This is a genomic window from Microbispora sp. NPDC046973 (genome assembly GCF_040644495.1).
Classification (GTDB): domain Bacteria; phylum Actinomycetota; class Actinomycetes; order Streptosporangiales; family Streptosporangiaceae; genus Microbispora.
In genome coordinates, this window is the sequence record NZ_JBEYWQ010000024.1 from 1 (window position 1) to 57,671 (window position 57,671).

Genomic DNA, 57,671 nt, shown 5'->3' on the forward strand with positions numbered 1-57,671 from the left:
CCGGGCGGCAAGCCGGCCGGCGCGCTCGGCCTCCCCCGACGGCCGCCTCACGGCCGGGTGGGCGGCGGCGCCGTGCTGGCGCGGACGACCAGCCGGGTGGGGACCAGCTCGGTGCCGGGCCGGGACGCGCCGCCCTCGCGGATCTGCCGCAGGACCCCCTGGACGCAGCGCCGGCCGACCTCGGCGAAGTCCTGGTGGACGGTCGTGAGCGGAGGCACGAAGCAGGAGGCGTCGGGGATGTCGTCGAAGCCGACCACGCTGATGCCGTCGGGAACCGCCCGCCCCCGCTCGTGGAAGGCGCGCAGCAGGCCGAGGGCCATCTGGTCGTTGGAGGCGAACACCGCCGTGCAGCCGGGTTCGCCCGCCAGCGCCAGCCCCGCGGCGTAGCCCGACTCGGCCGACCAGTCGCCGTGCAGCGGCGGGGGCACAGGGCGCCCGGCCTCCTCCAGGGCCAGGCGCCACGCCTGTGCGCGGCGCTGGCTGGCGAAGGACGTCTCGGGGCCGGTGACGTGCCAGACCGTCTCGTGCCCCAGATCGAGGAGGTGGCGTACGGCGAGCCGGGCGCCTTCCGCCTGGTCGGTGTCGACGACGCTGTAGCGGTCTCCGGCGTCGGAGTCCACGACGACCACGTGGACTCCGGGAGGAAGCGTCACCGTGCCGGCGTCGAGGAGGTGGATCTCGATGATGACGATGACGGCGTCGACGGCCAGCTCGCCCATCCGGGTGAAGGCGCCCAGCACGTTGTCCTGGGTGGGGATGCCGATGGGGATCAGCGTGATCGCGTAGCCTTCGGCCGCGGCGTGGGTGGCGATCGCCTCCACGGTGCGGCTGTTGCCGGTCGAGGCCAGCCCGAACAGGATCACGCCGATCGTGTTGAACTGCCCGTAGCGCAGCGCACGCGCGGCGCTGTTGGGCCGGTAGCCCAGCTCCCGCATCGCCGCGAGCACCTGCTCGCGGGTCGCGCCGACGACGCCGGGATGGCCGTTCGCGACCCTCGAGACCGTCTGGGACGAGACACCCGCGAGCCTGGCCACGTCGGCCATGGAGACCCGCTGCTTGCGCCGCCCGCCCGGGATGCCCGAGCCGCCGCGCTGGGCGCCGCCGATCGGCGCCGGGACCTGCCGGGCCGGGCCGTCCGGATCCATTCCTGTGTCGCTCCCGCCTGCTCGCCCCCGTCGCCGGAGATCGTACGCCGCGATCCGATCGGGTGTGACGTGGGGAGCCCTTGACCTCTCGTAGGACGGGTGCCACCATACCGCAGCAGAAGTTTACGTAAACATAACCTCCGCGACTCGAGAGATCACCCTCCGCGACGACTGAACCGTGCTCGGCCGCCCGTGATGTTCACGTAAACATGCTGTCACGCAAGCAGGAGAGTCACGGCCGGTAACCACGCCGCGGAGAGGAGCGAGCCGGTGGTCTCGGAAGGGTATTCGAACGCTCGAGGGGTCGTGGCCGCCAGACACCGGTCATGGGTGGGCTGGCAGTTCGTCGGGCCCTTCATCGCGGTCTTCGCGCTGGTCTTCCTCGCCCCGATCGCGTACTCGATCTACCTGAGCCTGTTCCGCACCCGGCTGATCGGCGGGACGTCCTTCGTCGGCGCCGGCAACTACCTCAAGGTCCTGCAGGACCCGCAGTTCTGGTCGGCGTTCGGACGCGTCGCGCTCTTCCTGGTCGTCCAGGTGCCGATCATGCTGTTCCTCGCGCTGCTGGTCGCGCTCGCGATCGACAGCGGCAGGCTGTACGGGTCGGCGTTCTTCCGGATCTCGGTGTTCCTGCCGTACGCGGTGCCCGCGGTCGTCGCCGCGCTGATGTGGGGCTTCATGTACGGCACCAGGTTCGGCCTGATCGGCAATCTCAACGAGGTGTTCGGGATCTCACTGCCCGACCCGTTGTCGCCCGGCCTGATCCTGGCGTCCATCGGCAACATCGTGACCTGGGAGTTCGTGGGTTACAACATGCTGATCCTCTACTCGGCGCTGAAGGTGGTGAACCCCTCGCTGTACGAGGCCGCCGCGCTCGACGGGGCCGGCCAGCTCCGGATCATCTGGGCGATCAAGCTGCCCGCCCTGCGCGGCGCGCTGCTGATCGCCACGATCTTCTCGATCATCGGCAGCTTCCAGCTGTTCAACGAGCCGAGCATCCTCAAGACGATCGCGCCGAACTCGGTGACCACCTACTTCACGCCGAACTACTACGCCTACTCGCTGTCCTTCGCGGGCCAGCAGTTCAACTACTCGGCGACCGTCGCCATCGTCATGGGGATCATCACGATGATCGTCGCCTACCTCGTCCAGCTGCGCGGCATGCGGAAGGCGGTCTGAGCCATGGCGACCTCCACTCCCACGGCCGGCCGGGCGCCTCGCCGGAAGACCACAGCGTCCTCCCGGGGGCCCTTGGTCGTCCGGCGGCGCCGGTCCCCGCGCGGCGGCCGCAGCGCGACGCTGACCGTGCTGACCGCGCTCATGCTCGTCTACACGCTGCTCCCCCTGGTGTGGCTGGTGATCAACGCCACCAAGACCCAGGAGGGGCTGCTGGGCTCCTTCGGCCTGTGGTTCGACGGCGACTTCGCCCTGTTCGACAACATCGGCACGACCTTCACCTACAAGGACGGGATCTTCGTCCGCTGGCTGCTCAACACCCTGCTGTACGTGGTCGTCGGGGCGGGCGGCGCGACCCTGCTGGCGACGCTCGCCGGCTACGGGCTGGCGAAGTTCGACTTCCCGGGCAAGAAGGCGGTGTTCGCCGTCGTCATCGGGGCGGTGGCGGTGCCCGGCACCGCGCTCGCCGTCCCCACGTTCCTGATGTTCGCCAAGATGGGCCTGACCGACACCCCGTGGGCGATCATCATCCCGTCGCTGGTCTCGCCGTTCGGCCTCTATCTGATGTGGACCTTCGCCACCGACGCCGTGCCGAAGGAGATCCTCGAGTCGGCGCGGGTGGACGGCTCGGGCGAGTTCCGCACCTTCTTCCGCATCAGCCTGCCCCTGCTGGCGCCCGGCCTGGTCACGGTCCTGCTGTTCAACGTGGTCGCGACCTGGAACAACTACTTCCTGCCGCTGATCATGCTGAAGGACCCCGACTGGTATCCGCTCACCGTGGGCCTCAAGGAATGGAACCAGCAGGCCCTCACGGCGGGCGGCGAGGCCGTCTTCAACCTCGTGATCACCGGATCGCTGCTCACGATCGTCCCGCTGATCGCGGCGTTCCTGCTGCTGCAGCGCTACTGGCAGTCGGGCCTGGCCGCCGGAAGCGTCAAGGAATGACCAGCGCGCAATGGCACGACGGCGTGACCAGGACGGCATGACCAGCACGGCGTGACCAGGACGGCATGACCGGCGAGGAACGACCGCCCCACCGACGTCTGTCTCCCCCGACAACCCAGAAAGGCACTCCCATGGCGATAACCCGCCGTCGCGCCCTGCTGCTGGGCGCGGCCCTGACCGTGTCGCTCACCGCCGACGCCTGCGGCTCCGGCGACGACGGGTCCTCCCCGGCCGGCGACGCCGCCGCCCCCGCGGCGTCCGCGGCCGTCTCCGACGCCGACATCCAGAAGGCGCTCGACACCGGCGGGTCCATCACCGTCTGGGCGTGGGAGCCGACGCTCAAGCAGGTCGTCGCGGACTTCCAGGCCAAGTATCCGAAGGTCAAGGTCAACCTCGTCAACGCCGGCACCGGCAACGACCAGTACACCGCCCTGCAGAACGCGATCAAGGCCGGCTCGGGGGTCCCGGACGTCGCGCAGGTGGAGTACTACGCCCTGCCGCAGTTCGCCCTCGCCAAGTCGGTCACCGACCTCGCCGCCCTGGGCGCGGGCAAGCTGGACGGCACCTTCACCCCCGGCCCGTGGAACTCCGTCCACGTCGGCAACGGCATCTACGGCCTGCCCATGGACTCCGGCCCGATGGCGCTGTTCTACAACAAGGAGGTCTTCGACAAGTACGACCTCAAGGTGCCGGCTACCTGGGACGAGTTCGCGGCGGACGCCGAGAAGCTGCACAAGGCGAATCCGAAGGCGTACATCGCCAACGACGCCGGTGACGCGGGCTTCACCACCAGCATGATCTGGCAGGCGGGCGGCAAGCCGTACACGGTCGACGGCACCACGGTCGGGATCGACTTCGCCGAGCCGGGCACGCAGAAGTTCACCGCCACCTGGCAGAAGCTGATCGGCGGCAAGCTGCTCGCGCCGGTCACCAGCTGGAGCGACGAGTGGTACAAGGGCCTCGGCGACGGCACCATCGCCACCCTGGTCATCGGCGCGTGGATGCCCGCCAACCTCGAGTCCGGCGTCAAGGCCGGGGAGGGCAAGTGGCGGGTCGCGCCCATGCCGCAGTGGGAGGCCGGCGGCAGGGCCACCGCCGAGAACGGCGGCAGCTCGCTCGCGATCCCCGAGGCCGGCGCCAACAAGAACCTCGCCTACGCCTTCGTCAAGTACGCGAACGTCGACGAGGGGGTGCAGACCCGGGTCGACGGCGGCGCCTTCCCCGCCACCACCGCCCAGCTGCAGGACCCGAAGTTCCAGGACAAGGAGTTCCCCTACTTCGGAGGCCAGAAGGTCAACCAGGTGCTCGCCGAGTCCGCCTCCCAGGTCGTCACCGGCTGGTCCTACCTGCCCTTCCAGGTCTACGCCAACAGCATCTTCAACGACACGGTCGGCAAGGCGTACACCTCCTCCACCACCCTCCAGGACGGCCTGAAGGCCTGGCAGGACGCCTCCCTGAAGTACGGCGAGGAGCAGGGCTTCACCATCAAGCAGTAGTCACCCCTCGGTAGGCACCGGGGCCATCGCTGCCGCCGTTCCACGGGGGCGCGGCGGCAGGGACGGGCCCGGCCCCGAGACCACCCGGCCCACGCGTTCCCGGCGCACATGCCGATTCCACCGCGCCGTCGGCCAGGCCCGCACCGCCGACGGCGCCCCGGTCGTCCTGTGGACCTGCGACGGCCGCGCGAACCAGCAATGGAAGACCACGTAACCATCACTTGAAGGAGTCGTCGTGAACGCTGACCGGCACCGCTGGGTGCGCTGGCCGTCCGACCCGGGACAGGCCCGCCTGGGGTTCGGGGCCGACTACAACCCCGAGCAGTGGCCCCGGGAGGTCTGGGACGAGGACATGCGCGCGATGCGGGCGGCCGGGGTGAACATCGTCTCCTTGGCGATCTTTTCCTGGGCGCGGATCCAGCCGGGCGAGGACGTCTGGGACTTCGGCTGGCTCGACGAGGCGATGGACCTGCTGCACGCCAACGGCATCGCGGTCGACCTGGCCACGGCGACGGCCTCGCCGCCGCCGTGGCTGACCGCCAAGCACCCGGAGATCCTCCCGGTGGACCAGCACGGCCACACCGTGTGGCCGGGAGCGCGGCAGCACTGGCGGCCGACCTCTCCGGTCTTCCGCGAGCACGCGCTGCGGCTGGCCCGGGCCCTCGCCGAGCGCTACGGCGGCCACCCCGCCCTCGCCGCCTGGCACATCTCCAACGAGCTCGGCTGCCACAACGTCTACGACTTCTCCGACGACGCCGCGGCCGCCTTCCGGGAGTGGCTGCGGGCACGGTACGGCACACTGGACGAGCTGAACCGCGCCTGGGCGACCTCGTTCTGGTCCCAGCGTTACAGCGACTGGTCGCAGATCCTGCCGCCGCGCCTGGCGGCCTCCTACCCCAATCCCACGCAGCAACTGGACTTCAAGCGGTTCTCCTCCGACGCGCTGAAGGACCATCTGCGGGCAGAGCGGGACGTCCTGCGCGAGCTGACGCCGGACATCCCCGTGACCACGAACTTCATGATCACCGGCGAGACCAAGGGCATGGACTACGCCGACTGGGCCGCCGAGGTCGACTTCGTCTCCAACGACCACTACCTGCTGACCGGCCCCCAGGCCCAGGACGAGCTGTCCTTCTCGGCGAACCTCACCGGCTCGCTCGCCGGCGGCCGGCCGTGGTTCCTGATGGAGCACTCCACCAGCGCGGTCAACTGGCAGCCGGTCAACCTGGCCAAGAAGCCCGGCGGACTGGCCCGCGACTCGCTGACCCACGTCGCGTACGGCGCCGACGCGGTCTGCTTCTTCCAATGGCGGCAGTCGGCGGGCGGCGCCGAGAAGTACCACTCGGCGATGGTCCCCCACGCGGGCGTCGACAGCGACGTGTTCCGGTCGGTCGCCGACCTGGGCGCCACGCTGGCCGCCCTCGCGCCGGTCGCGGGCGCCCGGCGGCGGCAGGCCCCCGCGGCGATCGTGTTCGACTGGGACTCCTGGTGGGCCGGCGAGCTCGACTCCCACCCCACCTCCTTACTGCGTTACCGGCAGGAGGCCCTCGACTGGTACACCGCGTTCCTCGACGCGGGCGTCCGGGTGGACGTGATCGACGTGGACGACGACCTCAGCGGCTACCGGCTGCTCGTGGCGCCGATCCTGCACGTCGTGCCCGCCGCGCTGGCCCGGCGGCTGGCGGACTACGTCGCCTCCGGCGGGCACCTCGTCACCACCTACTTCTCCGGCATCGTCGACGAGGACGACCACGTGTGGCTCGGCGGCTACCCCGGGGCGCTGCGCGACCTGCTCGGCATCCGCATCGAGGAGTTCGGCCCCCTGCTCGACGGCGAGGCCGTCGACCTCGACCTCGGCGTGTCCGGCACCCTGTGGACCGACCGGATCGACCTCGCCGACCCGGCGACCGAGGTCGTGGCGACGTACAAGACCGGCGACCACGCGGGCCGCCCCGCCGTCACGACGCGCCCTACGGGAGCGGGATCGGCGTCGTACGTCTCCACGCGGCTCGGCCCGGAAGGTCTCGGCGTCGTCCTTCCTCACCTGCTGGACGCCGCCGGGGTCTCCTCGGAGCTGCCGCCCGAGGCCCGCGGCCTGGTCGACGTCGCCGTCCGCACCGACGGAACGGACGACTACTGGTTCCTGATCAACCGTACGGATCGGCACGTCGACCTGTCGGCGATTCCCGGCGACCCCCTCCACGGCCCCGCCCTGGCCCGGGACACGACCCTGGCCCCCCGGCAGGTCCGCGTCCTGCGGCGCCCCCGCCCGTAGCGGGCCCTCGCCGGCTGGCGCCGTCCGCTCCGCCGGGAGAGGATGACGGGGCGACGGGGGTCGGGCGCTGCACGCGCGGTCCACCGTCCTCGCACCGAAGATCACGATCAGCGCATCGTTCTCGGGAGAGGCGCATGGGAGAAGTCGTCATCGTCGGAGGCGGCCCCACCGGGCTGTGGCTCGCGGCGGAGTTACGTCTCGCGGGGGTCGAGGTCACGGTCCTGGAGAGGCGAGCGGAACGCGACCCGCACTCCAAGGGCTTCACGATCCACCCCCGCACGATGGAGCTGTGGGCGTCGCGCGGCGTCGGCGAGTCGTTCGTCACGCAGGGCACGCGGGTGCCCGACTCGCACTTCGGTCTCCTCGGCCATCGGATGGACTACGGGACGCTCGACACCCCCTTCCCGTACGTCCTCCTGCTCGCGCAGCCGAAGGTCGAGGAGCTGACCGAGGGCTGCGCCCGCGACCTGGGAGCGGACGTCCGGCGCGGGCACGTCTTCACCGCGTCGGCCGAGGAGACGGACCGGGTCGTGGTGCGGGCCGAGGGCCCGGGAGGGCCCTACACCATGGAGACGGCATTCCTGGTCGGCTGTGACGGAGTGGGCAGCGCCGTCCGCTCGGCCGCGGGGATCGGCTTCCCCGGAACCGGCTCCACCGCGTACGCCTGGGTCGCCGACGTGACGCTCGACGACCCTCCGGCGGTGCCGTACTTCCAGAGGACGAACGAGGCCGGTCAGGTGCTGGTCGTGCCCATCGGCCCCGGCCTCCACCGGGTGGCGGGCGTCGACGGCGCCGGCGCCCTCGGGCAGGAGGGCCGGCCGGGCGAGAAGGAACTGCGCGCCTGGCTCATGGCCGTCGCCGGCACCGACTTCGGCCTGCGCGACCCCGTCTGGGTGTCGGGCACGGGATCCGCCTCGTGCCTCGCCGAGCGATACCGCAGCGGCCGGGTCCTCCTGGCCGGGGACGCCGCGCACCGCCTGTTCCCTGCCGGGGGCATGGGTCTGAACCTCGGCGTGCAGGACGCGTGGAACCTCGGCTGGAAGCTGGCCGCCACCGTGCGGGGATGGGCTCCCGACGGGCTGCTGGACAGCTACCACGCGGAAAGGCATCCGGTCGGCGCGGCCACGCTGCGCCTGACCCGGGGGCAGACCGCGCTCATGACGACGTTCACGCCCGAGAACCTCGCCCTGCGGTCGGTCCTGGACGACGCCATCGCGCGGGTGCCGGAGTTCTCCCGCTTCCTGGCGGAGCAGGTCTCCGGCATCGGCGTGTCGTACGGACGGGACGCCGACGACCATCCGCTCGTGGGGACACGGGCTCCGGACCTGCGGCTGTCCGGCGGGCGAGGGCTGTTCGCGCTGCTCGTCCCCGGGCGTTACGTGCTGCTCGACCTCACGGGCGCGGGCCGCGCCCTCCCCGACCGGCTGCCCGCGTCCCCGGAGCTGCCCGCGCCGCCGGGGCTTCCCATGCCGCCGGGGCTCCCCATGCCGCCGGGACTTGCGGTGTGCGCGGGCGTGCCGGTCGAGTCCCGGGCCGGATGGCGCCGGGTCCGCGCCGCGCTCATCAGGCCGGACGGGCACGTCGCCTGGGCCTCGGAGGAGGACGACGACGCGGCGCTGCGCTCCGCGGCGGCCACGGCCCTCGCCGCCACCACACGCGTCAGGACGCCGGACTCCTGACCGCGCCCCCTGAGAGGTGCGAGAAGCGGTCGATCATCACGACGGCGACGACACCTGCGCGGGCGGCCTCACCCGGCGACCGGACGGCTCGCCGGAGGTGGCGGTCAGCGGGACGCGTCGGTGATGGCGGCGAACACGCCGCGGACGTCCGTGCCGTCCGGCAGCCGCCAACCGGCCGTGACGTGCCCCAGGGCGTCGGCGACGTCGGCCTCGCCGGGCCGCAGGACGCGGATCACCCGCAGGGTCAGCCGCCCGCCCCGGCCGCCGTCCGCGGCGGCGTCCACAGTGTCGTCCGCTGTGTCGTCCGCTGTGTCGTCCGCTGAGTTGTCCGCGCTCACGACGATGTCGGTGGCGTGCGGCGCGCGTGCCACGGCGGCCGGCCGGATCGGAGTCGGCGCGGCGGTTCCGGTGAAGCTCCTGGTGACTGAGGGGTCGGGGGTGTCGCTCACGCTCTGATCCTGCGCCTCGGCGTCCCCCACGAACAGGGCATGGAGTTGTGCCACGAGGACCGGATCGTGCGTCCCGTCATAGATCCACCGCCGCCCCAGGACGCCGTGCTCCGCGGTCCCGACGAGAGCGTGGCCGGCTCCCTCCAGCGGCGCCCCCCGGTAGGTGAGCGGCACGTGATAGGAGACGGGACGGTCGCCGGACACGTCGGTGACCACCATGAACTCCATGCCGACCTCGCCCCGCGGGTCGTCGAGCCGGAAACCCCCGGCCTTCGTCAGCTCCGGCCGTCCCCCGCCTTCGTACCACGGCTGGGCGGGAAGCCACGAGGTGAGCAGCTCCAGCTTGGTGGGCGTCAGCGTGGTGCGATGGATGACAGCCATACCGTGAAGCCCTTTCGTCGGCGTCCCGTCAGCGCGCCCCCGGCGCCATCGGCCGGGGCCGATCATCGTCTCACACGGTCCGCGGCGGCTCTTCCCCTGCTCCCCCATGCGGGGGAGCCGAGTGGTTCCCGCAGGGGAGGCCGGCGCCGGCGCTCGCCGGAAGGATCTCGGCCATGCACATGGGTTGGACACAACGGTGAAGGGCACCGCGACACCGGTCAGGACGGACCAGGTCGGAGCCGGGTGGACCGCGGCGCGCGTGGTGGCCGGCTACGGCGCCGCGCTGTCGCTGTCGCTCTATCTCACAGTGAAGGTCGTCTGGGTGGTGGCGGCGCTGCTCGGGCGCGCGCCGTCCACCTTCACCGGCGGCGACTGGGTCCTGCTGAACGCGGTCACCGTCGCCATGTCCGTCGTCGGCATCGTTCTAGGGCTGGTCCTCGCACAGCGACGGGGACGCCGCGTCCCGGCGCCGCCGCTGGTCTTCTTCGCCTGGATGGGGGCGGGATTCCTCATCCCGATGATCCCCTACATGTTGTTCAGCGCCGTCCTCGGAGGCGGCGACTCCGGCGGGGGAGATGCCGCCCCATCGTGGGAGCTGGTCTTCATCGGTATCGGATTCGCGGGCATGGCCCTGGGACTGGCCATAGCGCTCCCCGTCTACATGCGGGAGAGGTGGCCGGCCGCGTTCCTCGGACGCGTCGGTGACCGCCCTCCCGCGCCCCTCGGCCGATCCGGTCTGCGAGCTCTGTACGTCCTGGTCGCGGCGCTGGCCCTCCTATGGACGTATTGGGTGGCGGGCGGAACGCTCGGCCTCTCCCCCGCGCACCGCGACCTGATGGACGTCGACGGACGGCTGCTCGTCGGCAACTCCGCGCTCTGGGCCGTCATGGGCGCCGCTGCGATCCGCACAATCGCCACGGAACGGCCGAGGATGCCCCTGTGGATTCCCATGGCGTTGGCCTTCACATCGTCGGGTTCGCTGTTCGCGTGGGCGGCGTGGAAGCTTCCGTGGGCCCTCCTCCGGCCGGGCGGCTACGCGGCCGCCGAATATCCGGCCGTGTCCGTCGTCCAGCACGGGCTGGGCATCGCCGCCGGAGTCCTGATGCTGGCCGCGCTGCTCAAGGCCGCGCGAACGCGCCGGAGCGAGGTCGGGTGACCCACGCCCCGGCGGCCCGCAATGAAGGTGCTACCCGATGAAGTCCGTGACGTGGTCGCGGGCCCAGGTGGCGAAGGTGCGGGGAGCGTGGCCGGTGACCTGCTCGACCGTGTCGGTCAGGGGCACGGGGCGGCCATCGTTGGCCTGCCAGTAGTCGAGCAGGGCGTCCGCGTAAGGACCGGGGATGTAATCGGCCATCTCCTGCCGCCATTCCTCGGGGGTGACGTGGTCGACGGTGATCGGCCGGCCGGTGATCTCGGCGAGTCGCTCGATCTGTTCGCTGAACGTGAGGCTCTCCGGGCCGGTCAGGTGGAGGCACCGGCCCCGGTGGCGCGGGTCGGTGAGCACGGTGAAGGCCACTTCGGCGAGGTCCCTCTCGTGGATGGGGTCGGTGTGGGAGCCCGGGTAGGGCAGGCTCACCGGGCGCCCGGCCCTGACGGGCCAGGCCCAGGCGCCCGCGTTCCCGGCGAAGGAGCCGGGGCGCAGGATCGTGGTGGTGAGCGGCGCGGCGAGCAGGGCGGTCTCGACGTCGAGATGAGACGCGGCCAGCGGATTGCCGGCCGCGCCGGGGTCCAGCACGCTGGCGGAGGACAGCAGGACGACGTGCTTGACGCCGGCCGTGACGGCGGCGTCGACGAACTCGGCGATGTGCGAAGCCTCGGCGTACAGGAAGACCTCGGTGACGCCGGCGAGAGCCGCCGGGAAGGTGGCGGGATCCCGCAGATTGCAGGTGACGGCCGTGACGCCGTCGGGGACCTGCAGCCGTGCGGGGTCGCTGGAGGCCACGCGTACGGGGCGACCGGCCTCGATCAGCAGGGTCAGCAGGTGGGTGGCGACCGCGCCGCGGCCTCCGGTGACGAGAATCATGGAAATACTCCGGTGATCGGTACGGATGTGAATGCGAATGCCTTCCGGCGGAAGCGTGGAAGGCTCAGTGGGCAAGCGCTCACCGGCGCGGAAGCAGCGGGATGCTCATCGCGCATGCCGCGGTGACGGCCAGGGTGGGGACACGCCGCCGGCGCTGCCGGCCTGGGCCGGGTTCGCGCCGAGCCAGGGAGCCGGCGACCAGGAGACGCCGAGGTCCCGCACGATGGTCGGGGCGGCCACGTTGGCCACCGTGGTGCTCAGCAGATCGAGCACGTCGGCGGCGACCACGAGCAGGAAGACCGACCACGCGCGTGGAGACAGGGCTGAGGACACGGCGAGGCAGACTCTCCACTGAGAGATCCAGACAGCCTTTACTGAGGCTGTCGTGCCGGCCGGATGTCCCGACGCGCTCGTGAACGAGCGCCGCACCTTACGATCAAGAAATTACCACGAACCCTGCGCAACCGGAGAACCCGGCCGACAGGCAGATCCAACCCGAGCCCGCCCCTGGGGTGAATCCGCGCTTCTCGCTGTCAGTGACCGCGGTTGGCGGCGCAGCTCCCGGGGGGTGGCGTGGGCAAAGTGATCGGCTGCTGCCGCCGGTACTGCTCCAGGTCGATGAGGTTCCCGTTGATCGCGTCGCGCCTCTGGAGTTCCGCCCAGTACACCGGGTCGAGGAAGATCGCGGGGTTCCACAGCGACTGCGTCAGGTCCGTCAGTTGCCCCAGGTACAGCACGGCGTCGGCCAGCTTTCCCAAGGGAACGCCGCACAGCCGGGGCGCGTCCATGAACTGTCCCGCGTCGGTGGACTCCAGCCAGGTGCCTGAGCACGGGATCACGGTGCGCCGTGGACAGGTCGCCAGGCGGGGATGGCTACCGGCCACGATCACGTAGACGTGCTGGCCGGTCTGTTCCTCGATCAGCGGGACTCCGTGGTCGGCGTTCTGTCCTGGCTCCGGCGAGTGCATCACGTGCCCGCTGCCGTAGCAGATCAGTGCCCGGCGTTTCTTGGCGAGCACTTCCCGTTCGACCAGTGACGCCATGTGGGCGTCACGTTGGGCGAGAAAGACATCCACTTGGTCTTGGGTCCTGATGCGGGACCAGTCGATCGGCGGATCCCCGAGCAGCACCCGGATCCTTCGCTCCGCAGGCAGCGTCCAGTTGACGGCGCGGACCGTCCGGAAGAACTGTTCACGGATCGGCTGGTCGCCGGTGGCCCCGGGCGATTGCGTGGTGTTCCGCCAGACCTGCCGCAACACTTGGTCGTCGACAGCTGCCCCGGCGACGAACCGGTCGACGATCGGCTGATACAGCGCGTTGCCGAATTCGACGACGATGTCGTCGACCACCTGCGGCAACCGCGGATCTGCGAGCAGCATCTGCTGCGCGTCACCGTGTTCCTGCTGGCCGTGTGACTCACCGATCGCAACGAGCCGGTGGCGTTCGAAGGCCGCGAGCACCGCCTGGTTGAGGTCCCGTGTGGCCGCGTCGGCCCTGCCCGCCGCGCCGGTCGTCAGCCGCCCGCCGGCGCTGCCCGCCGAACTGGTCGTCAGCAGTCCGCCGGCTGCCGTACTGGCACCGGTGACGGCGAGGAACCTACGCCGCGTCAACCGTGGATCTCTCACGTCTGGTCCTTTCTGAATGGCGATTTCGCTCGTGTGACGGGCACCGTGCTCACGGGTCGTGCCTCTCGTGGACGCCTTTCCGGGATGGTTGTACGGCACGGCCGGTGTCGGCCGGGTGTCAGCGGCTGACACCCGGCCGACACCGGATTCCTGACATCGTGAGCAGTGCGGTCGCGCCTACCGAACGCGGCGCCACCAACGAGAAGGAGGACGGTCGTGCGAGTTCTGGTCGTCGAAGACTTCGAGGTTCTGGCGAGGGCGATCGGGACCGGACTGCGCCGCGAGGGCATGGCGGTGGACGTCGTTCTCGACGGCGACGATGCTCTGGCCCACCTGGCCGGCACCCGATACGACGTGGTGGTGCTGGACCGCGACCTGCCCGGCACATCCGGCGACGACGTGTGCCGCGACATCGCCGCCGGTGGCGCCGGGTCGCGGGTGCTGATGCTCACCGCCGCAGGCACCGTGCGAGACAGGGTCGAGGGCCTGGGTTTGGGCGCCGACGACTACCTGCCCAAACCGTTCGACTTCACCGAACTGGTGGCCCGCGTGCGCGCGCTGGGGCGCCGCTCGGCACCCGCCGCGCCTCCGATCCTTCAGGCAGAAGGTCTGACCCTGGACCCGAGCCGGCGGGTGGCCTTTCGCGGCGGACGGCGCTTGGAGCTCACCCCGAAGGAGTTCGCCCTGCTGGAATGCCTGCTCGCTGCCGGTGACCGGGTTGTGTCCTCGGAGGAGTTGCTGGAACGGGTCTGGGACGAGGCCGCCAACCCGTTCACCACGGCCGTGAAGACGACGGTGCGCCGGTTACGGGCCAAACTCGGCGAACCGCCGGTGATCGAAACCGTCCGTGAGGGCGGCTACCGGATCGGAGTCCCGCGATGAATCCCGCATCGGACCCAACGGTGACCGGCCGTGCCCGGCACCACCTGCGCCGGCCGTCCCTGCGCGCGCAGCTCACGACGCTGTACGCGGGACTGGTTCTGGCCGTCGTCGTCCCGGTGCTGCTGCTCGCCGGCTTCCTCTTCGGGAGAGACGAGATCCGCGTCCGGGCCGGGGACGCCGCTCCTCCGCCCGACACGGCCACCCAGCAGGTCGACGCCGCGCTCGCGATCACCGCGATCATCGTCGTGGTCCTCACCGTGCTGATCGCGTGGTGGCTGGCCGGGCGCTTCCTCCGCCCGCTGCGTGCCATGACCGTGACCGCCCAGGAGATTTCAGCCACCAACCTCAACCGGCGGCTCGGCCTGCGCGGCCCGGACGACGAGCTGACCAAGCTGGGGCGCACCCTCGACGACCTGTTCGAGCGGCTGGACTCCTCGTTCGCAGCGCAGCGCCACTTCGTGGCCAACGCCTCGCATGAGCTGCGCACCCCGCTGGCCGGTCAGCGCACCGTACTCCAGGTCGCGCTCGCCGACCCCGACGCGAGCGAGGCCAGCCTGCGAGCCGCGTGCGAGGAAGCACTCGGTCTCGGCGAACGGCAGGAACGGTTGATCGACGCCCTGCTCACGCTGGCGGAAGGACAGAAGGGCATCGAGCACTGGGAAGTGGTCGACCTGGCTGACGTCACCAAGGGGCTGATGCTGTCGCGCCGTGCGGAGGCCGTCCGGCGAACCATCACGGTCCAGGCATCGCTGGACCCAGCACCGATCAGCGGTGACCCCGACCTGATCGCCAGCATGATCGGCAACCTGGTCGACAACGCACTCCACCACAACGTTCCCGACGGACACGTCAGCATCGTCACCGAACTCACGAATGGTCGCGCCCGCCTATCGGTCGGCAACACCGGCCCAACGATCCGATCGCAAGACCTACGACGGCTTTTCCAACCCTTCCAGCGACTCGGTACCCAGCGAACCCACACCGCCGACGGCCACGGACTGGGCCTGGTCATCGTGCAGGCCGTCGCCGAAGCACACGGCGCGCAGCTGACGGCCCACCCCCGCCCCGGGGGCGGCCTGGACGTGACAATACTGTTCGGCTGATTCCCCCGGGCCGGCGCCTCCTGCCCCTCACCGCCGGGGACGACACGCTGCTGTCGGCCCGCGGTTCCCGGAGGCCACCTGCTGACCGGCAGGCCCGGCCGGCGCCACGGGAAGCGGGCCGGGCCTGTGGCGCGGATGGAGCCGAGCAGGTGCAGGGCGTCCGCTCTGCCGCTGCCGGGCTCGGCGCGGTTCACGGCGAGTTGCTGACCCAGGGCCTGTCTCACGTCGAATGCCCGGTAGGCGAGGGTGAGAGGGCCGACGACGGCGCCGCCCGCCCGGTCGTCTGCCCCCGTCCGCCCGGGCGGCACCGTGTGCGCCGCCTCCTTCATGGACGCCCGGCGGGCTCAGTCGCTGTCACGGACCTTGTCGTACAGCAGGCACAGCGCCCCGCTCGCGGCCTGGGCGACGGAGACAGGTCGCCAGCCGGTGGCGGGAAGGCCGTCGGCGAACAGGCGGGGGCCGTCGCCGACCAGCTCGGGAGCGAGCGTGATGCTCAGCCGGTCGAGCTCTCCGGCCCGCAGCAGGGCCTGGATGACGCTGGTGCTGGCCAGCACGACGATGTCGCCGCCGTCCTGCTGTCGCAGCTCCTTGACGACCTCGGCGGGGCCGGCGGCGACGACGCGCGAGTTCTGCCACGGGGCCTCGGTCAGCGTGGTGGAGAAGACGATTTTCTCGACGGTGTTCAGCCACCGGGCGAAGGCCCGGTCGCGCGGGTCGGCCGACTCGTCGTCGGCCACGGCGGGCCAGAAGCCGCCGAAGCCCTGGTAGTTCTTGCGGCCCAGCAGCGCGGTGGTGGCCCCTGCGGTCACCTCGACCATGTGGTCGCGGGCCACGTCGCTGACGGCGTGGGGGACGATCCAGCCCATGTCGTACTCGCCGCCGGGGCCGTGGATCCGGCCGTCGAGGGAGAGGGTGATGTTGCCGATTACGGTGCGGTTCGTTGTCATGAGGCAAGTGTTCTCGGGGCGAGAGTGGCTAACATCGGCCAGATGGCCGATATGCCAGATCCGGACCTGGCCGACGACGGTGCCCCGCCGCCGGAGCTGACCTCGTTCGTCGGCCGCCGGGCCGAGTTGCACATGATCGGGGCCGCCCTGGGCGAGGCCCGGCTGGTCACCCTGACCGGTGCGGGGGGCTGTGGCAAGACCCGGCTGGCGGCCCGGCTCGCCAGGCGGCCGGTGCGTCCGCCGCGCGACGGCGTGTGGTGGGTGGATCTCGCGCAGGAGACCGACCCGGCGGCGGTGCCGCGCCTCGTCGCGACGGTCCTGCGGCTGCTCCTGGCCGGCGACTCGGACGGGACCGCCGCCCTGTCCAGGCAGCTGCGCGAGCGCGAGCTGCTCCTGGTGCTGGACAACTGCGAGCACCTGCTGGGCGGCGTGGCCGCCGTGGTGGCGGGCCTGCTGCGTCACTGCCCGCACGTCACCGTCCTGGCGACCAGCCGGGAGCCGCTCGGCCTGCCCGGCGAGCTGGTCTGGCGGGTCCCGCCCCTGGACGCGCACGCCGGAGTCGCCCTCTTCCTCGACCGGGGCCGCGACGTGCCGCGTACCGAGGAGGCCCTGGCCGTGGTGCGCCGCATCTGCGCCCGGCTGGACGGCATTCCTCTCGCGCTGGAGCTGGCCGCCGCCTGGACCGGCACGCTGACGCCCGAGGAGATCGACGCCGAGCTGGACGACCGGTTCTCGATCCTGGTCACCGGTCACCAGGGGACTGCGCCGCGGCACCGCACGCTGGCGGCGTCCATGGCCTGGAGCCACGACCTGCTTCAGGAGCGCGACCAGGTGCTGTTCCGCCGGCTGGGCGTGTTCGAGCCGGGCTTCACCCTCGCCGCCGCCGAGGGCGCGCTGGACGGCCATGGCCGTGTGGAGCTGCTGACGGGCCTGCGCCGCCTGATCGACAAGTCCCTGCTGCTGGCCGAGACCCGCAAGGGCGTCACCCGCTACCGGATGCTGTCCTCGGTCAAGCAGTACGCGTGGGAGCGGCTCGCCGAGGCGGGCGAGCTGGCCGCCGCGCGCGACCGGCACCTGGCCGTCTGCCTGGCCCTGGTCCGGGAGGCCGCCCCGCTGCTCGACAGCGACAAGGACGCCTGGCGGGCCAGGATGCGCGAGGAGTATCCCAACCTGCGCACGGCGCTCGAATGGGGTCTCGGCGGCGACCGTCCGGATGAGGCTCGACGCCTGGCGGCCGAGCTTGCCTGGCTGTGGCACCTGGAAGGCCGGCTCGGCGAGGGCCTGGGGCTGCTCCGGCTCGCGGCCGAGCGGGGCGCCAGTGAGCACAGCGCGCTGCAGGCCCGGGTCCTCACCGGCCTCGCGCTCGTCGCCGACACCACACACCCGGCCGGGCTGGAGTTCGACGCGGCCGACACCGCCCGTGCCATGGCGCTCGACCACGGCGATCCGCGCACCGCCTGCCTGGCGGGGTCGCTCAGCGCCATCGGCATGCTGCTCACCTCTCCGGACGAGGCGCGCGTCAGGGCCGCCACCGTCCGCGAGGAGGCCGTCGCGGCCGGCGACGCCTTCGTGGCCGACGCCGCGCAGGTCCTCATCGGCCTGGTGCACCACATGAGGGAGGAGCACCGCCAGGCGCTGGCGGAGTTGGAGACGCCGGTCCGCGGACTGCTGCGGCGAGGCGACCGCGGTGTGGCGGCGCTGGCGCTCGGCCTGATGGCCCTCGGCAGCGCCTGTCTGGGCGAGCTGCCCCGGGCCAGAACGTGGGCGGAGCAGGCGGTCGAGGTCGCCACCCCCCTCGCCGACTACCACCGTGCCGGTACGGCGCGCGCCGTCCTCGCCCGCGTGTGCCTCCTGCAGGGCGACGACAAGGCCGCCGAGCTCGCCCTCGACCCGGTCATCCGGCTAGTGGACCAGGCGCCCTCGGCTCCCTTCGTGCCGAGGCTCGCGTTGACGATCGGGCAGCTCTGCCTGAGCAGGCGCGAGCCGGTGCGGGCGGCCGAATGGTTCAGGAGTGAGACCGCCTGGCGCGGCGGCGAGCAGCAGGACGAGCTGCTGACCCCGGAGACCCGCATCGCTCTGGCGGCGGCGCTGCGACAGGCCGGTGACCCGGAGGGCGCGGCGCGGGCCTGCGCGGCCGGCCTCGATGCCGCCCGGGCCCTGGGGATGCCGCGCCTGATCGCCGAAGCGCTGGAACAGCAGGCGTTCCTCGACGAGGCGCGCGCCGTCGCCCTGCATCTGGAGGCCCTGCGCCTGCGCGCCGCCAACGGCCTCCGCCTGGCCTGCGTGGACAGTCTCGAGGCCCTGGCGGCGCTGGCCGACGCCACCACCGGCGCCCGGATCATGGGCGCGTGCGATCGGGCCAGGGAGGAGCTCGGCTACCCCCGGCCGCACCGGCCGAGCGTCCCGGCCGCTCCGGAGGGCCGCCGGATGGAGCTGGAGGAGGCCGTCGCCTTCACCCTCCGCGCGCACGGCGGACGCCGCCGTCCCGCCACCGGCTGGGCCAGCCTCACCCCCGCGGAGCAGGAGGTCGTACGGCTGGCCGCGGCGGGCCTGTCCAACCCCGAGATCGCCGGCCGGCTGTTCATGAGCCGCAGCACGGTCAAGACCCACCTGGCACACGTGTACGCGAAGCTCGGCGTGGCCAACCGCACGGAGCTGGCGGCGCTGCACCGCGAACACGACCGCTGAGACACCGGCCGGCCCCGGCCCGGGAATCGGACACGCGGTCCCGGCTGGGCCGGCGCACCCCGTCACCGGCCGTGAGTGACCGGTCTCCCTGGCACGACATCGACGGCGGAGGTCTGGCACGGCGACGTACGCCCTGTGCACCGCAGTGTCAATTTGTCTGACTTACAGCCCTAATATCACTTTATTTGCTCTTTATGTGGATAACATGACGCCCATCCTTGATGGGCGAAAAGAATTTATTGACAGGGGGTGACGGTAAACGTTTAATGTGTGCGATCTTGCGGATTTCGTACGGGAGATAACCCCATGTTTAGGTTTCCCGGACTGCGGAGTTGGCGTGCGCTCACTGCCGTGGTCGTGGCGGGTGTTCTGGTGGGAACCGGGGCACCCCCGGCCGCGATGGCGGCACAGGAAAGTCGGACGGAGTCCGACGCGGGCCGGCTCAGCGGCTGGCAGCAGGCGCTGAAGCGCGCGGCCGAGATCCGGGAACCGGTCGAGGTGACCGAGGCCCGGACCGAGTTCACCACCACATACGCCAATCCGGACGGCGAGTCGTTCCGGTTGGAGCAGTCCACCACCCCCATCCGGGTCAAGGGACAGGACGGGGCGTGGGTGTCACCCGACGCGACGCTGCGGCGGCGCGCCGACGGAAGCGTGGGACCGGTCGCCGCCGCCGTGGGCATCTCCTTCTCCGGCGGCGGTGACGGCGGGAACCTCGTCACGATGAACCGGGACGGCCGGACCCTCGCGCTCGGCTGGCCGGGCACCCTGCCCGCGCCGGTGCTGGACGGCCCGAACGCCACCTACCAGAACGTGCTGCCGGACGTGGACCTCAGGATGACCGCGACGACCGAGGGGTTCCGTCAGGTCCTGATCGTCAAGACACCGCAGGCCGCGGACAACCCCGCGCTCGCGCGGATCCGGTACGCCGTGAAGTCGTCCGGGCTCACGGTGGAGGAGACCGCCGACGGCGGCATGACCGCGACCGACGGCAACGCCACCGAGGTCTTCACCTCGCCTCCCGCCGCCATGTGGGACTCCACTGGAAACCCCGCCGCCGGGCAGGTCGGGACGGCCGACGCCCCCGCCGCGTCGTCCTCCCCCGCGCCGTCCGCCTCCGCCCTGTCCGCCTCCACGCCGTCCGCCAAGGGCGGCGGCGCTCCCCAGGGCGCCCTCGCCGCGGACGGCTCACCGGCCCCGGCGACGGCGCCGGAGCCGACGTCAGCGGCGACGTCCCAGCCCTCCGGAACTCCTTCGGACGAGGGACAGGCCGCCGACGGTCCCGCCCCCGGGGCGGGGCACGCCGAGTTGCCGATCGAGGTCGGCAAGGACGCCCTCACGCTCGTCCCCGACCCCGGCCTGCTGCGGCAGAAGGACGAGTCGGCCTACCCCGTCTACATCGACCCCACCGTCACGTGGGGGGAGACCGACAGGACGTTGCTGCGCTCGGACGGCTACAAGTCGTACAACTGGGGCAACGGCAGCAACAACCAGGGCGAGGGCGTCGGCCACTGCGGCACCTGGAACGGCTACTACTGCGGGCCCGGATACACCCAGCGGCTGTACTTCCAGTTCTCCCCCGCGAGCCTCAAGGGCAAGCAGGTGCTGAGCGCCGCGTTCCGCGTCACCGAGCCCTGGGCGTTCCAGTGCGACCCCCGGTGGGTCGACCTCGTCCGCACGAACAACTTCACGTCGTCCACCACCTGGTCGGGCCGTCCCAAGGAGCTCGACTGGATGGTGGACCGCAACGTGTCGGCGGGCCGCGGCTCGGCGTGCGATCCCGACGAGCCGGCCGCGCCGATCGAGTTCAAGGACAATCCCGAGGAGACCAACGAGAACCTGACCCCGACCGTGAAGGACTTCGCGGCCGGCAAGTTCTCCAAGCTCACGCTGGAGCTGCGGGCGCACGACGAGGGCGACACCTCCGCCTGGAAGCGGTTCAGGAACGACGCAGTGCTCGTCGTCGACTACGTCGGAATGCCGGGGGTGCCGACCGGGGTCGGCCTCGTCACCGGCTCGGGCACCGTCTGCGAGACCAAGGAGTCGGCGCCCGCCGTCCTCTCCGACCCCACGCCCACCATGGCGACCACCCCGCAGACCCTCGCGGGCGGCGAGTCCGGCGCGATGCTGCGGGGGGCGTTCTACGTCCAGAAAAAGAACGCCGACGGCACCTGGACGCAGGCCTTCTCCACCATCGAGCGGCCGACGACCGGGCACGTGGGCGACAACGTCAAGGTGACCGCCGACGCGCCGACGCTGTCGGAGGGCGTGCTCTACCGCTACGACTCGTGGACGCGCTCCTACTACAGCAACTACACCAAGTGGCTGGCCGGGACCAGCAGCTACCTGAGCGCCGGCTGGTGCTACTTCAAGGTCGACCCGACCGCGCCGAAGGCGCCGGTGGTCACGCTCGGCGCGCCGTACACCGCCTGCACCGCCACGAGCTGCGCGCCGTCCGGCGGTCCGGGGCAGAGCACCACCGTCACCTTCGGCCCGGCGTCCGGCGACGCCAACAACGTCGCCTACCAGTACCGCGCGTCCACGAGCTCGACGTGGTCGCCCGACGTCGCGGGCGCCACGGCGAAGGCCGTGATCACTCCTCCGGCCGCCGGGACGTACAGCCTGTACGTCCGGGCCAAGGACAACGTCGGCAGATACGGCGCGACCACGGTCGTCGACTTCCTGGTCGCCGCGGGCGCGGGCCCGGTCGGCAGGTGGCACTTCGACGAGGACTCCGGTGTCGCCGTCGACCGGGGCAGCGGGCACCACGACGCCACGCTCTCCGGCGGCGCCGTACGGGACACCCGGGGACGCCGCGGCGAGGTCTGGTACGACGACGCCGGCACCGCACTGGACGCCCCGAAGGTCGACAAGGGGCTGGGCCTGAACGGCACCTCGGCGTACGCCGCGACGTCCGGGCCCGTGCTGGAGACCCGGTCGGCCTACACGGTCGCCGCCTGGGTGCGGCTGGACAAGGTGAGCGACGACGGCATCGTGCTGTCGCAGGACGGCTCGGGCGGCTACAGCCCCTTCCTGCTCTGGCACGAGAAGGACTACGGGTCCTTCTGCTTCGGCGTGAAGGACAAGGACGAGGCGACGGGCAAGGCCTACTACGGGGTCTGCTCGAAGAACGCCACCTCCAGGGCGAACGTCTGGACCCACCTGGCCGGCAGCTACGACCCGGCGACGCAGAAGCTGAGCTTCTACGTCAACGGCGTGTTCCAGGGCACCGCCACCGTGTCCGGCGTGTGGTCGGCCACCGGGCCGTTCGAGATCGGCCGCTACAAGTGGGCCAACGTCTTCCAGTTCTACTTCCCCGGCTCGATCGACGAGGTCGCCGCCTGGCAGCGGGTCCTGACGCCGGAGGAGGTCGCGACGGAGGCGCGGTCGGAGTCCCCCGCGTCCGGGCGCAACGACGTGGAGCTGGTGGCCGACTGGGACCCGGCGGGCGCCGCCGGGACGCAGGTGCCCGACTCGCTGTCGGGCTACGGCCGGGCGCTGGCGCTGGCCGGCGGGGCGTCGCTGGACGGCGAGGGCCTGGTACTCGACGGCGTGGACGACGCCGCCACCACCGCGGGCCCGGTCGTGGACGAGACGGGCTCGTTCACGGTGACGGTGAAGGTCGAGCTCGACCGGGACAAGATCCTGGCGAAGCCGATCGGGACCGTCGGCCAGGTGGCCGGGCAGCGTACGGCCGACGGGTCGTCGTGGGGCCTGTGGTTCGAGCTGACCGGCAAGGAGACGCAGCTCGACGATGACGGCAACGAGGTCAGCGTCCCGGTCGGCTTCTGGCGCTTCGGCCGGGTCAACAAGGACGGCACGAAGACCTGGGTGAGCTCCGACGCCTCGGCCAGCCTGGACAGCCCGGTCCGCCTGACCGGCGTGTACGACGCCCTGGCGGCGAACGGGCGCGTGGTGCGGCTCTACGTCGGCCACGAGCAGAACGACCTCGACATGGCCTACACCGCCGTGGCCGGGTCGGGCGACTTCGCGGCCGGCAAGGGCTTCAGCACGACCTCCTGGGGTCACTTCCTCCCCGCGAGGATCACCGATCTGCGGCTGTGGGCGGGCGCCATGGCCGATTCCGACCAGATGGACGCCGTCATCGGCGACTGACGGAGCCGCGGGGACCGGCGAGCCGGTCCCCGCACCTCCCGCATCTTCCCCCGGTTGGTCCGCGGGTTCTCTCTTTTCCTCTTGAGGAGGTTGGGTCATGCGTCGGCCCGGAATACGTGCTGCCCTGGTTGCCGCGTTGGCGGTGGTGATCTCGTTACCCGTCGGGGTGACGGCGGCCTCGGCCGCCGTTGTCTCCGCGGAACAGGGCCCGCCCGGCGCCCCTCCCGTGCAGAAGCAACGGTCCAGCAAGGTCAGGGCCATGAACGCGAGCGGGGCGAAGGAGGCCAGGGAGCGGGTCGCCGCGTCCAGGGCGCGCAACGACGCCGCCGCCGACCGGGCCGCCAAGGAGCGCGAGGCCGCCCGGTGGCCGAGCGCCGGCGAGGCCGACGTGCCGATCGGCGGCGAGCGGAGCGTCAGCGTGGGCGGGCTCCCGGTGAGCCTGGAACCCGCGGCCCAGACCGGCACCCCCGCCGCCACCCCCGGCGCCACCGCCTCCCCGGACGCGCAGGCCGCCGGTTCGCAGACGGCCCGCGTGCGGGTGCTCGACCGCGCCGCCGCCGAGGCGGCCGGGGTGGACGGCGTGCTGCTGACCGCGTCGGCGCAGGCCCCGGGTACCGCGACGCTGAGCGTCGGCTACGCCGCCTTCGCCTCCGCGTACGGCGGCGGGTGGAGCGGCCGCCTGCGTCTGGTCCGGCTGCCCGCCTGCGCCGCGACCACCCCCGAGCGGGAGGAGTGCCGCACGCGGACCCCGCTGGACACCGACAACGAGACCGCGGAGCAGACCCTCTCGGCGCCGGTCGCGTTCGACGCGGCCCCGGCCGTGCTGGCCGTGACCGCCGACACTCCCGGTGAGGGAGGCGAGGCGGCCGACGGCAGCGGCAACTACGCGGCCACCCCGCTCTCCGCGTCGTCCACCTGGGAGGCGGGCGGCAACTCCGGCTCCTTCACCTGGTCCTACCCGATCGCCCCGGTGGAGCCGGCGGCGGGACCGGCGCCCGCGCTCGACCTGTCGTACGACTCGGGCAGCGTGGACGGGCGCACCTCCACCACCAACAACCAGGGCACCTCGATCGGCGAGGGCTTCGACACCGCCGCCACCTCCTACATCGACCGCCAGTTCGGCACCTGTCGCGAGGACGGCCACGACAAGCAGTACGACCTGTGCTGGAAGTACGACAACGCCTCGCTCGTCCTCAACGGCAAGGCGACCGAGCTGGTCAAGGACGACACCAGCGGCAAGTGGCGGCTGAAGAACGACGACGCCTCCACCGTCGTCCACTCCACCGGCGCCGACAACGGCGACGACGACGGCGAGTACTGGACCGTCATCACCGGCGACGGCACCAAGTACGTCTTCGGCCTGAACAAGCTGAGCGGCGCGGGCACCCAGCGGACCGACTCGGTGTTCACGGTCCCGGTGTACGGCGACGACTCCGGCGAGCCCGGCTACGACAAGGGCGACTCCTTCGCCGGCCGCTCCGTCACCCAGGCGTGGCGGTGGAACCTCGACTACGCCGAGGACACCCACGGCAACGCCATGACGTACTGGTACACGGCGGAGACCAACTACTACCGGAAGAACAAGTCCGACACCGCGACCACCTCCTACGTCCGCGGCGGCTACCTCGACAAGATCCTCTACGGGCAGCGGTCCGACACGCTGTTCACCGTGGACGCGCCCTACAAGGTGGCCTTCTCCTACGCCGAGCGCTGCACGGCCTCCGACTGCGGCAGCCTCACCAAGGACACCGCGGAGAACTGGCCCGACGTCCCCTTCGACGCCATCTGCAAGAAGGACGAGAGCAAGGACGACTGCCACGCCGAGAGCCCGGCCTTCTTCAGCCGCAAGCGCCTGGTGAAGATCGAGACGAACGTCCTGTCCGGCACGGCGTACAAGCCGGTCGACTCGTGGGCGTTCACGCAGAAGTACCTGGACGGCGGCGACATCGGCAGCTCCGCCGACCAGACGCTGTCGCTGATGTCGATCGTGCGGACGGGCTCGGCCGGTGACACGCCGCTGACGCTCGACCCGGTCTCGTTCACCTACGCCATGCGGCCCAACCGGGTGGCCGGCGGCACCCAGCCGGGAGGCGGCAACATCCTGCCGCTGACCCGGCCGCGCATCGAGACGGTCACCTCGGAGACCGGCGCGATCACCACGGTCAGCTACAACGAGCCCGAATGCGTGCGCGGCTCGAAGATGCCGAAGGCCGAGGACGACAACGCGCTGTCCTGCTATCCGCAGTTCTGGCACATCAACGGCGCCACCGACGCCTCCATCGACTGGTTCAACAAATACCGCGTGCTCGCGGTGAACCTCGCCGACCCGGCCGGGCACAACCCGCTCGTCGAGTACGCCTACGAGTACGCCACGCCCGGCTGGCGCTACAACGACAGCCCGTTCACCCCGGCCGACGAGCGCACCTGGTCGCTGTGGCGCGGCTACCAGAAGGTCACGACGTACGTCGGCGACGCCGACGGCACCCGCACCACGTCGACCACGGTCTACCTGCAGGGCATGAACGGCGACCGGCTGCTCAAGTCGGCCGACCCGAGGACGGTCGATCCCGACAGGCGGCGCACGGCCACCGTGCCGGGCCTCGACGTCGCCGGTCTCGACGTGCCCGACCTCACCGACTCCGAGCAGTACGCCGGCCTCACCCGCGAGGAGGTCACCTACGACGGGGCCGCCCCGGTCGGCGTGACGGTCAACGACCCCTGGTCGGCGAAGACCGCCACCCAGCACAAGTCGTACGCCGACACCGAGGCCTACTACGTGCGCATGGGGAAGACCTCGGAGCACACCTACCTGACCGTCCCCAAGACCTGGCGCACCGTCACCACCTCCACGACGTACGACTCGTACGGCATGGCGGTCACGCAGGACAGCACGGGCGACACCGCCAAGAGCGGCGACGAGACCTGCACCCGCACCTGGTATGCCCGCGACGACGCCAAGGGCCTGAACTCTCTGGTCTCCCGCACCCGCGTGGTCGGCCGCGCCTGCTCGGTCAAGGAGGCCGACCTGTCGCTGCCCACCGGTTCCGACGCTTCGGGCGACGTGCTGTCCGACACGGCCACCGTGTACGACAACACCGCCGCGACCGGCTGGTCGGCGGGCCAGAAGCCGGTGAAGGGCGACGCCACCTGGACGGGACGGGCCACCGGCTATCCGTCGGCCGTCACGGGCGACGAGCGCCCGCCGACCGGCTGGCAGCGCACCGAGTCGACCACCTACGACACGCTGGGCAGGCCGCTGACCGTGACCGACGCGGGCGGCAACCCTGCCACCACGGCCTACACGCCGACCGGCGCCGGGGTGCTCACCAAGAAGGTGGAGACCAACGCCAAGCAGCAGAAGACGACGACGTTCCTCGACGGGACGCGCGGCCTTCCGGTGCGCACCTACGACCCCAACAACGGCAAGACCGAGCAGACCTACGACGCCCTCGGCAGGCTGACCGGCGTGTGGCTGCCCGACCGCAGCAAGGACGGCGGGCAGACCCCCACCTACGCCTACTCCTACGTGTACGAGCGGGGCAAGGCGCCCGCGATCGGCACCTCGACCGTCAAGTCGTCCACCACGGCCAGCTGGTCGTACGAGATCTTCGACTCGCTGCTGCGGCCGATGCAGACGCAGAAGCCGACCCCGAACGGCGGGCGGCTCCTGACCGACACCCGATACGACTCGCGCGGCCTCGCCTACGAGACCTACGCCGACATCTTCGACTCCACGCAGACGCCGAACGCCACCTACACGCGGGAGGAGTACGGCGAGTCGCCCAAGCAGACGAACCTCGTCTTCGACGGCGCCGACCGGCAGATCCGCAGCACGTTCCTGTCCTACGGCGTGGAGAAGTGGACGACCACCACGACCTACACCGGTGACTCCACCGCCGTCAGCGCGCTTACCGGCGGCACGGCGACCCGGACCATCACCGACGCGCTCGACCGCACGGTCGAACGGCGCGAGTACAACTCACCCTCCCCCGCAGACACCCAGTACGGATCGCTGACCTCCAGCGGCTACACCTCCACGTCCTTCACCTACCGCGGCGACGACAAGGAACTGACCGTCACCGCGCCCGACGGCGCGAAGTGGTCCTACACCTACGACCTGTTCGCCCGGCAGACCGGCATCAGCGACCCCGACAAGGGCGCCAGCACCGTCCGCTTCACCGCGCTCGACCAGACCGACACGGTCACCGGCGCGAACGGCACCGTCCTGCTGTACGGCTACGACGAGCTCGGCCGCAAGACCGGGCTGTGGTCGGGGTCGCGGACCGACGCGAACAAGCTGGCCGCCTGGACCTACGACACCGTGGTCAAGGGTCAGCTCGCCTCGTCCACGAGCTACGACGGCGGCGTCTCCGGCAAGGCCTACACGAAGAAGGTCCTCGCCTACGACGGCCAGTACCGCGCGACCAGCACGGAGATCGACATCGACCCGAACGACCCGATGGTCCTGTCCGGGGCGGCGAAGACTAGCTACACCTTCGGCAGCGACTACAACCTCGACGGCACGCTGAAGAGCTCCACCGAGCCCGCGGCCGGCGCCCTGGCCGAGGAGAAGATCAGCCTGACCTACACCCCGACCGGGCAGGTGATCGGGCTGACCGGCACCACCGACTATCTCCAGAAGGCCGACTACAACGCGCTCGGCCAGCCCCTGCAGTTCACCCTCGGCCTGTCGGGGGCCACGGAGGCCAAGAAGACCTTCCTCAACAACACCTACGAGGAGGGGACCGACCGGCTGAAGCGGTCCTTCGTGACCACCCAGTCCACCCCGGTCAAGCCGCAGGACCTGGCCTACCACTACGACGACGCGGGGAACGTCACCGAGATCGCCGACACCCCCACCCAGGACGGCGCCGGGCAGAGCGACATCCAGTGCTTCGCCTACGACGGTCAGCGGCGGCTGACGGAGGCGTGGACGCCGGCCACCGACGACTGCACCGGCAAGACCCTGGGCGGCGCGGCGCCGTACCGGACCGCCTACACCTACAACACCTCGGGCCTGCGGGCGACGGAGACGAAGTACACCGGCTCCACCGCCACCACCTCGGCGTACTGCTACGGCGACACCGCCAAGCGGCACGCCCTGACCGCGGTCGTCACGGGCTCCTGCACGGGCGCGTCCGCCACCTACTCCTACGACAAGTCCGGCAACACGACCGGGCGCAACGGCCAGGTGCTGACCTGGGACGCGCAGGGCCGCATCGCGACCCTGACCCAGGGCACGCAGAAGACGGCCTACCTGTACGACGCCGACGGTGCGCTGCTGATCCGCCGCGCGGTGGGCGACGGGGAGAGCGTGCTCTACCTCGGCGCCACCGAGATCCACTCGAAGAAGACCGGCAGCACCGTCACCAACTGGACCAGCCGCTTCTACGCCGCCGGCACGCAGGTGATCGCGGTGCGCACCACGCAGGCCGGGAAGAACGCGGTCTCCTTCCTCGCCGGAGACCAGCACGGCACCTCCTCCCTGTCGGTCGACGCGGCCGGTCAGGCGATCAGCAAGCGCTTCACGACCCCGTTCGGCGCGCCGCGCGGGGACACGGTCGGCGGCGCGTGGCCCGACGACAAGGGGTTCCTCGGCAAGCCCGCGGACGCCGCCACCGGGCTCACCTACGTGGGAGCCCGCATGTACGACCCGGTCGCGGGCAGGTTCCTGAGCGTGGACCCGGTGCTGTCCACCGACCAGGCCCAGTCGCTCAACGGGTACTCGTACGGCAACAACAACCCCGCCACGTTCAGCGACCCGACGGGTGAGGAGATCGGGTCGCGGCCCAACTCCTGCCAGTACGACCTGAAGTACTGCTCGAAGGAGGAGCAGGGGAAGGTCGGGTACGACCCCAAGACCGGCAAGGTCGACCCGTACAAGCATCACAAGAAGCCCAAGAAGAGCTACCCGACGCCGCGGCCGTCCCCCGGCCCGTCGCCCAAGCCTCCGGCGGGCGGCTGCTACTGCAAGCCGGTCCACCGCGACAACGGCGTCAACCTCTTCAAGGCGCTGCTCATCCACCCGTTCCACTGGAACAACAATTTCAACGGAGCGAACGCGCTGGCGCTGACGTACGAGGTCTTCGCCAGCGAGGGGTGTGAGAAGCGGGCCCTGCAGTACGTCTGCTACGGCGGCTCTCCGGGCGGCGACCAGCCGATGACGGTCGGCGACGTCCACTTCTATCCGCACTCGAAGAAGGAGTTCCAGAACCAGCTGCGCGACGAGAAGCAGCGCCGGGACGACATCGCGAGGGTCGCCGGCCGCGAGACGGCGGACAAGTACGGCCCCAACATCGAAAAGCACGAGGCGGTGCACTCCGAGCAGTGGGCACGCTTCTCGGACGCCACCCAGTTCATCGCGGCCTACGCCGGTCAGTCCTGGCGTTCGCAACACGACTGGGGCGATCCCGCGGCCGCCAACGCCTTCGAGGTGGAGGCCAACCTGTGGTGGGGAAGCTACACCGAATGGCAGCCGCTGCACTGGGGCCCGGTGAGCTAGGAACCCGGGTGTAGGAGAAACTCGGGACGACTGGAGGAAAGGACGACGATGACGCGCAGAAGAAGGCCGGGGGCCGGGTACACGGCCGCCGCCCTGACCGCCCTGGCCTTCTTCGCCGCGGCGTGCGACGGCACGCCCTCCCCCAAGGGCGTCCTCGCCGTCGAACGCGCCGAGGACGGCGGCGTCAGGCTGCTGCTCGCCGACTGCCCCGGCTACGTCGCCCGGGACTTCTCGGTCCTGGAGGACACCGAGGGCGGCGACACGGTGTCCTGGAGCGTGCACAACGGCGGCGCCGGCGCGGCGGTGCGGGACGTGCGGGTGTTCCAGGCGCCGCCCGAGGGCTGGCGGTCCACCGACGACAGCCTCACCGCGCTGCGGGAGGGCGTGCCCTATGTCGCGACCGTCAACGGCTTCGCGAACGGCCGGAACCTGCGAGGCAGGGTGCCGTTCACACCGGCGGACCTGGCGGGTCTCGGCGGCGGGCAGGTGCTGGCCTGGGCGGGCGGCGACGAGACCGTGAAGACGGGCCGGGACGCCTTCCTGCGCGCCGACCCCGACCGCTGCCGTCCGTGACCCGCGCCTGCGCCCGGCGGGACCGGGCGCAGGCGCGGGAGGCTTTCGTCAGGCGAGGGTCACAGACCGTAGTACGGGAAGAGGTCCCCGGTCGGCCAGGAGGTGATCTTGTCGGCCTCCACGTGCAACGGGTAGTCGATGTCATCGGTGAAGCTCTGGCTCAAGGCGTCGTTCCACCGGTTGAAGAGCACGACCCAGCTCGTCTTGTCGAACCGCCGGACCATGAGCGTGGAGGTGCCGGGATACGTCCCGTCGTGCCAGGTGCTCAGGCCGCCGCCGATGGGGCGGACAGACCAGCCCATGCCGTAGTACCAGCCGTCCCACTCGACGTCGGGCGGGGCGAACGCCTGCGCGATCGTCGACGAGGTGAGCAGGCCGGGAGCGTCGAAGATCGTGGTGAACTTCGCCATGTCGACGGCCGAGGAGAGCCAGGCGCCGTGCGCGGCCATGTTCTCGAGGTTGAACGTCCCGTACGGCATCGGCACCTGAGCCCCGGAGTTGTCCAGCACGGTCGTGTCGCTGTACGGCGAGTAGTAGGGGACCTCCGAGGGCCGCCGCAGGCTCTGCGCCGTGCGGCCCTGCACCATTCGGGTGATCTTCACCGGAGCGAGCACGTTCTGCTGGACGTAGGTCGCGTACGGCAGGCCGGTGACCTTCTCGATGACCTTGCCGAGCAGCATGTAACCGTAGTTCGAGTAGGCGTACCTCGAGCCGGGGTCGACGTCCAGCCTGAGCGTCGACATGTAGTCCATGATGTTCGCCTGCGTCACCGGCAGCGGCACGTGGAGTGCGCTGCTGACAGTGAAATCCCCGCGGTACATCGGATCGAACCTGGATGCGGAGCGATCCCAGCCGCCGAGGTGTTGCAGCAGGTGAAGCACGGTGACCTTACCGAGGCGGTCGTCGGCGGCCGTGCTGAGCCCCAGCATCGGCGCCACCGCGGCCGACAGGCTGAGCCTGCCGTCCTGGACAAGCTTCATGATCGCGGTGGCCGTGACCGGCTTGCTCATGCTGGCCAGGCGGAACAACGACGTCGGCTGGGCCAGGACCGGGCCCGACGTGGAGTTGTATCCCCGCGCGAGCACCAGCTTGCCCTCTCGCACCACGGCGAGCGAGGCGTACGAGATGCTCCGCGCCTCCATGAAGCCTCTCAGCATGTCGTCGAAGGACTGCGTCGACAGCAAACTCGCGCCGGTGACCTTCCAGGGCGGAGGAGTGTCGGCCGCGATGGCCGAGCGGGCGGGCAGTGCGGCGGCTCCCGTGACGGCGCCCCCGACGGCGCCCGCGAGCAGGCGCAGCGAATCCCTGCGAGTCAGCATGAGTCGATCCCCGTTCTCCGGTCAGATGGCACTATGGACGGCAATAAAGAGCGAAGAGCGGGCTTTGGTGTGACATCCACATTGAGCCCTTCGGTTGTGAGCAGCGGTCGTCTTCGATGGCCCGCAGGACGAGGATGCGTCCTCGGCGAGGCCTCGCGGGTCATTCGTTCTCCTCATAGACGACGTGGTAGCGGCGGGTGTAGCGGTTGAGCGCCGCGGGGTTGAAGCGGCCGCCTTGGCTCACCTCGGCGCGATGCTCGATGAGGGCCTCCACCACGCACTCCCAGCCACCGGGAGAGGAGACCTGGATGACCTTGGGGGGCGGGGTGGAACCGGGGCGGATCGCGTGCGGGACGCCGTGCGGCAGCAGGACGAACCGCCCCTTGCCGGCCCGGTGCGTCACACCGTCGAAGTCGATCTCGAGGATGCCGTCGACCACGTAGATGCACTCGTCGGCGACGTGGTGGGTGTGGCGCGGGACGGGCTGGGCGACGGTCACCTCCAACAGGGAGATCAGGCCGTCGGTGTCCTCACCGCGCGCCTTCACGCCGAACGCGGGCGGCACTGCGATGCGCCCGGGCCTCGCCTGCCCTTGCCGCAGGAGGTAGAACCGGCTCTCGTCGCCCCACTCGGCGGGGTCGTCCTGCCCGAGGTGGTAGCGCATGCCGTACGGCTTGCCCACCTCGTTGATCTTCTGCCAGTCGCGCTGCCCGTCGGGGAGCATCAGCCCGTCGGCCTCGCCCGCCTCGCACAGGTCCTCGACGTAGCGCTCCCAGCCGCCCGGCGCGGACAACTGCAGGGCGTGCACGGCGGATCCGTCCGGCCCGAGGTTGCGCATCGCGTGCGTGACGCCGCGCGGGACCAGCGCGAACATCCCGGCGGTGAGGTGGTGGGTGGCTCCGCCGAACTCGATGCCCAGGTCGCCGTCCAGCACATACACCAGCTCATCGAAGGTGTCGTGGACGTGGGCGGGGATGTGGCCGTCACCGCGGTTCTCCATCAGGGAGAACCGCCCCTCGGTGTCGGCGGCCCCGGCCTTCACCTTCATCGACGGCGGCAGGGGCAGGCGGGTGGGACGAGAGGCGCCCGCGTCCAGGAGGAAAAAGCGGTCCTTGAACATGAGAGGTCCTCGGAATCTGATTCGGAATCCGTTTCCGCTTAAGCTAGGCAGGTATCGGAAGCCCTGTCAACGCGGACTATGGTGTGATCCGGAATCCGATTCCGCGAAAGGGGAGCACATGCCCAGGCCCCGCAGCGACGCCGAGCGCAACCGCGCCCGCCTCCTGGATGTCGCTGTCGCCCTGTTCGCCGAGCACGGCGACCAGGTGCAGATGGGGGAGGTGGCGAGGGCGGCGCAGGTCGGCGTCGGCACCCTCTACCGGCACTTCCCGACCCGTCAGGCCCTGGTCGAGGCGGTCGCCGAGCAACGCTTCAGCGAGATCCTCGCCTTCGCCGAGAGTGAGTGCCTGCCCAACCCCGACACCCGGGCGGCGCTGACCTGCTTCCTGACCCATGTGGCCCAGATCCACCAGAAGGGTCGCGGCCTTTCCGGGGCGATCGAGGCGACGTTCGGCTCCACCGCTACGCGCGGGCCTCTGGCAACCGAGCTGCTGGCCATCGGGGACACGCTGATCAGGCGCGGACACGCCGACGGCACCGTCCGCACCGACATCACGGTGGACGACCTCTACATGCTGGTCGGCGCACTGGCGATGATCAGCCGGGGCGAGATCGGCGACTGGCGGCGGTTCATCGACATCGCCCTGGACGGCATCGCACCACGCTGAGGCGACTCAGCGCCGTCAGCTTCTCCGAGAGTGTCCAGAGCCACCGGATGAAGCGAACGCTTCGCCGTGATACTCCTGATGCGTCCTGCCCGAGTTCCCCGAGGCCCGTCATTGCTGTGCACATACTGCGGGGGCGACACCGTTCCCGGCTGGGTCGTCTGCTCCCTGTGCGGGGCGGAAGGAAGCGACGCACGCCCCGCCCGGACGGCCACCGCTCCCCCACCGCTGCGCCCGGACCGTACCGTCGACCGGGTCGTCTCCGCAGCTCTGCTCGTAGGTGTCGGTGTTCACACCGCTGGGATCGCGGCCGCTCCCCTCCTACGGGACGACTGGTACGCCGTCCTGTTCGTCTCCCCGCTGTCGCCTCTCCCCCTGGCTGTCGCGGCCGGCCTGCTGTGGTTCACCCGGACGGCGGCCGCGGGAGCCGGCATCGCAGTCGCACACCTCGTCGTCGGCTTCGGCGGTCGCGACTACGCCGCCTGCTGCTTCATGTTCAACGACCCGAGCCGGGCCTACTCCGACTGGATAACCGTAGGGATGGCCATCGGCGCCGTGGTCATGACGGCGCTGGCCGGGCTCGTGGCGAACCGGCGCCTGGCCGGCGGTCTGATCCTCGGGGCGGTCTCGGCGGTCATGCCACCGCTTGTCACGTCCCGGGAGGAGGGGACGATACCGCTCCCGGGATTTTGGATCGCGCTCGCGGCCGTCGCCGCGATGACCGCCCTCGCCCTGGTACTCCTCACCAGGAAGGAGACGGACCCTCCCTCATCGAAGCCTCTCCCCGGTCACTCCCCAAGAGGGCTTTCGGATCGCGTCGTCGCGTTCTTTCTGCGGCGATAGCGTTCTTCGCATGTAGCCAGCAGTGTCGCCGCGGCGGAGTCGCCGGCATGGGCCTGGGCCCGCAGCTTCGCGATCGCCGCCTCGTCACCCCGCTCGGCCAGCATCCGGGTCAACTGCTCCTCCTCTATGAACGCCCAATCCTCGGGGTCGTCGTCTTCGAGCCGTTCGTCGGCATCCAGGCTGTCCAGGTACTCCTGACGAAGACCTTCCCGGTTCTGCCACACAGCGTCCGAGACCTGCCACGCCGACACCGCGCCTTCCAGGTCACCGTCCTCGGCCCTCAACTCAGCCAACCGCTTCGTCGTGGGTGAGGAGTCGCCGTAGGCTCGAGCCCACACCCGGAGCGCGCCTTCCCGATCGCCGCTCCTGGCGAGCAACTCCCCTAACCGCCCTGCCGCGTCCTGGTCGCCGGCATCGGCCCGAGCCCGCAACTCCGCGATCTCGTTCGGGTCGGGCACGCTGCTTGATCGATGTTCCATCGCCGGGTCACCTCATTCGTGAGCCCCAGAAGCGCCGGTAAGGGCCACCGGCGCACTCAGGGTACGTCCGCGCGCGGTCCCCAACCAGCGGTCGACGGCCCTGCCGAAGGGCAGGGCCGATACCGGAACGAACACCGGTCTCGGCGCCCAAGATGCTCGGCGACGCTCTCGCCGGCAGTCGGCAAGGGCGCTCCGGCAATACGGCAGCGCGCCGTCGCACTCGTCAATGGATCCACCTCACGCCGTGACGTGGGCGAGCACCACCGGGACGACTCCCGCCAGGTGTCGGCAGCGTGAGACGCCGCGACCGGAGATGACGTCGATCGGGGTGACGTGGAGGAAAGCAGCGGCTGACTTTATGGGGACATATTTATCATTTTCCGGTTCGAGGCGATGAGCCGATGATTCCCGATATTTGTCGGCGGCGGATGCTTACATCTCTCCTGTGGCCGTAGTTGCCGCCCCGGTCATTTCATCGATCCCCACAGGAGATGCCTCATGCCCTCAGACATGTACTATCGGCGCGGACATTGGGTCAGGAGATCGAAATCGAAAAGCGGGAAGATTTCGGGCTGGATGATTCTGGCTGTGATCGCCGCGGTGATCTGGTTCGTCTCCCACGGCGCCGGCGATCCGCAGGAGGCCCCGCCGCAGCCGCCGATGCCGGAGAACGTCACCCGATGACGCACCGGAAGTCGCGGTCACGCATGCTCCGAGCCCGTATGCCGCGCGACCTGAGCGAATGGATCGCGGCACTGTTCGTCGTGGTCATCGCCGCCGCGTTGCTGGTCCAGGGAATACGCGCACTCATCGGCCTGATTTTCGGCCATTGGTATATCGCGGCCGCCCTGGGATCGGGTCTCACAATCGCAATCGCCGCGGCACTGTGGTGGCAGGTCGCCGCCGTACGACGACGCACCGCCCGGCTACGACACCTTCGGTTGACCCTGCACGACTTGGACGCCATGAGCCCGCAGGCCTTCGAGTTCGCCGTACGCGATCTGATGCTGCGTGACGGCATGAACGCCAGACACGTCGGCCGCCGGGGAGACAAGGCGGCCGACGTCATCGCCCTCGACGAGCGCGGGCACCGCATCGTCGTGCAGTGCAAACACACCACGACCGGCGGCAAGGTGAGGGTCGACGTCATCTACCAGGTGAACGGGACCGCGGGGCCCGCTCACGGCGCCGACGTCGCCGTGGTCGTCACCAACGGCTCCTTCACCCGCGGCGCGAGGGAGAGCGCCGCCGAGTTCCGAATCCACCTCATCGGCCGGCAGGACCTCGCCCGCTGGGCCGCAGACGGTGAGTCTCTCCAGCGTCTGCTGAGGCTGACCACTCCGCTGCGGCGACGGCGGCGCCTGCGCCACACCGCAGCCATGCGCCATCGCAGCCCCTCACCCCTCGAAGCAGACCCGCAGGAGGCCATGTCGCGCACTTCCCCGGGGGCGACCCGGACGTGAACCGGGACCTCACCCACCGTCCGGCTTCCGGCTTTTACTTGTCAGGCTCATTGCCGCCGTCGCGCTGGACGTCCTCGCGCCGCCCTGGAACCGGTCCGTGCTCGGCTTCGCCTCGCGGGCGCTGCGCCGGATCGGCTCGCCCCTCAGCCCGCCGCTACTGATCCTGGTTCTTCTCCGCCTGGCGCTGCTGCTCGAGGTAAGCGCGGCGCTGCTCCTCGGCCCGCTCCCGGCAGCGGCGGAGGAACTCCTCGTCGTCGCCGGGGTTGGAGGGGACGAACCGGCCCGGCCGGTCGTACTCGGGGAAGCGCCCGGTGTTGCCCTTGTACGGCAGCCCGCCGGGCCGCGTCACGGTCTGCGGCCGGCCCGCGACCAGCCACAGGATCGACCCGACCTCGGGGAGGAACAGGACGATCATGATCCATAGCCCCTTGGGCAGGTTGCGGCAGTCCTCCTCCGCCGTGACGATCACGTCGAACAGGCAGAAGATCCATAAGGCGAGCAGAACCAGACCGAACCCGCCGTAGATGAGGGGCATCCCGAATCCTCCCAGTTTCAGACGCGCAGAGCGTAGTGGATCCGATCTTCGCCTGACGGGACTTTCCAGGTAAGCGATCTTTCCCGATGCGCCGCCGACCGCCGACTCCGGCGGCTCGCGGCCCGAGAGGAAGACCGCGAGAGGGAGGGGTGAATGGCCGATGCGGACAGGATCAGCAGTCGCGCGAATCTGCACCCGGCGCTGGGCAGGTTGTTCCGCGACGGACACCGGCGTGGCGGCCGCGCACCACAGGGTCAGCGCCACGCGCCTCCGGCGGTGGACGACCCGGCGCATGATCCTGCGCGTTTTCGGGACCGCCGAGGCCGACGACAGATGTTAGCGTTAACAAAGCGAGCTCGCCTTCGTCCTCCTCCACTTCGAGAGATCGACCGGTGGTGGTGGAGCGGAGCAAAGCCGAGGCGAGGGCACGGTGTCAAATGACGCAGTACGTCCGGGCGCGAACGCGGGAGGGTGCGAACGCGGGCCCAACTGCCGCATCAGCAAACTCTCCGGGCTCACCGACGCCGACGACGGGTGAAACGTTCATTCCGATGACTATGCACTGAACGCGGCGGTTCCGCGATTACGCGGGTGATTTACGCGGTACACGGCTTTCGCGGCGACACCCTACTCTTGACACATTTCGGTGAGGTTTCCACACTGAGCCCCGAGGCGGTCTCCCGCTGTCCGGTGGTGGTGCGCGGGGCGGAGGCCCGCCGTTCGCGACGCCCTCGTAGTGTGCGCTCCCTTGCCCGGGAGCATGGCGTCCAGCGCTGAATGCCCCCGCGTTTTCCCCTTTTTCTGGTTGCAGTCATGGAGGCTCAGGCATGGGCGTACACGCCGTTCCGCCGCCGGAAACCCGGCGGCCACCCACGGACCCGTCCGCGTCCGGGCCCGGCTCGCGGAGCCGGTCCCTCCGGCGTGCGATGGGCCGGGCGATGGCGGCGGCAGTGGCCGTCCTCGGGCTGCTCTCGGCGGCCATCGCGACTCAACCGGCGTCGGCTGCGGACAATCCCTACCAGCGCGGGCCGAACCCCACCGTGGCGAGCGTCGCGGCCACCAGGGGGACCTTCGCGACCGCCCAGACCAGCGTGCCGGCCGGCAACGGCTTCGGAGGCGGAGTCATCTACTACCCGACCGACACCAGCCAGGGGACGTTCGGCGGGGTCGCGATCGTGCCGGGCTACTCCGCACTGTTCGCCAACGAAGAGGCCTGGATGGGTCCCTGGCTCGCCTCGTTCGGCTTCGTGGTGATCGGCATCGAGACCAACAGCCGCACCGACAGCGCGGACGCCCGGGGGACCCAGCTGCTCGCCGCGCTGGACTACCTCACCCAGCGCAGTCCGGTACGCGACCGGGTCGACCCGGACCGGTTGTCGGTCGTCGGCCACTCCGCGGGCGGCGCGGGGGTCCTCAGCGCGCTGCTCCGGCGGCCCTCCCTCAAGGCCGGGGTCGGGCTCGCGCCCGGCTCTCCCGTGGGCAACTACGACCTGTACAACGACCGGGTGCCGACGATGTTCATCTCCGGGCAGCGGGACACGACGGTCACGCAGTCGTATCTCAACGGGCTCTACAGCACGCTGCCGGCCACGACGCCGAGCGCGTGGGTGGAGATCACCGGGGTGGACCACCTGTTCGCGACGCGGGCCAACACGACCGAGATGCGGGTGCTGATCCCGTGGCTGAAGATCTGGGTGGACAACGACACCCGGTACACCCAGTTCCTGTGCCCGCTGGCGGACTCCACCGGCATTTCGATGTACCGCAACAAGTGCCCGTACGTGCCGCCGGGCGGGTCGTCGCCGTCACCGAGCGCCTCCCCCTCGCCCAGCCCCTCCCCGTCGCCGTCACCGAGCGCCTCCCCCTCGCCCAGCCCGTCCCCGTCGCCGTCCACCAGCCCGTCGCCTCCGCCGCCGGGCGCCTGCGTGGCCGAGTACCGCACGGTGAACTCGTGGCCCGGCGGCTACCAGGCAATGGTCACGGTCACGGCGGGCGGCTCGGCGATCAACGGCTGGACCGTCAAGTGGACGCTCGGCAGCGGCCAGACGATCACCCAGCTGTGGAACGGCACGCTGAGCACGAGCGGTTCCGCCGTGACGGTGAAGAACGCCTCCTTCAACGGCTCGATCCCGGCGTCCGGCTCGGCCACCTTCGGGTTCCTCGCCACCGGCACGCCGTCGACCCCCTCGCTCACCTGCACCAGCCCCTGACCGATCGCGGCACGTCGTGCCGGTCGATGTCCCGTTGACTCCGGAGAGGGCCGCACACACGGCCCTCTCCGGACTTCGGCAGGGCCCAGCCGAGCGTGATGCCGGGCGGCGCCTGTGAGCCGGCACGTCCAGAGCACTGCGAGTCACGCTGCCAACAGCTCGGCCGCAGAGCCACACACCGCAGCCCTGCACGTACGTGTCGCCGGGCTAGGAGCGGCGCGGATCATAGTTCTGGAACTCGACCAGGCGGATGTCGCTCTGCGGCAGCAGGGGCACCCCGCTGCTGGAGTCCAGCACCACCCGGCGGCCCAAAGGCTCGCGGAGCGTGACGGCGATCCGGTCCGTCTTCCCCATATCGGTGCAAACCTCCACGTTGTCGTCGCGCCGGACGTCGACGTCCACGACCACGGCCTCGGGCGTCTCGTGGACGCGCGAGCCGTACGTCGTGTCGCAAGTGCCGTGCACGTAACTCAACCGGAGCCCGGTCGGCGTGCGCACCTCGTAGGTGTTCACCTCCTGGATCCCATGGTCCAGGGGCCGGGGCGGTCCGCCCATCACGGCCGGGTCCACCGCCACCCGCCGAAACGGTTCCGGCACGCCCTTCACGGTGAAGTCCCACGTCGGGACATGCACGTCCCCACGGCTGCTGGGCATCGTGGCCTCGCCCCGCGCCACTGCGATCACGCGCAGTGGCCGGCAGCCCTTGGCCGGGCACTTCTCGTCGACGAAGGACTTGGGCTTGCTGAGCCCGGCGTAGGCGGCTGTGGCCGTGAGCACCGGCACGCTTAGCGTGCTCTCATCGGCCCAGCGCAGCTCGGCCGGGTCGGGCACCTCGGCCGGGAGTTCGGCCTACAGCTTCCAAGCGCTGTTGATATCGGCCGCGCCTTTCAAGACCCGTCAGCGCGGCTCCGGGGGTCCGCCGGAGCGTCCGGGACCCGCAGGGCGGCCAGCACCTCCGGCAGGGTGTGCGGGGCCGCCGACAACTCGGGGGTCCGGGTGACGTGGAGTTCGACGGCCGTGACGCCGGGGTGGATATAGCGGGCGATGTGGGCGCGGCACTCCTCGGGCGAGCCGTGCACCCACAGCTCGTCCACCACCGAGTCCGGCAGCGCCTCGGCCGCTCCCCTCCGGTCCCCCGCGTCCCAGGCCGCCCGCGAGGCGGCCAGCTCCTCGCCCCGGCCGAGCCAGTCGTGGAACGCGCGGTAGGGCGGCTGGTTGAGTATCCAGCCGAGGAAGGCGCGCCCGGCCGCCCTGGCGTGCCCGGCGTCCTCGGTCGGCGTCACGAAGATCTTGACGACGAGTTCCCGCCCCTCGGCGCGCGGCCCGGCGGCCTCGACGATCCTCGGCACCTCGTGGGCGGCCAGCACGTTGGTGATCGCGCCGTCCCCCTCGGTGAAGGCCAGTTTCAGCATGCCGGGCCGCAGCGCGCCGACGATGACCTTCGGCCGCACCGGGGGACGCTGCCGCAGCGCGAAGTCGATCGAGAACGTCTCGTACGTCTCCACGACGTGCTCGCCGTCGAAGGCCCTGCGCAGGAAGCGCAGCAGGTCCCGCACGTGCGCGTACGGCCGGGCGTGCGGGCGGCCGTTGAGCGCCGTGACGTGTGCGGGAACCGACGAGCCGATGCCGAGCAGCACCTCGGCCTGGCCCAGCTCGGCCATCGAGGCGGCGGTCTGCGCGAGCACCCCCGGCCCCCGGGTCTGGGCGGGCAGGACCCCGGTGCCCGCCCTCAGGCCCGGCGACCAGGCCAGTGCGGCGGTCAACGCGGTGAGGCCGTCGTAGCCGCCGCCCTCACCGGTCCACACGTCGCCGTATCCCAGCGAGGGCAGCGCCTCGACGATCTCCCTGTGCTGGTGCAGCCCGAGCCCTGCCAATGGCAGGGTGACCCCCCAGCGCACGCCGGCGCCAGCGTCGCGGCCTGTGTCGTCGGTCGCGTCGCGGCGGGTGCTCACCGGTGCTGTCCGGCCGGCGCCGCGCGCCCGTGCGGCTCGTCCCAATCGGCCTCCCGGGGCTCGACCGCGATCCGCACCGGCCCGTCGCCCCGGGAGGGCCGTGCGGTGAGGCGGAAGGCGGCGAAGTCGGTCGTCTCCCGGAACGCCGGAAGCCGGTAGAGGTCGCGCGCGTACGGCCAGAGATGGGGATAGTCCGTCAGCGGCCGTTCGCCGATCCCGGCGAGCGGGTTGTGCAGCAGGTCCCACCTGACCAGGACCACCCAGAGCTGCACGTCGGACTCGGTGAGGCGATCCCCGAACAGGTACCGCCGGTCGGCCAGGCGGGCGTCGAAGCGATCCAGCGCGGCGAGCACCGCCCCGCGCCGCCGCTCGTACTCCTCCTGCGTGGCGGCCCTGGCCACCAGGTGCACGCCCTGGGCGAGGTCGCGGGCGATCTCCTCGTCCAGGACCTCGATCTCGTCGCGCAGGTCCTCCGGATAGAGGTCCACGCCCGAGTCGGCCCACTCGGTGAACCGGGTGCCGATGTCGGCCGGGATGTTCGGGTAGTCGTTGCTCACGATCCGGTTCGTCCGCCGGTCCCACAGCACCGGCACGGAGATGTGCCCGGGATAGCCGGGCTCGGTGGCGTCGTACGCCTCGGAGAGAAGCGCGAAGCCGTTGACCGGGTCGGGACCGCGCCGCTCGCGGAACGCCCAGCCGCGTGCGTCGCGCTCGTCGTCCACGTACGACAGCGAGACCACGTCCTTCAGCCCGGACAGGTCGCGCACGATGGCCACTCGCTGCGCCCACGGGCACACGTACGAGACGTACAGGTGGTAGCGCCCGGGCTCGGCGGGGTGGTCGCCGGAACCGCCGGCGGTGATCCGGCCGCGGAAGGGGTAGAGGGGCCCCGGCCGGTCGGTCCTGCCCGGCCCGTACGGGCCGAAGGCGGCGACGTCGGCGGGGCTCGCAAACGCGGGAGCGTGGGTGGTCGTCACGCGGTCGCCCTCCTCTCCAGTGCCGCGGCCACCTGCGCGGCGACGCGATCCGTCCAGTCGGCGAGGACCCGGTCGAGGTCGGGGATCTCGGCCTCGAGCAGCGCGAGGCCGGGGGTGGGCACGAGCGCGCCTAGTTCGACCAGTACGGGACGCAGGTGCAGCTCGACGGCCAGCGCGTGCCGGGGGGAGCCCATGACCAGCAGCGGCAGCGCCACCGTTCCGGTCAGCGCGCCGCCGGGGAGGCGGTCGAGGAACGCCTTGAGCAGGCCGGTGTAAGCGGCCTTGTAGGTCGGGCTGGCCACCACGAGCACCTGCGCTCCGGCGACGAGTTCCAGCGCGACCTCCACGGTCGGCGAGGGTCCGGGGGTGAACAGGTGCGGCCCGATCGCCGACAGGTCCACGACCTCGGGCGGCGCCTCGTGCCCGATACGGCGCCCCACCGCCTCGGCCGCCGCCACGGCCGCGAGGTGGGTCCGGGAACCGCCGCGCGGATTGCCGACCAGCACCACGAGAGAGCTCACGAGGCCACCGCCTCGTGCCGCTCGGCGTGTCCTGTGTCCGCGTCGAAGAGCTTGCGAGTGGTCAACAGACGGTCCTCCAGATCGGGACGGGCGTTCGTGCGAAGTGGGAGCGGATCACGGGTGGGCGATGAACCGGCCGAAGCGGCCCTGGTGGTACAGCAGCGGACGCCCCGGCCCGCGCACCTCGGCCTGGGTGACCAGCCCCACGACGAGGACGTGGTCGCCCACGCCGACCCGCTCGTAGGGCAGGCAGATCAGATGCGCGGAGACGTCCTCGAGCAGCGGCGCCCCGAGCGGTCCGGGGCGCCACCGGGTGGGTTCGGCGAACCGGTCGACGCCCTTGCGGGCGAACCTGGCGGCGAGATCGGCCTGGTCGCTGGCCAGGACGTTGACGGCGAAGTGGTCCGCCGCGCGCAGCGACGGCCAGGTGGTGGACGACTGGTCCACGTAGAAGGAGACGAGGGGCGGGTCCAGGCTCACCGAGGAGAACGAGGTAGCGGTCAGTCCCACCGGCACTCCCCCGCTCCGCGCGGTGATCACGACGACTCCCGCCGCGTGCACCGCGAGGGCTCGCTTGTAGCCGTCGGCGTCCAGTGCGCGCTTGTGGTCGTCGGCGTCGAGGCCGGGGCCGAGCAGAGTCTCCGTCATGGCAAACCTCCGGAAGGTCGCAGCTGCTCTCAAGGTCGATCCCGCCCGTCGCGGCACCGCGACATGCGGGATCAGGGATTCGGATGGAGGCGAAACCGTGGGTGACACGGTCACGCACGGTCGCGAGGAGGACGGCCGCACGCCGCGGCCCGGCCCCTCATCGGCACGAAGACGACGGAAGGTTCACAATCAACGACACTGCGCGCTGGCGACGTGGCCGTAGTCCACGCTCGAACGCCGGGTCAGACGAACGCCCTGGCTCATACCACCGAACGTACGATCACCGGGCAGAAAAGTCAATATTTCCTACTCGCTTTGCAGGAAAACCGCGTCACGGCTCCATCCTGCCCGTCGCCCACGCCCACGCGGCGATCGCGACGCGGTTCCTGGCGCCCACCTTGCGCTGGATGGAGGCGACGTGGTTCTTCACGGTGCCCGGAGACAGGAAGAGCTCAGCGGCGATCTCGGCGTTGGTCCTGCCCTGCGCGACCAACGCCGCGATCTCGTCCTCTCTCTCGGTGAGGACCACGCCGGAGGTCTCCCGCGGCTGTTCGCGCTGACGCAGCAGCCGGACGGTGAGCTGAGGACTGATCAGCACGTCGCCGTTCATCGCGGCCCGGATGGCCTCGATGAGGAGCGTGGGGCCGGAGCGCTTGAGTATGAACCCGGCGGCGCCGTGCCGCAGCGCGGCATGGACGTACTCGTCCAGCCCGAAGGTGGTGACGACCACGACGTGGATGCCGGTGCCGGCCAGGGCACGGGTGACCTCGATGCCGTCGGTTCCGGGCATGCGGACGTCGGCGAGCACCACGTCAGGCCTGACCGCTCTGGCGGTGTCGATCGCGGTGCGCCCGTCGGCCGCTTCGGCCACCACCGTCATGTCGGGCTGGGCGTCGAGGATCAGGCGGAAGGCGCTGCGGATGCCTTCCTGGTCGTCGGCGATCAGGATGCGGGTGACCACTCCGGGGATTGTGCCAGCGGCAGGCGGGCGGTCAGCGACCACCCCTCGGGTACGGTCTCCGCGATCAGCTCGCCGCCCTGCGCCTGGACGAGCGCGGCAAGGGCGGGCAGGCCGGTCCCGCCACGCCGGGGGCCCGGGGCGCGCACCACACCGTCGTTGGTCATCCTGACCTCCACGATGCCGGACGAGGCGCTGACGCTCAGACCCACGCGTCTGGCCCGCGGGGCGTGCCGCCGGATGTTGGTCAGTCCCTCGATCACGATCCGGTAGGCCAATGCCGCGGTGTCCGGCGGGGCCGCCGCGGCCGGGTCCATGCGCAGGTCGACCCGCGCCGGGCCGGCGGCGGAGAACCGTTCCGCCACCTCGCGGATGCCGCCCAGGTCGCCGCCGGGGGCAAGGGGCCGGTCGTGGTGCAGCATGTCCAGCGTCCGGTCCAGCATGGACAGGGCCCGCTGGCCCGCGCCCTCGATGCGCTCCAGCGCCTGCCTCGGATCGCCCGCGACGCGGCCGGCCTGAGCGTGCGCCACCATCTCGCTGAGGTCGTGCGCCAGATAATCGTGCAGATCCCCGGCGAGCCGCAGCCGCAGGGCCAGACGAGCGTCGGCCACCGCGCGCTCCTGCCGTACGTCGAGGAACCGCAGGTAGCCGCCGACGGCGGCGGCCAGCAGCGCGCCCAGCCCCCAGAACGCGCACACGCCGACCCCCTCCAGAGGCGAGACGGGCGCGAACACCCGCAGCAACCAGACGGACGCGGCCAGACCCGCCATCGGAGCCGACACCATGGCCCGCCGGGATGGCGCATATCGGATGACCAGGGCGACGAGCACCATCAGCGCCGCGCTCTCGACCATGCCCAGCACGCCGGCCCCGGACGCCGGCCGTGCCACGCCGGCTGAATGAGCCAGCGTGGCGGCCAGCGACACGATCGCCGCCAGCGACGCCGACGCGGACAGACGCGAACGGAGCAGAGGCCGGGAGATCCCCGTCACAGCCGCCACGACGGCAACCGCCGCCGGCACCAGGGCGACACCCCACATCACGGTCATCCCGGTGACGATACGCGCCTCCCGTCCTGCGCCGGGGAGTGCCGAACGGCACCGGTTCCGCCCCGGACAGTGCCGAACGGCATCTGGCTCACCACCCGGCCGCGCCGGGAGGTTGATCGCATGAAGACATTCCTCTCCGGCCGCCAGGGGTATGCGGCGGCACTGTGGGCGCTGGCCTACGGTGTGCTCGGCGCCGCGTGGGCGCTGGGCATGCCGGGCTTCCCCTGGGGCGCCTCCGATCCCGACCCCGACAGGGCGCTGTCGATCCTGGCCGGCACGACGCCGCGCTTCGGCTGGTGGATCGCCGCCTTCTCGCTGCTCACCGCGGTGACGGCACTGGCGCTGACCCGCAGGAGCGGCCGCCGTGCACCGCTGTGGCCGGCCTGGCCGATCGCCGCGTTCCTGGTCCTGGTGATCCCCGACTCCCGGCTGATGATGGGCGTCGCCTACACCCCGCTGCTGCTGGTCGCTCCCGTCTTCGGCTGGGGGCTGGGCGGTGCCACCTTCGCCGACGCCTGGCCCTGGCCGGTGCTCAACCAGCTCGTGTGCGTGGTGGGCGGCCTGCTGCTGGCCGCCGCGGCGCTGGCCTGCACACGCGGCCAGAAGCGCAGGAACCGGTTCACTCCGGAGCGCGGGCGCATCGCGGTGTACGTGGCGGTCGCGGTTCCCCTGGTGTACTGCTCCACCCGGTGGGCGTGGGCGCTGGGCATCCCTCTCGGCGTGCGCGAGGAGTTTCTGGCCGAAGGCGAGGACGGCCTGTGGCTGCTGGGCGCCTATCTGGCGACCTTCGGAGCGCTCGGAGGCGCGCTCACCCTCGGGCTGACCCAGCGGTGGGGCGAGGTCTTCCCGCGCTGGATCCCCGGGCTGCGGGGCAGGCGAGTGCCACCGCTGCTGGCGGTCATCCCGGCCGGGTTCATCTCGGTCATCATCGTCGTGGCCGGCCTCACCTACATCCGATGGGCGATCGCGGGCCGGTTCAGGCTGGACGAATGGGGCGCCTGGCTGCCGGAGTGCTTCTGGCCGCTCTGGGGCGCCGCGCTGGCCACCGCCACCGTCTGCTATCACCGGCGCCGCAGGCATCCGCAGCGGGACACGCAGCACCCCTGACGCCGGACGTTCTCGCCTCCGCCGCCTGTTGTGAGGGTCCGCCAGTTCAGCGCGGCCGGGTCAGGTCACGACGACGGGGTGGCGCACCACCGCGTCGAAGCCGTAGCCGAGGCTGTTGTACGCCGCACGGTCGGGCTGCACGGCGCCCGTCTCGTCGGCGGCCCGGACCAGCAGCCGGAGGTTCCCCACCTCGCGCGGCCTCCAGGGGAAGGTCCAGCGGACCCAGCCGCGCGGGTGGCGGTCGTCGCGCAGGCGGGCCGGCCGCCACGACACGCCCTCGTCGTCGCTGACCTCGACCCGGACCACGCGTCCGCCGCCCGACCACGACCGGCCGCGCAGCAGGTGCTCGCGCGCCGCCTCCAGACGGGCCGGCCAGGGCAGTTCGAGGGCGCTCTTCACCCCCATCCGGGTCAGCGGCGGGCCGCCCCCGGGCGGGTGACCGGGGCCGTGCATCCGGTAGAGCCGCGTGCTCCACGGCGACTCCAGCGGCTCCGCCGACACCTCGACGTCCCCCAGCCACTTGATCGAGGCGGCTCCCACCCAGCCCGGCACCACCAGCCGCGCCGGATGGCCGTGGTCGGGCGGCAGCGGCCGCCCGTTCATCTCGTAGGCCACCAGCACGTCGTCCAGCGCCTTGGCCACGGGAAGCGGGCGCCGCACCCTCCCCAGGTTCTCCCCCGCCTCGACGTAGTCGGCGTCGAGCCCGCGCGGCATCAGCGCGACGGCCCTGTCGCTCATCCCCGCCCTCTCCAGGAGCGTCGCGAGCCGTACGCCCCGCCAGCGCGCCACCCCCACCGCGCCCAGCCGCCAGGGGGTGCCCGACACCTCCTGGTTCTGCTGCTCGCCGTACAGGCGGCGTCCGTTGCCCGCGCACTCGATGAACGCGGTCACGGTCTCGGCCGGCATGCCGAGGAGGTCCCCGTAGGTGAAGCCGACCGGCCCGCCGCGCAGGGCGTCGCCCCACAGCGTGAGCCGCCAGGTGGCCGCGTCGATCAGCGGTGTCGCCGTGTGGTTGCGGACGAAGAAGAGGTCGTCCGGCGTCAGGTAGTCCTCGCCGCGCAGGGCCTCCCAGCGGGTCTCCGCGTTCGTGCCGTGCACGGCGAACAGGCGGGGCGGCAGGGGCTTGCGGATGCCCGGCGGGGCTCCCGCCTCCGGGGCCGTGCGCCGCGCTCCGAGACCGTCCTCGGTGAAAGTCATGGGCCTCCTCACCTGCCGCCGTCAGCCGGCCGGCCTCCGCAGGGCGACGGCCGGCACGGGGATGGGCGGGAAGGGGTTGTCGGGCAGCAGGATCACGCGGCGCGGCCGATCCGCCTGTCCCGCCGCGTCCAGGTGCAGCAGGGCCGCCCCTATCCCCGCCGCCCCGGTCAGGTAGCCGGTGTCGGCCGACACCTCCCCGGGGCGCTGCCGCCGGTACGCCTGATACCAGCGGTATCCCCTGCCGTCGTAGCCGGTCGCCCGGCCGATCAGGTGGTCGGCGAGTTTGCGGGCGAACTCCAGGTGCTCCTGCTCTCCGGTCGCCGCCCACAGCCCCACGTACAGCTCGATCAGCCCGGCGGTGCCGCAGCACTGGCAGGCGACGTTCCACAGCCCCGCGGTCTGCCGGAAGGGCGCGCCCGACTCCCTGACGCCCCTGGCCAGCCGCTTCACCCACTCCAGGTCGCCGCCGTCGCCGCTCACCCGATGCAGCTCGTAGAACATGCGCGCGATCCCGGCGGAGCCCGAGCAGTAGCCCAGGTGGTCGGTGACCATGGCGCTCTCCCCCGTCAGGACGCCCGCGGCCCGGACGAGGCCCGCGCCGCGGCGTGCCGCGTCGAGGAACGCCTCCTCGCCGGTCGCGCCGTACAGGCGGGCGAGGAGGAAGGCCGTCCCTGCCGTGCCGGCCAGGAAGCCGGGCGGGACCGCCTCCGTGGACAAGGCCGGGCACGCCGCGGGCCGCTCGCGGGGCGCGGTCAGCCGCGCGATCCGCCGTCCCGCCTCGACGGCCATCTCCTCGTAGGCCGGCACGCCGAGCGCCGCCGCGGCGCGCAGCAGCCCCAGCACGACGCCGCCGTCGCCGCGCAGCGTGGGGTCTCCCGACCAGCCGATGCCGCCGTCGTCGAAGGCGCGGGCGCTCCTGACGATCCTGTCGGCGACCGCGACCGCCGCGGCCTCGAAGCGCTCCTCGCCGAGCGCCCAGCCGGCCTCGGTCAGCGCGAGGACGACACCCGCGAGGCCGTGGTGGAGCGACACGTCGTCCTGCCGCCGCCAGGCCGAGGCGAGGTAGCGGGCGCCCTCGCGGGCGTCCTCGAGGTAGGCCTCGTGGCCGGTCCCGGCGGCGAGCTCCAGGAAGAACAGCACGATCCCGGCCGCCCCCGAGTGGAGCGACGCGGGCCCGCCGGGCGTCGCCGCCCGGCCCTGCGGGTCGGGGTTGGCCCGCCATCGGCGCCCGTTCTCGTCGTCGACGGCGGCCGTACGGATCCACCGTCCCGCCATGATGGCGGCCGTCAGCGGAGTCTCTGCGCGCTCACCGGATGAGCGGATCGGGTCCGGGCCCATGGCATCCACTATCCCACAAACCTGGTAGGTAATAGCAACTATCTACTCACGCTTTCCCTGCATTTCCTATTGACTTGATGGGTATTAGCGCCCCACAGTCGAGCCGAGCACTCGCACTCCCGAGAAAGGCGTCCGGCGTGAGCAACGAACACCCCCCGACCGTCGGCGAGCACACCCGTGCCGCGATCAACGAGGACTGGGCCGCCACCGTCGTCGGCCTCGTCCTCCTCGTGCTGGTCCTCACCGGCGTGATCCCGACGGGGCTGGTGCCGTGATGAGCAGCGAAGCGGCCGTCCCCACCACGACGAGGGCCACGGCGTGGCAGTGGCCCGCCCTGGGCGTCCTCACCGTCCTCGTCCTCGCCGCCGGCACCAGAGCCCTGGAGAAGGGCGTGCCCGAGTGGTTCGCGGGTTCCGGCCTGGCCAAGGCGATCGAGTACCCCGTCTACGCGATCGCCCTCGGCCTGCTGGGCAACGCGGTCCTCACCGCGACCGGGCTGCGCGACCGCCTGGCCGCCGGCTTCCGCACCGAGTTCTTCATCAAGACCGGCCTCGTGCTCCTCGGGGCGTCGATCAACCTGAAGGTGATCGTCACCGCGGCCGGTCCCGCGATCGTCCAGGGCATCGTGCTGATCAGCGCGGTGTTCCTGTTCACCTGGTGGCTCGGCGGCCGCCTCGGTCTGGACGACAGGCTGCGGGCGCTGCTGTCGGCCGCGGTGTCCATCTGCGGCGTCAGCGCCGCCATCGCGGCGGCGGGAGCCGTACAGGCCAGGCGCGAGCAGCTCGCCTACAGCGCGAGCCTGGTGATCGCGTTCGCCCTGCCGTCCATCTTCGTCCTCCCGGCGCTGGCCTCGGCCCTGGGGCTGAGCCCGGAGGTGGCAGGCGCCTGGATCGGCGGCAACATCGACACGACGGCGGCGGTGACCGCGGCCGGCACCCTCGCGGGCGAGAACGCGCTGGCCGTCGCCACCATCGTCAAGGTCACGCAGAACGCCCTGATCGGTGTCGTGGTGGTCGCGCTGACCGCCTGGTTCGCCTTCCGGATCGAGCGCCGTCCCGGCGCCGAACGGCCGGGCGCGGGCGAGCTGTGGCGGCGGTTCCCGAAGTTCGTGCTCGGCTTCCTGGCGGCCTCGGTGCTGACCACGTGGTATCTCACCACGGTCGGCGCGGCCGAGGGCAAGGCGGTCGTCGGCGTCGCCAACGACCTGCGCACCTGGTTCCTCATCCTGGCCTTCGTCAGCATCGGCCTGGAGTTCCGGGTGGCCTCGCTCCGGGAGGCGGGCTGGCGTCCGGTCGCCGTCTTCGCCGCCGCCACCGTGGCCAACGTGCTGCTGGCCCTCGGGCTCGCCACGGTCCTGTTCAGCGGCTTCACCGTCGCCTGAGCCACCGGCCGAACCGCCCGGACACGCCGTCCTCGTCCGCCTCCTCCGGCGCCGCGTCGTCGTCCGGCAGGTCGTACCAGTGCGTGTCCCCCGGGAAGAGGTCCGGCGGCGCGGCCGGCGAGCTCATGCCCCCGCCCCCGCCGGGACCGCGCTCGAACCCTCGGCCGCCTCGGCCCGCACGGCGTCCAGCGCCCTGCGGGCATAGGCCCGGACGTCGGCGTCGGAGTCGCCGAGAGCGGCGTGCAGGGCCGCGGCGACCTCCGGCCGCGCCGCCCACCCCGACAGCGAGAGGACCGCGGCCTTGCGCACGTCGAGGTGCGGGTCGGCCAGCGCCGCCACCAGCGGTTCCACCGCCAGGGCCGGGACGGCGGCGGCCAGTCCCCGCGCCGCCCCCACCCTCACCTGCCAGGCCGGATCCGCCAGCCCCCGTACGGCCGTCTCCGTGAGGCCGGGCTCCCCGTGGGCAGCCTGGCCGAGCCCGCCGAACGCCTCCAGGGCCGCCGCCCGGACGAGCGGGTCGGGGTCGGCGGCGAGGCGCGCGACGGCGGGAGCGCCGTGCGGCAGGCCGATGACGCCCAGCCCTCTGGCCGCCCAGACGCGCACCTCGCGGTCCCGGTCGCCCGCGGCGAGCGCCACCCGCTTCGCGTCGTCGAGCGCGACCAGCCCTCTGACCGCCTCGATCCGCACCCGGGTGTCGGCGTCGGCCAGCGCCGCCTCGAACAACGCGGCGTCGCCGAGGCGCAGCGCCCGCAGGACGTCCAGGACGGCCGCGCGGACGAGCGGATCCCCCGCGCCGCCCTGGCCCTCTCCCGGCTGGCCCGCTCCCGGCTGGCCCTCTCCCGGCTGGCCCGCTTCCGGGTAGCCCGCGACGGCGCGGAGCGACGCGCCGAACTCTGCGGTCGCGGGCAGCACCTCGACGAGCTCGCGCAGCCCGGTGGCGGCCGCGCGGCGCACCGTGCCGTGCGGGTCGGCGAGTGCCCGCGTCAGCGCGGTCTCCACGCCCGGGGGCGCGGTCTCGGTCAGCGTCGCGACGGCCGCCCTGCGGACCTTGGGGTCGGCCTCCGACAGGTAGGGGGTGATCTGGTCCAGCGCGGGCTCGCCGTCGGCGAGCCGCAGCAGTTCGAGGATGCGGGGCGAGCGCCCGATCGCCTCCACCGCGAGCCGCCCGCCCGCCCTGCGCCGCGCCGGGCCCGCCGTGCCGTACGCGCCGAGCAGGACGGGCTCGGCCGGGCGCGGGGCGAAGCCCTCGACGGGCACGAGGTAGGGCTCGACCGGGCGCTTGACGAACTCCATCGCCCCGGCGGCGTTCTTGCGCAGGTTGAGGTGGTAGAGCCACTCGTCGTCGTCCCGGCGGGGCAGGTCGGCGCGGTCGTGGTAGAGGCCCCACCTGCTCTCGGTGCGGATCAGCGAGGACCTGGCGGCCATCTCGGCGCAGTCCCTGATGAACGTCACCTCGGCGCAGCGCATCAGCTCGTGCGGGGTCCGCGCGCCCATGGCCGCGATCTCGCCGCGCATCCGCTCGAACGTCTCCAGCGCGATGTCCAGCTTCCTGGCGGTCTTCGGCGGGGCGACGTAGTCGTTGACGAACCGCCGCAGCTTGTACTCGACCTGCTGCTGCGGCGGGCCGTCGGGGGTGCGCAGCGGGCGGTAGATCAGCTCGTGCGCGTCGGCGATCTGATCCTCCGGCAGGCCGTCAGGCGTGCGGTGGTGCTCGGCGGCGTGGGCGCCGGCGAGGTCGCCGAACACGAACGCCCCGATCATGTAGTTGTGCGGCACGCAGGCCAGGTCGCCCGCGGCGTACAGACCGGGGACCGTGGTGGCGCCGTTCTCGTCCACCCAGACGCCCGAGGCCGAGTGGCCGCCGCACAGGCCGATCTCCGAGATGTGCATCTCGACGTCGTGGGTGCGGTAGTCGTGCCCGCGTCCCGCGTGAAAGGTGCCGCGGGTGGGGCGCTCGGTGGTGTGCAGGATGTTCTCGAGCGCGGTGAGCGTCTCGTCCGGCAGGTGGCTGACCTTGAGGTAGATCGGGCCGCGGGCCGAGGCGATCTCCCCGGCCACCTCGGCCATCATCTGGCCCGACCAGTAGTCGCAGTCGACGAACCGCTCCCCCTCGGCGTTGACCTGGTAGCCGCCGAACGGGTTGGCGACGTACGCGCAGGCCGGGCCGTTGTAGTCCTTGATCAGCGGGTTGATCTGGAAGCACTCGATGCCGCTGAGCTCCGCGCCCGCGTGGTAGGCCATCGCGTACCCGTCCCCGGCGTTGGTCGGGTTCTCGTAGGTGCCGTAGAGGTAGCCGCTGGCGGGCAGGCCGAGCCGCCCACACGCGCCGGTGGCGAGGATCACGGCCCCGGCGGCGACCGTGACGAACGCGCCGGAGCGGGTGTCGAACCCGGCGACGCCGACGGCCCGGCCCCCGCTGGTCAGCACGCGGACCGGCATCACCCGGTTCTCGATGCGCACCTTCTCGCGGATGTCGCGGCGGCGCAGCACCCGGTAGAGCACCTTCTTGACGTCCTTGCCCTCCGGCATGGGCAGCACGTAGCTGCCCGAGCGGTGGACCCGGCGCACCGCGTACTCACCGTGCTCGTTCTTCTCGAACTTCACGCCGTAGCGCTCCAGCCGCCGGACCATGTCGTAGCCGCGCGTGGCCGTCTGGTAGACCGTGCGCTGGTTGACCACCCCGTCGTTGGCCCTGGTGATCTCGGCGACGTAGTCCTCGGGGGTGGCCTTGCCGGGGATGACCGCGTTGTTCACGCCGTCCATGCCCATCGCCAGCGCGCCGCTGTGCCGCACGTGCGCCTTCTCCAGCAGGATCACGTCGGCGCCGCGTTCGGCGGCGGTGATCGCGGCCATGGTCCCGGCGGTGCCGCCGCCGACCACCAGGACCTGGCACTCCAGATGCGTACGGTCCGCCGGGGCAGGGATGTCCATTCAGAGCTCCTCGATGATGCGGGCGCGCAGCCCGGCGCGGTCGATGTCGGGGGTGCGCGGGTCCGGCACGCGCAGGACGCGTCCGATGCCGCCGTGTCCGCCGCGATGCCCGAGCACGACGACCCGGTCGGCGAGCAGCAGCGCCTCGTCCACGTCGTGGGTGACGAAGACGACCGTGGCGAGCGTGTCGCGGAGCACGTCCAGCAGCAGGCGCTGCATCCCGGCCCGGGTCTGCGCGTCCAGCGCGCCGAAGGGCTCGTCCATGAGCACGGCGCGCGGCGCGCCCGCCAGGGACCTGGCGAGCTGCACCCGCTGCCGCATGCCGCCGGACAGCTCGCGGGGCAGCCGGGCCTCGCAGCCGGCGAGGCCGACGCGGGCGATCCAGCCCTCGGCGGCCGTCCTGCGCTCGCGCCTCGGCACGCCGCGGATGCGCAGCGGCAGCTCGACGTTGCGCAGGACCGTGCGCCAGGGCAGCAGCGCGTCGTCCTGGAAGACCATCGCGCGGTCGGGCGATGGCCCGGTCACGGGGACGCCCTCGGCCAGGACCCGCCCGGCGCGCGGCGCCAGCAGTCCGGCGATCGCCCGCAGGACGGTCGACTTGCCCGATCCGGACGGGCCGACGATCACCAGGACCTCGCCGGGGGCGATGTCGAGCCGCAGGCCGTCCACCACGGCGTGCCGGCCGTAACCGAGCGACACACCCTCCAGCCGGATGGCGAGCCCGGCGTCCTCGCGTGCGGCCTCGGCGGCGGGAGCGCTCATCGGGTGCCCTCCCCAGCGCTCTCGTCGGCACGCGGCAGCCATCGGGTGAGGCGCCGGCCGAGCAGTTCGACGGATGCCGAGGCGACCCAGCCGAGCACGCCGATCGACGCCATGCCGACGAGCACCGCCGGGTAGTCGACCACCGTGTAGGCGTGCCAGGTGCGGTAGCCGACGCCGAACTCCCCGGAGATCATCTCGGCGGAGATCACGCAGATCCAGGCGACGCCCATGCCGACGGACAGCCCGCCGAAGACGCCCGGCAGCGTGCCCGGGAGCACGACGTTCCACAGCACGTGCGCGCGCCCGCCGCCCATCGTGCGGACCGCGTCCTCCCACAGCGTCGGCAGCGCCCGTACGGCGTGCCGCGTGCTCACCATGATCGGGAAGAACGCCGCGGCGAACGTGATGAACACGATGCCCTGCTCGTCGGTGGGGAACACCAGGATCGCGATCGGGACGAGGGCGATCGCCGGGATCGGCCGGACGACCTCCACGGGCGGCAGCAGCACGTCGGCGGCCCAGCGGGACCGCGCGACCAGGACGCCGAGGGCGATGCCGGCCACGGCCGCCAGCGCGAATCCGGTGAGGATGCGGATCATGCTCTGGGCCAGGTCGAGGTAGTAGATCCGGGTGCCGAGCTGCCGGCCGAACTCCGCCGCGACCTCGGCGGGCGACGGCAGCCGGTCGAACCGCAGCCCGACCCGGGCGTCCGCCGTCGTCAGCCACTGCCACACCGCGACCACGGCCGCCAGGGAGGCCAGCCTGACCGCCCACCTGCGCAGGCCGGCAGCCGTTCTCGTCCGGCCCGTCGCCGCGGTGGCGCCGGCGTTTCCTGCGGCGGGGGCGGCGGGGGCGAGTGTCGCGTCCAATGCCGGAGTGCTCATCGCGACGCGCCTCCCGCCGCGGCCTTCAGCGCCTCGTCGTAGCCGACGATCCGCGCCCGGGGGTGCTCCTTCAGGTACGCCTGCGCGCCGTCTCGTGTGGTGAAGGGCGTGAACCGCTCGTTCTCGTCCGCCGAGGGGTCGCGCACCCAGACCGACCTGTCCGCGAACCAGTGCGTGCCGGTGGCCGCGTCGGGCACGTAGGCGGCCCGCACGGTCCCGCCGCTCGAGGTGGCGGCGGCGATCTGGCGCAGCAGGCAGGTCGGGGTGGCTGCGGGGCGGAGCCGGTCCTCCCCTGCGAGCCAGAGCTCGCCCGCCTTCGCCGGGTCGCTCACGGCGGTCCCGCAGGCCTCGTCGGTTCCGGTGATCTTCGCCGCGTTGGCGGTGCTCGCGACGCCGGCGTCGTAGGAGGCGCCGTACGCCTTCCTGATGAAGGAGTCGTTCGCGAACTTCGTCACGTCGACGTCGGTGAAGTCGGTGCCGATGATCTTGAGATACTTCTCGTCGTGCTGCAGGGCGGCCAGCAGTTGCGGCTTCACGGTCACGTCGAACGAGGCGATGCCGTCGCGGCCGTTGTAGAGGTAGACCACCTCGGGCGGCAGGCCGGTGGCCTTCGCGACCGCCTCGGCCGCCTCCACGGGGTGCTCGTGGAGATAGTTCGTCGCGTCGATCTGGGCCTGGAGGAACGCCTGGAGCACGTCGGGGTGCTCCTTCGCGTACGCCTGCCGTACGACGACGCCGTGGAACGTCGGCACGCCGAGCGCCGACCCGTCGTAGACGAGCCTGGCCTGGTTCTTGAAGACCAGCAGTCCCGGCCAGGCCACGAACTGGGCGTATCCCTGCACGTTGCCCGACTGCAGCGCGGACGCGCCGACCGGCGGCTGCTGGTTCACGACCTCGACGTCCGTCGCGGGGTCGAGCCCGGCCCGCTCCAGGGCCTGGACGAGCGTGCCGTGCCCGGCCGACCCCGAGCTGGCGGAGACCTTCTTCCCCTTCAGGTCGGCCAGCGTCCGCACGTCGGACGACGGGGGCACCACGACCGCGTTCAGCCCGCCGCGCAGGTTGTAGCCGGTCACCGAGACGAGCTCGGTCCGCGCGGAGGGCACACCCTGGGTGCGGGAGGCGTTGATGAGGAGCGGGTAGTCGCCCATCGACCCGATGTCGATCTTCCCGGCCACCATCTTGGCGGTGATCGGGGCGCCGGTGTCGTAGTCCTGCCACTCGACCCGGTACTTGTCGCCGAGGCGCTTTTCGAGGTAGCCGAGGCCGCGCAGCAGCGTCCCGGCCGTCACCGTGTTGATGGTCTTCGACTGGTATCCGACGACGACCGTCTGCCGGCCGTCGTCGGCGCCGGCGGACACGGAGCACCCGGCCGCGGCCAGCAGCGCCACGGCGGCGAAGAGCTTACGCATGGGGGTGTCCTTCTATCTGAGCAGGTAGGGGATGTTCACCGTGACCGCGTCCGCGGGGCACCGGTCGGCGCAGGGGCCGCAGTACCAGCACTCGTCCACGTGCATGTACGCCTTGCCGCTGACCTCGTGGATGGCGAGCGAGTCGAGCGGGCACACGTCCACGCACAGCGTGCACCCCTCGATGCACAGCGACTCGTCGATCGTGACGGGCACGTCGACGCGGCTATTGACCAGGGTCATCGGTGTTCCTCCAGAGGTGGCCACGCATGGTGAGGCGGTCGCCGCGGAACCTGACGAACTCCAGGTCGACCGGGCGGCCGTCGGACAGATGGGTGAGGCGCTCGACCATCAGCAGCGCCGCGCCGCGCGGCGCGTCGAGGACGGCCGCGGTGTGGGCGTCGGCGTTCACGGCCTCGATGGTCAGCTCCGCCACGCCGAGCGGCTGGCCGGCGACCCGTTCCAGCAGCACGAACACGTCGTTGTGCACGAGGTCGGCGTCGAAGAGCGGCTCCCCCACCTCGCGGACGAGATAGGTCAGGTCGAGCGAGAGCGGCAGCCCGTTGAGCCTGCGCAGCCGCTCCACGTAGACGACGGACTCGCCCGGCGGCAGGCCGAGCCGGCTCCGGACGGCGGCGGGAGGCGGGATCAGCCCCATCGCCCGGACCTCGTTGGTGACCTCACCGTGCTCCCGGAGGGTCTCGGCGAGGCCGAGCAGCCGGTGCAGGCCGTGCGGGTACTTCTCCGCGGCCACCGTGGTGCCGACGCCCGGGCACCGCTCGATGAGGCCCTCGTCGCGCAGCAGGTCCAGGGCGTCCCTGATCGTGTTGCGGGAGGTCCCGAACTCCCGGGCGAGGGCGGACTCCAGCGGCAGGTGACCACCGCCGAAACCGCCGTGCACGACCTCCCGCCGCAGCAGGTCGGCGACCTGGCGGGCCCTGTCCGCCCGGCGCCGTCTCGCGTCCGCCAACTCCATGAGGCAAAAGACTACCTTCCAGGTAGGAATACCTGGATAACGGCGCGATTACGCCACTCGAGAAGGGCGCGAAACCCCTTCGACCTGCGGTTTCATGCCGACGGAGCCGACAACCGCCACCCGCGGGACGGTCAGGCGGCGAAGAACCGGTCGGCGAAGGCCTCCCACTGGGCGACGAAGTCGATGCCGGCGTCGCGCAGCCAGTTGAGCTGCAGGCCGTCGAGGAAGGCGAGCAGATCCACCGCGGCCGCATCGGGATGGGGATGCCAGGCCAGCAGGTAGCGTTCCAGCATGGCGCGGCCCTCGCGCAGCCGCGTCCGGAAGTAGGCGTGCGCGGGGTGCACGGGGTCCAGCGCCTCGGCCGACAGCACGGTGTACAGCTGCACGAGCGAGCGCTGTGCGAGGTTGCGGCGGACGAATCCCGACATGACGGCACGGGCGGCGGCCGCGTCGGGCGCCGGTTCCAGCGTGTCGACCACGCTGGTGAGGTCGAGGGTGTCCCGGCGTTCGAGGACCGCGATGAGCAGTTCCTCCCGGGAGCGGAAGTGATGCAGCAGCCCCGCCTTGGTCATGCCGCAGGCCGCCGCGAACGCCTCCAGGGTGACGCCCTTGAATCCGGAGGCGGCGATCAGCTCGGTGGCCGCCTTGAGGATCTCCTCCCGGCGTTCTGCGAGCGGCAGCCGGCGCCGTCCCGGCGAGGGGGTCATGCCGTCCTGGCTCCTCGGAGGCGGGGGTTGATTTCGATCACGATACCAGCCTAGTTTATCTACCGTTTGGTAGATAGCGCGGTGGACAGCACTGTCGCGCCTGTTCAGAGAGTTGTGTGCGCATGTCGACGCCCTCTTCTCCCCCCGCCTCTCCGACTGCCTTCTCCGCCGCCGTCGCCGCCGTGCGCGACGGCCGGCCCCTGGACGAGGCGGTCGACGAGCTGCTGTCGCAGCTGACC

The 57,671-nt window shown here is 71.6% G+C and carries 47 protein-coding genes (1 of these 47 running past the window's edge); 20 read left to right on the forward strand and 27 right to left on the reverse strand.

Annotation, left to right across the window (positions count from 1 at the left end):
- Nucleotides 1–47 precede the first annotated feature (47 nt).
- Nucleotides 48–1,145 (reverse strand): LacI family DNA-binding transcriptional regulator, encoded by a 1,098-nt coding sequence (locus ABZ860_RS32590; protein WP_357227522.1) that lies wholly within the window; start codon nt 1,143–1,145, stop codon nt 48–50.
- A 306-nt stretch (nt 1,146–1,451) separates the two neighbouring features.
- On the opposite strand from ABZ860_RS32590, the gene ABZ860_RS32595 reads away from it, so the two are divergent.
- From ABZ860_RS32595 to ABZ860_RS32615, 5 genes are all read left to right on the forward strand, one after another.
- Nucleotides 1,452–2,324, forward strand: a complete 873-nt coding sequence (locus ABZ860_RS32595; RefSeq protein WP_357227525.1) for a sugar ABC transporter permease — start codon at nt 1,452–1,454, stop codon at nt 2,322–2,324.
- A 3-nt stretch (nt 2,325–2,327) separates the two neighbouring features.
- Nucleotides 2,328–3,266, forward strand: coding sequence for a carbohydrate ABC transporter permease (locus ABZ860_RS32600; protein ID WP_357227528.1), 939 nt, complete (start codon nt 2,328–2,330; stop codon nt 3,264–3,266).
- A gap of 131 nt (nt 3,267–3,397) precedes the next feature.
- Entirely contained in the window at nt 3,398–4,762 is a 1,365-nt protein-coding gene (locus ABZ860_RS32605) for a sugar ABC transporter substrate-binding protein (protein ID WP_357227531.1), read from the forward strand.
- Nucleotides 4,763–4,997: 235 nt separating this feature from the next.
- Nucleotides 4,998–7,037 (forward strand): beta-galactosidase, encoded by a 2,040-nt coding sequence (locus tag ABZ860_RS32610; protein WP_357227533.1) that lies wholly within the window; start codon nt 4,998–5,000, stop codon nt 7,035–7,037.
- Between the two features lie 134 nt (nt 7,038–7,171).
- Nucleotides 7,172–8,716, forward strand: coding sequence for an FAD-dependent monooxygenase (locus tag ABZ860_RS32615; protein ID WP_357227536.1), 1,545 nt, complete (start codon nt 7,172–7,174; stop codon nt 8,714–8,716).
- A gap of 104 nt (nt 8,717–8,820) precedes the next feature.
- Here the strand turns inward: ABZ860_RS32615 and ABZ860_RS32620 are convergent, their stop codons facing one another.
- Nucleotides 8,821–9,546, reverse strand: coding sequence for a 1,4-alpha-glucan branching protein (locus tag ABZ860_RS32620; RefSeq protein WP_357227539.1), 726 nt, complete (start codon nt 9,544–9,546; stop codon nt 8,821–8,823).
- A 184-nt stretch (nt 9,547–9,730) separates the two neighbouring features.
- Here ABZ860_RS32620 and ABZ860_RS32625 point away from each other — a divergent pair, with 184 nt between their 5' ends.
- Nucleotides 9,731–10,702, forward strand: coding sequence for a hypothetical protein (locus ABZ860_RS32625; RefSeq protein ID WP_357227542.1), 972 nt, complete (start codon nt 9,731–9,733; stop codon nt 10,700–10,702).
- Between the two features lie 30 nt (nt 10,703–10,732).
- Here ABZ860_RS32625 and ABZ860_RS32630 read toward each other — a convergent pair whose 3' ends face one another.
- The 3 genes from ABZ860_RS32630 to ABZ860_RS32640 form a co-directional block, all read right to left on the reverse strand.
- Nucleotides 10,733–11,569 carry an NAD(P)H-binding protein gene (locus ABZ860_RS32630; RefSeq protein WP_357227545.1) on the reverse strand — a complete coding sequence of 279 codons (837 nt, stop codon included), beginning with the start codon at nt 11,567–11,569 and terminating at the stop codon, nt 10,733–10,735.
- A gap of 105 nt (nt 11,570–11,674) precedes the next feature.
- Entirely contained in the window at nt 11,675–11,902 is a 228-nt protein-coding gene (locus tag ABZ860_RS32635; RefSeq protein WP_357227547.1) for a hypothetical protein, read from the reverse strand.
- Between the two features lie 200 nt (nt 11,903–12,102).
- Nucleotides 12,103–13,194 carry a hypothetical protein gene (locus ABZ860_RS32640; protein WP_357227550.1) on the reverse strand — a complete coding sequence of 364 codons (1,092 nt, stop codon included), beginning with the start codon at nt 13,192–13,194 and terminating at the stop codon, nt 12,103–12,105.
- 216 nt (nt 13,195–13,410) lie between these two features.
- Between ABZ860_RS32640 and ABZ860_RS32645 the strand changes: the two genes are divergently transcribed.
- Both ABZ860_RS32645 and ABZ860_RS32650 read left to right on the forward strand, forming a co-directional pair.
- Nucleotides 13,411–14,076 carry a response regulator transcription factor gene (locus ABZ860_RS32645; protein WP_357227553.1) on the forward strand — a complete coding sequence of 222 codons (666 nt, stop codon included), beginning with the start codon at nt 13,411–13,413 and terminating at the stop codon, nt 14,074–14,076.
- Nucleotides 14,077–14,192: 116 nt separating this feature from the next.
- Nucleotides 14,193–15,179 (forward strand): HAMP domain-containing sensor histidine kinase, encoded by a 987-nt coding sequence (locus ABZ860_RS32650; RefSeq protein ID WP_357227556.1) that lies wholly within the window; start codon nt 14,193–14,195, stop codon nt 15,177–15,179.
- A 344-nt stretch (nt 15,180–15,523) separates the two neighbouring features.
- Here the strand turns inward: ABZ860_RS32650 and ABZ860_RS32655 are convergent, their stop codons facing one another.
- Nucleotides 15,524–16,126, reverse strand: coding sequence for a dihydrofolate reductase family protein (locus tag ABZ860_RS32655; protein WP_357227558.1), 603 nt, complete (start codon nt 16,124–16,126; stop codon nt 15,524–15,526).
- Between the two features lie 42 nt (nt 16,127–16,168).
- Here ABZ860_RS32655 and ABZ860_RS32660 point away from each other — a divergent pair, with 42 nt between their 5' ends.
- The 4 genes from ABZ860_RS32660 (at nt 16,169) to ABZ860_RS32675 (ending at nt 30,005) form a co-directional block, all read left to right on the forward strand.
- On the forward strand, nt 16,169–18,814 hold the full coding sequence (locus ABZ860_RS32660) for a LuxR C-terminal-related transcriptional regulator (RefSeq protein ID WP_357227560.1): 2,646 nt from the start codon (nt 16,169–16,171) through the stop codon (nt 18,812–18,814).
- A gap of 372 nt (nt 18,815–19,186) precedes the next feature.
- Nucleotides 19,187–22,930 carry a LamG domain-containing protein gene (locus ABZ860_RS32665; protein WP_357227563.1) on the forward strand — a complete coding sequence of 1,248 codons (3,744 nt, stop codon included), beginning with the start codon at nt 19,187–19,189 and terminating at the stop codon, nt 22,928–22,930.
- Nucleotides 22,931–23,189: 259 nt separating this feature from the next.
- Nucleotides 23,190–29,432, forward strand: coding sequence for an RHS repeat-associated core domain-containing protein (locus tag ABZ860_RS32670; protein ID WP_357227566.1), 6,243 nt, complete (start codon nt 23,190–23,192; stop codon nt 29,430–29,432).
- Nucleotides 29,433–29,480: 48 nt separating this feature from the next.
- Complete coding sequence (locus tag ABZ860_RS32675) at nt 29,481–30,005, forward strand: hypothetical protein (RefSeq protein WP_357227569.1); 525 nt, start codon at nt 29,481–29,483, stop codon at nt 30,003–30,005.
- 59 nt (nt 30,006–30,064) lie between these two features.
- Here the strand turns inward: ABZ860_RS32675 and ABZ860_RS32680 are convergent, their stop codons facing one another.
- Together ABZ860_RS32680 and ABZ860_RS32685 are read right to left on the reverse strand one after the other, a co-directional pair.
- Nucleotides 30,065–31,324, reverse strand: coding sequence for a serine hydrolase domain-containing protein (locus ABZ860_RS32680; RefSeq protein ID WP_357227572.1), 1,260 nt, complete (start codon nt 31,322–31,324; stop codon nt 30,065–30,067).
- Nucleotides 31,325–31,484: 160 nt separating this feature from the next.
- Nucleotides 31,485–32,444 (reverse strand): cupin domain-containing protein, encoded by a 960-nt coding sequence (locus ABZ860_RS32685; protein WP_357227574.1) that lies wholly within the window; start codon nt 32,442–32,444, stop codon nt 31,485–31,487.
- A 118-nt stretch (nt 32,445–32,562) separates the two neighbouring features.
- Between ABZ860_RS32685 and ABZ860_RS32690 the strand changes: the two genes are divergently transcribed.
- Both ABZ860_RS32690 and ABZ860_RS32695 read left to right on the forward strand, forming a co-directional pair.
- Nucleotides 32,563–33,111: a helix-turn-helix domain-containing protein gene (locus ABZ860_RS32690; protein ID WP_357227577.1), complete on the forward strand. Its 549-nt coding sequence runs from the start codon at nt 32,563–32,565 to the stop codon at nt 33,109–33,111.
- 111 nt (nt 33,112–33,222) lie between these two features.
- Nucleotides 33,223–33,951, forward strand: coding sequence for a hypothetical protein (locus ABZ860_RS32695; protein WP_357227580.1), 729 nt, complete (start codon nt 33,223–33,225; stop codon nt 33,949–33,951).
- Here the strand turns inward: ABZ860_RS32695 and ABZ860_RS32700 are convergent.
- Nucleotides 33,897–34,430, reverse strand: a complete 534-nt coding sequence (locus ABZ860_RS32700; RefSeq protein ID WP_357227582.1) for a hypothetical protein — start codon at nt 34,428–34,430, stop codon at nt 33,897–33,899. The genes ABZ860_RS32695 and ABZ860_RS32700 overlap by 55 nt on opposite strands.
- Before the next feature lie 722 nt (nt 34,431–35,152).
- Between ABZ860_RS32700 and ABZ860_RS32705 the strand changes: the two genes are divergently transcribed.
- Entirely contained in the window at nt 35,153–35,893 is a 741-nt protein-coding gene (locus tag ABZ860_RS32705; RefSeq protein WP_357227585.1) for a restriction endonuclease, read from the forward strand.
- A 154-nt stretch (nt 35,894–36,047) separates the two neighbouring features.
- Here the strand turns inward: ABZ860_RS32705 and ABZ860_RS32710 are convergent, their stop codons facing one another.
- The gene (locus ABZ860_RS32710) at nt 36,048–36,428 is read right to left on the reverse strand and encodes a PLDc N-terminal domain-containing protein (protein ID WP_357227587.1); all 381 of its coding nucleotides are present in this window, start codon (nt 36,426–36,428) and stop codon (nt 36,048–36,050) included.
- 938 nt (nt 36,429–37,366) lie between these two features.
- Here ABZ860_RS32710 and ABZ860_RS32715 point away from each other — a divergent pair.
- Nucleotides 37,367–38,638, forward strand: coding sequence for a cellulose binding domain-containing protein (locus ABZ860_RS32715; protein ID WP_357227590.1), 1,272 nt, complete (start codon nt 37,367–37,369; stop codon nt 38,636–38,638).
- Between the two features lie 207 nt (nt 38,639–38,845).
- On the opposite strand, the gene ABZ860_RS32720 is transcribed toward ABZ860_RS32715, so the two are convergent.
- The 7 genes from ABZ860_RS32720 to ABZ860_RS32750 form a co-directional block, all read right to left on the reverse strand.
- Nucleotides 38,846–39,415, reverse strand: a complete 570-nt coding sequence (locus ABZ860_RS32720; RefSeq protein ID WP_357227592.1) for a hypothetical protein — start codon at nt 39,413–39,415, stop codon at nt 38,846–38,848.
- 110 nt (nt 39,416–39,525) lie between these two features.
- The gene (locus ABZ860_RS32725; RefSeq protein ID WP_357227595.1) at nt 39,526–40,590 is read right to left on the reverse strand and encodes an LLM class F420-dependent oxidoreductase; all 1,065 of its coding nucleotides are present in this window, start codon (nt 40,588–40,590) and stop codon (nt 39,526–39,528) included.
- Nucleotides 40,587–41,567, reverse strand: a complete 981-nt coding sequence (locus ABZ860_RS32730; protein ID WP_357227598.1) for a glutathione S-transferase C-terminal domain-containing protein — start codon at nt 41,565–41,567, stop codon at nt 40,587–40,589. The genes ABZ860_RS32725 and ABZ860_RS32730 overlap by 4 nt, the downstream gene beginning before the upstream one ends.
- Entirely contained in the window at nt 41,564–42,088 is a 525-nt protein-coding gene (locus tag ABZ860_RS32735; RefSeq protein WP_357227601.1) for an NAD(P)H-dependent oxidoreductase, read from the reverse strand. Before ABZ860_RS32735 ends, ABZ860_RS32730 begins: the two co-directional genes overlap by 4 nt.
- Nucleotides 42,089–42,202: 114 nt before the next feature.
- Nucleotides 42,203–42,736, reverse strand: a complete 534-nt coding sequence (locus ABZ860_RS32740; protein WP_357227604.1) for a flavin reductase family protein — start codon at nt 42,734–42,736, stop codon at nt 42,203–42,205.
- Between the two features lie 331 nt (nt 42,737–43,067).
- Nucleotides 43,068–43,697, reverse strand: coding sequence for a response regulator transcription factor (locus ABZ860_RS32745; RefSeq protein ID WP_357227605.1), 630 nt, complete (start codon nt 43,695–43,697; stop codon nt 43,068–43,070).
- Nucleotides 43,679–44,743: a histidine kinase gene (locus ABZ860_RS32750; RefSeq protein ID WP_357227608.1), complete on the reverse strand. Its 1,065-nt coding sequence runs from the start codon at nt 44,741–44,743 to the stop codon at nt 43,679–43,681. The genes ABZ860_RS32745 and ABZ860_RS32750 overlap by 19 nt, the downstream gene beginning before the upstream one ends.
- Nucleotides 44,744–44,863: 120 nt before the next feature.
- Here ABZ860_RS32750 and ABZ860_RS32755 point away from each other — a divergent pair, with 120 nt between their 5' ends.
- Nucleotides 44,864–45,850 carry a hypothetical protein gene (locus ABZ860_RS32755; RefSeq protein ID WP_357227610.1) on the forward strand — a complete coding sequence of 329 codons (987 nt, stop codon included), beginning with the start codon at nt 44,864–44,866 and terminating at the stop codon, nt 45,848–45,850.
- A 60-nt stretch (nt 45,851–45,910) separates the two neighbouring features.
- Here ABZ860_RS32755 and ABZ860_RS32760 read toward each other — a convergent pair whose 3' ends face one another.
- Both ABZ860_RS32760 and ABZ860_RS32765 read right to left on the reverse strand, forming a co-directional pair.
- On the reverse strand, nt 45,911–47,047 hold the full coding sequence (locus tag ABZ860_RS32760) for a sulfite oxidase (RefSeq protein ID WP_357227612.1): 1,137 nt from the start codon (nt 47,045–47,047) through the stop codon (nt 45,911–45,913).
- 21 nt (nt 47,048–47,068) lie between these two features.
- Nucleotides 47,069–48,385 carry a lanthionine synthetase LanC family protein gene (locus tag ABZ860_RS32765; RefSeq protein ID WP_357227615.1) on the reverse strand — a complete coding sequence of 439 codons (1,317 nt, stop codon included), beginning with the start codon at nt 48,383–48,385 and terminating at the stop codon, nt 47,069–47,071.
- A 137-nt stretch (nt 48,386–48,522) separates the two neighbouring features.
- Between ABZ860_RS32765 and ABZ860_RS32770 the strand changes: the two genes are divergently transcribed.
- Both ABZ860_RS32770 and ABZ860_RS32775 read left to right on the forward strand, forming a co-directional pair.
- Nucleotides 48,523–48,660 carry a hypothetical protein gene (locus ABZ860_RS32770; protein WP_357227618.1) on the forward strand — a complete coding sequence of 46 codons (138 nt, stop codon included), beginning with the start codon at nt 48,523–48,525 and terminating at the stop codon, nt 48,658–48,660.
- On the forward strand, nt 48,660–49,766 hold the full coding sequence (locus tag ABZ860_RS32775) for a putative sulfate exporter family transporter (RefSeq protein WP_357227621.1): 1,107 nt from the start codon (nt 48,660–48,662) through the stop codon (nt 49,764–49,766). The genes ABZ860_RS32770 and ABZ860_RS32775 overlap by 1 nt, the downstream gene beginning before the upstream one ends.
- Here ABZ860_RS32775 and ABZ860_RS32780 read toward each other — a convergent pair.
- The 8 genes from ABZ860_RS32780 to ABZ860_RS32815 all read right to left on the reverse strand — a co-directional run bounded on the left by ABZ860_RS32780 (nt 49,753) and on the right by ABZ860_RS32815 (nt 57,432).
- Nucleotides 49,753–49,893 (reverse strand): hypothetical protein, encoded by a 141-nt coding sequence (locus ABZ860_RS32780; RefSeq protein ID WP_357227623.1) that lies wholly within the window; start codon nt 49,891–49,893, stop codon nt 49,753–49,755. The genes ABZ860_RS32775 and ABZ860_RS32780 overlap by 14 nt on opposite strands.
- A complete protein-coding gene (locus ABZ860_RS32785) occupies nt 49,890–52,697 on the reverse strand; it encodes a fumarate reductase/succinate dehydrogenase flavoprotein subunit (RefSeq protein WP_357227625.1) in 2,808 nt (935 codons plus the stop codon). Before ABZ860_RS32785 ends, ABZ860_RS32780 begins: the two co-directional genes overlap by 4 nt.
- Nucleotides 52,698–53,459, reverse strand: a complete 762-nt coding sequence (locus tag ABZ860_RS32790) for an ABC transporter ATP-binding protein (protein WP_357227626.1) — start codon at nt 53,457–53,459, stop codon at nt 52,698–52,700. It abuts the gene before it with no gap.
- Nucleotides 53,456–54,343 carry an ABC transporter permease gene (locus ABZ860_RS32795; protein WP_357227628.1) on the reverse strand — a complete coding sequence of 296 codons (888 nt, stop codon included), beginning with the start codon at nt 54,341–54,343 and terminating at the stop codon, nt 53,456–53,458. The genes ABZ860_RS32790 and ABZ860_RS32795 overlap by 4 nt, the downstream gene beginning before the upstream one ends.
- Nucleotides 54,340–55,752 carry an ABC transporter substrate-binding protein gene (locus tag ABZ860_RS32800; RefSeq protein WP_357227631.1) on the reverse strand — a complete coding sequence of 471 codons (1,413 nt, stop codon included), beginning with the start codon at nt 55,750–55,752 and terminating at the stop codon, nt 54,340–54,342. Before ABZ860_RS32800 ends, ABZ860_RS32795 begins: the two co-directional genes overlap by 4 nt.
- A gap of 12 nt (nt 55,753–55,764) precedes the next feature.
- A complete protein-coding gene (locus ABZ860_RS32805; RefSeq protein WP_079312946.1) occupies nt 55,765–55,992 on the reverse strand; it encodes a 4Fe-4S dicluster domain-containing protein in 228 nt (75 codons plus the stop codon).
- Nucleotides 55,976–56,725: a GntR family transcriptional regulator gene (locus ABZ860_RS32810; RefSeq protein ID WP_357227633.1), complete on the reverse strand. Its 750-nt coding sequence runs from the start codon at nt 56,723–56,725 to the stop codon at nt 55,976–55,978. Before ABZ860_RS32810 ends, ABZ860_RS32805 begins: the two co-directional genes overlap by 17 nt.
- Before the next feature lie 131 nt (nt 56,726–56,856).
- A complete protein-coding gene (locus tag ABZ860_RS32815; protein WP_357227635.1) occupies nt 56,857–57,432 on the reverse strand; it encodes a helix-turn-helix domain-containing protein in 576 nt (191 codons plus the stop codon).
- Nucleotides 57,433–57,554: 122 nt separating this feature from the next.
- On the opposite strand from ABZ860_RS32815, the gene ABZ860_RS32820 reads away from it, so the two are divergent.
- Nucleotides 57,555–57,671 carry the beginning of a glycoside hydrolase family 3 C-terminal domain-containing protein gene (locus ABZ860_RS32820; protein WP_357227637.1) on the forward strand. It continues 2,103 nt past the right edge of the window, so the window shows 117 of its 2,220 coding nt (coding positions 1–117); its start codon is at nt 57,555–57,557; its stop codon lies beyond the right edge, outside the window.

Coding starts and splice junctions, on each gene's coding strand:
- ABZ860_RS32590 (WP_357227522.1), bottom strand. CDS start 1,145: ATGGATCCGGACGGCCCGGCCCGGCAGGTCCCGGCGCCGATCGGCGGC.
- ABZ860_RS32600 (WP_357227528.1), top strand. CDS start 2,328: ATGGCGACCTCCACTCCCACGGCCGGCCGGGCGCCTCGCCGGAAGACC.
- ABZ860_RS32605 (WP_357227531.1), top strand. CDS start 3,398: ATGGCGATAACCCGCCGTCGCGCCCTGCTGCTGGGCGCGGCCCTGACC.
- ABZ860_RS32615 (WP_357227536.1), top strand. CDS start 7,172: ATGGGAGAAGTCGTCATCGTCGGAGGCGGCCCCACCGGGCTGTGGCTC.
- ABZ860_RS32620 (WP_357227539.1), bottom strand. CDS start 9,546: ATGGCTGTCATCCATCGCACCACGCTGACGCCCACCAAGCTGGAGCTG.
- ABZ860_RS32630 (WP_357227545.1), bottom strand. CDS start 11,569: ATGATTCTCGTCACCGGAGGCCGCGGCGCGGTCGCCACCCACCTGCTG.
- ABZ860_RS32655 (WP_357227558.1), bottom strand. CDS start 16,126: ATGACAACGAACCGCACCGTAATCGGCAACATCACCCTCTCCCTCGAC.
- ABZ860_RS32660 (WP_357227560.1), top strand. CDS start 16,169: ATGGCCGATATGCCAGATCCGGACCTGGCCGACGACGGTGCCCCGCCG.
- ABZ860_RS32670 (WP_357227566.1), top strand. CDS start 23,190: ATGAACGCGAGCGGGGCGAAGGAGGCCAGGGAGCGGGTCGCCGCGTCC.
- ABZ860_RS32675 (WP_357227569.1), top strand. CDS start 29,481: ATGACGCGCAGAAGAAGGCCGGGGGCCGGGTACACGGCCGCCGCCCTG.
- ABZ860_RS32680 (WP_357227572.1), bottom strand. CDS start 31,324: ATGCTGACTCGCAGGGATTCGCTGCGCCTGCTCGCGGGCGCCGTCGGG.
- ABZ860_RS32685 (WP_357227574.1), bottom strand. CDS start 32,444: ATGTTCAAGGACCGCTTTTTCCTCCTGGACGCGGGCGCCTCTCGTCCC.
- ABZ860_RS32690 (WP_357227577.1), top strand. CDS start 32,563: ATGCCCAGGCCCCGCAGCGACGCCGAGCGCAACCGCGCCCGCCTCCTG.
- ABZ860_RS32700 (WP_357227582.1), bottom strand. CDS start 34,430: ATGGAACATCGATCAAGCAGCGTGCCCGACCCGAACGAGATCGCGGAG.
- ABZ860_RS32705 (WP_357227585.1), top strand. CDS start 35,153: ATGCCGCGCGACCTGAGCGAATGGATCGCGGCACTGTTCGTCGTGGTC.
- ABZ860_RS32710 (WP_357227587.1), bottom strand. CDS start 36,428: ATGCCCCTCATCTACGGCGGGTTCGGTCTGGTTCTGCTCGCCTTATGG.
- ABZ860_RS32715 (WP_357227590.1), top strand. CDS start 37,367: ATGGCGGCGGCAGTGGCCGTCCTCGGGCTGCTCTCGGCGGCCATCGCG.
- ABZ860_RS32740 (WP_357227604.1), bottom strand. CDS start 42,736: ATGACGGAGACTCTGCTCGGCCCCGGCCTCGACGCCGACGACCACAAG.
- ABZ860_RS32750 (WP_357227608.1), bottom strand. CDS start 44,743: ATGACCGTGATGTGGGGTGTCGCCCTGGTGCCGGCGGCGGTTGCCGTC.
- ABZ860_RS32755 (WP_357227610.1), top strand. CDS start 44,864: ATGAAGACATTCCTCTCCGGCCGCCAGGGGTATGCGGCGGCACTGTGG.
- ABZ860_RS32760 (WP_357227612.1), bottom strand. CDS start 47,047: ATGACTTTCACCGAGGACGGTCTCGGAGCGCGGCGCACGGCCCCGGAG.
- ABZ860_RS32765 (WP_357227615.1), bottom strand. CDS start 48,385: ATGGGCCCGGACCCGATCCGCTCATCCGGTGAGCGCGCAGAGACTCCG.
- ABZ860_RS32775 (WP_357227621.1), top strand. CDS start 48,660: ATGAGCAGCGAAGCGGCCGTCCCCACCACGACGAGGGCCACGGCGTGG.
- ABZ860_RS32780 (WP_357227623.1), bottom strand. CDS start 49,893: ATGAGCTCGCCGGCCGCGCCGCCGGACCTCTTCCCGGGGGACACGCAC.
- ABZ860_RS32785 (WP_357227625.1), bottom strand. CDS start 52,697: ATGGACATCCCTGCCCCGGCGGACCGTACGCATCTGGAGTGCCAGGTC.
- ABZ860_RS32790 (WP_357227626.1), bottom strand. CDS start 53,459: ATGAGCGCTCCCGCCGCCGAGGCCGCACGCGAGGACGCCGGGCTCGCC.
- ABZ860_RS32795 (WP_357227628.1), bottom strand. CDS start 54,343: ATGAGCACTCCGGCATTGGACGCGACACTCGCCCCCGCCGCCCCCGCC.
- ABZ860_RS32800 (WP_357227631.1), bottom strand. CDS start 55,752: ATGCGTAAGCTCTTCGCCGCCGTGGCGCTGCTGGCCGCGGCCGGGTGC.
- ABZ860_RS32805 (WP_079312946.1), bottom strand. CDS start 55,992: ATGACCCTGGTCAATAGCCGCGTCGACGTGCCCGTCACGATCGACGAG.
- ABZ860_RS32810 (WP_357227633.1), bottom strand. CDS start 56,725: ATGGAGTTGGCGGACGCGAGACGGCGCCGGGCGGACAGGGCCCGCCAG.
- ABZ860_RS32815 (WP_357227635.1), bottom strand. CDS start 57,432: ATGACCCCCTCGCCGGGACGGCGCCGGCTGCCGCTCGCAGAACGCCGG.